General features: G+C 68.3%; 59 protein-coding genes, 1 tRNA gene and 3 pseudogenes (1 of these 63 running past the window's edge). 48 read left to right on the top strand and 15 right to left on the bottom strand.

Annotation, left to right across the window (positions count from 1 at the left end; all coding sequences use genetic code 11):
* Positions 1-285: pseudogene (locus tag AB0F77_RS27775) on the top strand (flavodoxin family protein); the annotation flags it as partial.
* Between the two features lie 104 nt (positions 286-389).
* Positions 390-608 carry a hypothetical protein gene (locus AB0F77_RS27780; protein ID WP_358079755.1) on the top strand — a complete coding sequence of 73 codons (219 nt, stop codon included), beginning with the start codon at positions 390-392 and terminating at the stop codon, positions 606-608.
* Here the strand turns inward: AB0F77_RS27780 and AB0F77_RS27785 are convergent.
* Positions 607-746 (bottom strand): annotated as a pseudogene (locus tag AB0F77_RS27785) (RNA-binding protein); the annotation flags it as partial. The gene AB0F77_RS27780 and the pseudogene AB0F77_RS27785 overlap by 2 nt on opposite strands.
* A gap of 144 nt (positions 747-890) precedes the next feature.
* Between AB0F77_RS27785 and AB0F77_RS27790 the strand changes: the two are divergent.
* Together AB0F77_RS27790 and AB0F77_RS27795 are read left to right on the top strand one after the other, a co-directional pair.
* Entirely contained in the window at positions 891-1,337 is a 447-nt protein-coding gene (locus tag AB0F77_RS27790) for a flavoprotein (protein WP_361954266.1), read from the top strand.
* A 345-nt stretch (positions 1,338-1,682) separates the two neighbouring features.
* Positions 1,683-2,441: a hypothetical protein gene (locus tag AB0F77_RS27795; RefSeq protein ID WP_361954268.1), complete on the top strand. Its 759-nt coding sequence runs from the start codon at positions 1,683-1,685 to the stop codon at positions 2,439-2,441.
* Between the two features lie 2,281 nt (positions 2,442-4,722).
* Here the strand turns inward: AB0F77_RS27795 and AB0F77_RS27800 are convergent.
* The 4 genes and pseudogenes from AB0F77_RS27800 to AB0F77_RS27815 all read right to left on the bottom strand — a co-directional run bounded on the left by AB0F77_RS27800 (position 4,723) and on the right by AB0F77_RS27815 (position 7,820).
* Complete coding sequence (locus tag AB0F77_RS27800; protein WP_361954270.1) at positions 4,723-6,342, bottom strand: ATP-binding protein; 1,620 nt, start codon at positions 6,340-6,342, stop codon at positions 4,723-4,725.
* A gap of 237 nt (positions 6,343-6,579) precedes the next feature.
* Positions 6,580-6,882 (bottom strand): annotated as a pseudogene (locus AB0F77_RS27805) (hypothetical protein); the annotation flags it as partial.
* 59 nt (positions 6,883-6,941) lie between these two features.
* A complete protein-coding gene (locus AB0F77_RS27810) occupies positions 6,942-7,367 on the bottom strand; it encodes an ATP-binding protein (protein ID WP_361954473.1) in 426 nt (141 codons plus the stop codon).
* Between the two features lie 45 nt (positions 7,368-7,412).
* Positions 7,413-7,820 carry an NUDIX hydrolase gene (locus AB0F77_RS27815; protein WP_361954475.1) on the bottom strand — a complete coding sequence of 136 codons (408 nt, stop codon included), beginning with the start codon at positions 7,818-7,820 and terminating at the stop codon, positions 7,413-7,415.
* Between the two features lie 110 nt (positions 7,821-7,930).
* Between AB0F77_RS27815 and AB0F77_RS27820 the strand changes: the two genes are divergently transcribed.
* The 10 genes from AB0F77_RS27820 to AB0F77_RS27865 all read left to right on the top strand — a co-directional run bounded on the left by AB0F77_RS27820 (position 7,931) and on the right by AB0F77_RS27865 (position 14,828).
* Complete coding sequence (locus tag AB0F77_RS27820) at positions 7,931-8,719, top strand: GntR family transcriptional regulator (RefSeq protein WP_361954272.1); 789 nt, start codon at positions 7,931-7,933, stop codon at positions 8,717-8,719.
* 170 nt (positions 8,720-8,889) lie between these two features.
* Positions 8,890-9,252, top strand: a complete 363-nt coding sequence (locus tag AB0F77_RS27825) for a hypothetical protein (RefSeq protein WP_361954274.1) — start codon at positions 8,890-8,892, stop codon at positions 9,250-9,252.
* On the top strand, positions 9,252-10,631 hold the full coding sequence (locus AB0F77_RS27830) for an FtsK/SpoIIIE domain-containing protein (protein ID WP_361954276.1): 1,380 nt from the start codon (positions 9,252-9,254) through the stop codon (positions 10,629-10,631). Before AB0F77_RS27825 ends, AB0F77_RS27830 begins: the two co-directional genes overlap by 1 nt.
* A gap of 66 nt (positions 10,632-10,697) precedes the next feature.
* Positions 10,698-11,312, top strand: coding sequence for a DUF2637 domain-containing protein (locus AB0F77_RS27835; protein ID WP_361954278.1), 615 nt, complete (start codon positions 10,698-10,700; stop codon positions 11,310-11,312).
* A 17-nt stretch (positions 11,313-11,329) separates the two neighbouring features.
* Positions 11,330-11,521, top strand: coding sequence for a mobile element transfer protein (locus tag AB0F77_RS27840; RefSeq protein ID WP_123975881.1), 192 nt, complete (start codon positions 11,330-11,332; stop codon positions 11,519-11,521).
* Positions 11,522-11,536: 15 nt separating this feature from the next.
* Positions 11,537-11,731 (top strand): hypothetical protein, encoded by a 195-nt coding sequence (locus AB0F77_RS27845; RefSeq protein ID WP_361954280.1) that lies wholly within the window; start codon positions 11,537-11,539, stop codon positions 11,729-11,731.
* Positions 11,732-11,756: 25 nt separating this feature from the next.
* Positions 11,757-12,011, top strand: a complete 255-nt coding sequence (locus tag AB0F77_RS27850; RefSeq protein WP_361954282.1) for a SpdD protein — start codon at positions 11,757-11,759, stop codon at positions 12,009-12,011.
* Between the two features lie 161 nt (positions 12,012-12,172).
* Positions 12,173-13,453 (top strand): replication initiator, encoded by a 1,281-nt coding sequence (locus AB0F77_RS27855; protein ID WP_361954477.1) that lies wholly within the window; start codon positions 12,173-12,175, stop codon positions 13,451-13,453.
* Positions 13,450-13,662 carry an excisionase family DNA-binding protein gene (locus AB0F77_RS27860; protein WP_361954284.1) on the top strand — a complete coding sequence of 71 codons (213 nt, stop codon included), beginning with the start codon at positions 13,450-13,452 and terminating at the stop codon, positions 13,660-13,662. Before AB0F77_RS27855 ends, AB0F77_RS27860 begins: the two co-directional genes overlap by 4 nt.
* On the top strand, positions 13,662-14,828 hold the full coding sequence (locus AB0F77_RS27865) for a tyrosine-type recombinase/integrase (protein WP_361954286.1): 1,167 nt from the start codon (positions 13,662-13,664) through the stop codon (positions 14,826-14,828). The genes AB0F77_RS27860 and AB0F77_RS27865 overlap by 1 nt, the downstream gene beginning before the upstream one ends.
* Positions 14,829-15,612: 784 nt before the next feature.
* Here AB0F77_RS27865 and AB0F77_RS27870 read toward each other — a convergent pair.
* Positions 15,613-16,980 (bottom strand): hypothetical protein, encoded by a 1,368-nt coding sequence (locus AB0F77_RS27870; protein WP_361954288.1) that lies wholly within the window; start codon positions 16,978-16,980, stop codon positions 15,613-15,615.
* A gap of 66 nt (positions 16,981-17,046) precedes the next feature.
* Here AB0F77_RS27870 and AB0F77_RS27875 point away from each other — a divergent pair, with 66 nt between their 5' ends.
* Both AB0F77_RS27875 and AB0F77_RS27880 read left to right on the top strand, forming a co-directional pair.
* The gene (locus AB0F77_RS27875; protein ID WP_361954290.1) at positions 17,047-17,526 is read left to right on the top strand and encodes a hypothetical protein; all 480 of its coding nucleotides are present in this window, start codon (positions 17,047-17,049) and stop codon (positions 17,524-17,526) included.
* Between the two features lie 94 nt (positions 17,527-17,620).
* Positions 17,621-17,923, top strand: coding sequence for a hypothetical protein (locus AB0F77_RS27880; RefSeq protein ID WP_361954292.1), 303 nt, complete (start codon positions 17,621-17,623; stop codon positions 17,921-17,923).
* 1,331 nt (positions 17,924-19,254) lie between these two features.
* Here AB0F77_RS27880 and AB0F77_RS27885 read toward each other — a convergent pair.
* The gene (locus tag AB0F77_RS27885) at positions 19,255-20,361 is read right to left on the bottom strand and encodes a DUF1152 domain-containing protein (protein ID WP_361954294.1); all 1,107 of its coding nucleotides are present in this window, start codon (positions 20,359-20,361) and stop codon (positions 19,255-19,257) included.
* An 81-nt stretch (positions 20,362-20,442) separates the two neighbouring features.
* Here AB0F77_RS27885 and AB0F77_RS27890 point away from each other — a divergent pair, with 81 nt between their 5' ends.
* The 14 genes from AB0F77_RS27890 to AB0F77_RS27955 all read left to right on the top strand — a co-directional run bounded on the left by AB0F77_RS27890 (position 20,443) and on the right by AB0F77_RS27955 (position 29,261).
* Positions 20,443-21,183, top strand: coding sequence for a GntR family transcriptional regulator (locus AB0F77_RS27890; protein WP_361954296.1), 741 nt, complete (start codon positions 20,443-20,445; stop codon positions 21,181-21,183).
* A gap of 276 nt (positions 21,184-21,459) precedes the next feature.
* The gene (locus tag AB0F77_RS27895) at positions 21,460-21,897 is read left to right on the top strand and encodes an ATP-binding protein (RefSeq protein ID WP_361954298.1); all 438 of its coding nucleotides are present in this window, start codon (positions 21,460-21,462) and stop codon (positions 21,895-21,897) included.
* 89 nt (positions 21,898-21,986) lie between these two features.
* The gene (locus tag AB0F77_RS27900; RefSeq protein WP_361954300.1) at positions 21,987-22,715 is read left to right on the top strand and encodes a GntR family transcriptional regulator; all 729 of its coding nucleotides are present in this window, start codon (positions 21,987-21,989) and stop codon (positions 22,713-22,715) included.
* Positions 22,716-22,838: 123 nt separating this feature from the next.
* Positions 22,839-23,189 carry a hypothetical protein gene (locus AB0F77_RS27905; RefSeq protein ID WP_361954302.1) on the top strand — a complete coding sequence of 117 codons (351 nt, stop codon included), beginning with the start codon at positions 22,839-22,841 and terminating at the stop codon, positions 23,187-23,189.
* 5 nt (positions 23,190-23,194) lie between these two features.
* Positions 23,195-24,568 carry an FtsK/SpoIIIE domain-containing protein gene (locus AB0F77_RS27910; protein ID WP_361954304.1) on the top strand — a complete coding sequence of 458 codons (1,374 nt, stop codon included), beginning with the start codon at positions 23,195-23,197 and terminating at the stop codon, positions 24,566-24,568.
* An 85-nt stretch (positions 24,569-24,653) separates the two neighbouring features.
* A complete protein-coding gene (locus tag AB0F77_RS27915; protein WP_361954306.1) occupies positions 24,654-24,914 on the top strand; it encodes a hypothetical protein in 261 nt (86 codons plus the stop codon).
* The gene (locus AB0F77_RS27920) at positions 24,914-25,525 is read left to right on the top strand and encodes a DUF2637 domain-containing protein (protein WP_361954308.1); all 612 of its coding nucleotides are present in this window, start codon (positions 24,914-24,916) and stop codon (positions 25,523-25,525) included. Before AB0F77_RS27915 ends, AB0F77_RS27920 begins: the two co-directional genes overlap by 1 nt.
* A 19-nt stretch (positions 25,526-25,544) precedes the next feature.
* Positions 25,545-25,736 carry a hypothetical protein gene (locus AB0F77_RS27925; RefSeq protein WP_361954310.1) on the top strand — a complete coding sequence of 64 codons (192 nt, stop codon included), beginning with the start codon at positions 25,545-25,547 and terminating at the stop codon, positions 25,734-25,736.
* Positions 25,736-25,927, top strand: a complete 192-nt coding sequence (locus AB0F77_RS27930; RefSeq protein ID WP_361954312.1) for a mobile element transfer protein — start codon at positions 25,736-25,738, stop codon at positions 25,925-25,927. The genes AB0F77_RS27925 and AB0F77_RS27930 overlap by 1 nt, the downstream gene beginning before the upstream one ends.
* A gap of 25 nt (positions 25,928-25,952) precedes the next feature.
* Positions 25,953-26,147 (top strand): hypothetical protein, encoded by a 195-nt coding sequence (locus AB0F77_RS27935; protein ID WP_361954314.1) that lies wholly within the window; start codon positions 25,953-25,955, stop codon positions 26,145-26,147.
* Between the two features lie 13 nt (positions 26,148-26,160).
* A complete protein-coding gene (locus AB0F77_RS27940; RefSeq protein ID WP_361954316.1) occupies positions 26,161-26,424 on the top strand; it encodes a SpdD protein in 264 nt (87 codons plus the stop codon).
* A 133-nt stretch (positions 26,425-26,557) separates the two neighbouring features.
* Positions 26,558-27,859, top strand: coding sequence for a replication initiator (locus tag AB0F77_RS27945; protein WP_361954479.1), 1,302 nt, complete (start codon positions 26,558-26,560; stop codon positions 27,857-27,859).
* On the top strand, positions 27,856-28,071 hold the full coding sequence (locus AB0F77_RS27950) for an excisionase family DNA-binding protein (RefSeq protein WP_285430295.1): 216 nt from the start codon (positions 27,856-27,858) through the stop codon (positions 28,069-28,071). The genes AB0F77_RS27945 and AB0F77_RS27950 overlap by 4 nt, the downstream gene beginning before the upstream one ends.
* On the top strand, positions 28,071-29,261 hold the full coding sequence (locus AB0F77_RS27955) for a tyrosine-type recombinase/integrase (protein ID WP_361954318.1): 1,191 nt from the start codon (positions 28,071-28,073) through the stop codon (positions 29,259-29,261). Before AB0F77_RS27950 ends, AB0F77_RS27955 begins: the two co-directional genes overlap by 1 nt.
* A gap of 49 nt (positions 29,262-29,310) precedes the next feature.
* On the opposite strand, the gene AB0F77_RS27960 is transcribed toward AB0F77_RS27955, so the two are convergent.
* Positions 29,311-29,384, bottom strand: a tRNA-Gly gene (locus AB0F77_RS27960).
* Between the two features lie 520 nt (positions 29,385-29,904).
* Here AB0F77_RS27960 and dcd point away from each other — a divergent pair.
* Positions 29,905-30,480 (top strand): dCTP deaminase, encoded by a 576-nt coding sequence (gene dcd / locus AB0F77_RS27965; RefSeq protein WP_361954320.1) that lies wholly within the window; start codon positions 29,905-29,907, stop codon positions 30,478-30,480.
* Positions 30,477-30,995: a phosphoribosyltransferase gene (locus tag AB0F77_RS27970; protein WP_361954322.1), complete on the top strand. Its 519-nt coding sequence runs from the start codon at positions 30,477-30,479 to the stop codon at positions 30,993-30,995. The genes dcd and AB0F77_RS27970 overlap by 4 nt, the downstream gene beginning before the upstream one ends.
* Position 30,996: 1 nt before the next feature.
* On the opposite strand, the gene AB0F77_RS27975 is transcribed toward AB0F77_RS27970, so the two are convergent.
* Both AB0F77_RS27975 and AB0F77_RS27980 read right to left on the bottom strand, forming a co-directional pair.
* The gene (locus AB0F77_RS27975; RefSeq protein ID WP_361954324.1) at positions 30,997-31,302 is read right to left on the bottom strand and encodes a hypothetical protein; all 306 of its coding nucleotides are present in this window, start codon (positions 31,300-31,302) and stop codon (positions 30,997-30,999) included.
* 268 nt (positions 31,303-31,570) lie between these two features.
* Positions 31,571-32,521 carry a Yip1 family protein gene (locus AB0F77_RS27980; RefSeq protein WP_361954326.1) on the bottom strand — a complete coding sequence of 317 codons (951 nt, stop codon included), beginning with the start codon at positions 32,519-32,521 and terminating at the stop codon, positions 31,571-31,573.
* A gap of 262 nt (positions 32,522-32,783) precedes the next feature.
* Here AB0F77_RS27980 and AB0F77_RS27985 point away from each other — a divergent pair, with 262 nt between their 5' ends.
* Together AB0F77_RS27985 and AB0F77_RS27990 are read left to right on the top strand one after the other, a co-directional pair.
* Positions 32,784-32,975 carry a hypothetical protein gene (locus AB0F77_RS27985; RefSeq protein WP_361954328.1) on the top strand — a complete coding sequence of 64 codons (192 nt, stop codon included), beginning with the start codon at positions 32,784-32,786 and terminating at the stop codon, positions 32,973-32,975.
* A gap of 26 nt (positions 32,976-33,001) precedes the next feature.
* Positions 33,002-33,340: an antibiotic biosynthesis monooxygenase gene (locus tag AB0F77_RS27990; protein WP_361954330.1), complete on the top strand. Its 339-nt coding sequence runs from the start codon at positions 33,002-33,004 to the stop codon at positions 33,338-33,340.
* Between the two features lie 84 nt (positions 33,341-33,424).
* Here AB0F77_RS27990 and AB0F77_RS27995 read toward each other — a convergent pair whose 3' ends face one another.
* Positions 33,425-35,707: a (Fe-S)-binding protein gene (locus tag AB0F77_RS27995; RefSeq protein WP_361954332.1), complete on the bottom strand. Its 2,283-nt coding sequence runs from the start codon at positions 35,705-35,707 to the stop codon at positions 33,425-33,427.
* 193 nt (positions 35,708-35,900) lie between these two features.
* Between AB0F77_RS27995 and AB0F77_RS28000 the strand changes: the two genes are divergently transcribed.
* From AB0F77_RS28000 to AB0F77_RS28030, 7 genes are all read left to right on the top strand, one after another.
* Positions 35,901-36,920, top strand: coding sequence for an MraY family glycosyltransferase (locus tag AB0F77_RS28000; RefSeq protein WP_361954334.1), 1,020 nt, complete (start codon positions 35,901-35,903; stop codon positions 36,918-36,920).
* A gap of 94 nt (positions 36,921-37,014) precedes the next feature.
* Positions 37,015-38,865, top strand: a complete 1,851-nt coding sequence (dnaK, locus tag AB0F77_RS28005) for a molecular chaperone DnaK (protein WP_361954336.1) — start codon at positions 37,015-37,017, stop codon at positions 38,863-38,865.
* Positions 38,862-39,521 carry a nucleotide exchange factor GrpE gene (grpE, locus tag AB0F77_RS28010; protein ID WP_361954338.1) on the top strand — a complete coding sequence of 220 codons (660 nt, stop codon included), beginning with the start codon at positions 38,862-38,864 and terminating at the stop codon, positions 39,519-39,521. Before dnaK ends, grpE begins: the two co-directional genes overlap by 4 nt.
* 51 nt (positions 39,522-39,572) lie before the next feature.
* Entirely contained in the window at positions 39,573-40,766 is a 1,194-nt protein-coding gene (gene dnaJ / locus AB0F77_RS28015; protein ID WP_361954340.1) for a molecular chaperone DnaJ, read from the top strand.
* A gap of 5 nt (positions 40,767-40,771) precedes the next feature.
* Positions 40,772-41,221: a helix-turn-helix domain-containing protein gene (locus AB0F77_RS28020; protein WP_361954342.1), complete on the top strand. Its 450-nt coding sequence runs from the start codon at positions 40,772-40,774 to the stop codon at positions 41,219-41,221.
* 333 nt (positions 41,222-41,554) lie between these two features.
* Positions 41,555-42,661 (top strand): substrate-binding domain-containing protein, encoded by a 1,107-nt coding sequence (locus AB0F77_RS28025; protein ID WP_361954344.1) that lies wholly within the window; start codon positions 41,555-41,557, stop codon positions 42,659-42,661.
* A gap of 427 nt (positions 42,662-43,088) precedes the next feature.
* Positions 43,089-44,135 (top strand): LuxR C-terminal-related transcriptional regulator, encoded by a 1,047-nt coding sequence (locus AB0F77_RS28030; RefSeq protein ID WP_361954346.1) that lies wholly within the window; start codon positions 43,089-43,091, stop codon positions 44,133-44,135.
* A 68-nt stretch (positions 44,136-44,203) separates the two neighbouring features.
* Here the strand turns inward: AB0F77_RS28030 and AB0F77_RS28035 are convergent, their stop codons facing one another.
* On the bottom strand, positions 44,204-45,244 hold the full coding sequence (locus AB0F77_RS28035) for a helix-turn-helix transcriptional regulator (protein ID WP_361954348.1): 1,041 nt from the start codon (positions 45,242-45,244) through the stop codon (positions 44,204-44,206).
* A gap of 116 nt (positions 45,245-45,360) precedes the next feature.
* On the opposite strand from AB0F77_RS28035, the gene AB0F77_RS28040 reads away from it, so the two are divergent.
* Together AB0F77_RS28040 and AB0F77_RS28045 are read left to right on the top strand one after the other, a co-directional pair.
* Positions 45,361-45,543: a hypothetical protein gene (locus tag AB0F77_RS28040; RefSeq protein ID WP_361954481.1), complete on the top strand. Its 183-nt coding sequence runs from the start codon at positions 45,361-45,363 to the stop codon at positions 45,541-45,543.
* Positions 45,544-45,583: 40 nt separating this feature from the next.
* On the top strand, positions 45,584-45,880 hold the full coding sequence (locus AB0F77_RS28045) for a (2Fe-2S)-binding protein (protein ID WP_361954483.1): 297 nt from the start codon (positions 45,584-45,586) through the stop codon (positions 45,878-45,880).
* 138 nt (positions 45,881-46,018) lie between these two features.
* Here the strand turns inward: AB0F77_RS28045 and AB0F77_RS28050 are convergent, their stop codons facing one another.
* Entirely contained in the window at positions 46,019-46,432 is a 414-nt protein-coding gene (locus tag AB0F77_RS28050) for a TIGR03618 family F420-dependent PPOX class oxidoreductase (RefSeq protein WP_361954350.1), read from the bottom strand.
* Between the two features lie 161 nt (positions 46,433-46,593).
* Here AB0F77_RS28050 and clpB point away from each other — a divergent pair, with 161 nt between their 5' ends.
* Positions 46,594-49,191, top strand: coding sequence for an ATP-dependent chaperone ClpB (clpB, locus tag AB0F77_RS28055; RefSeq protein ID WP_361954352.1), 2,598 nt, complete (start codon positions 46,594-46,596; stop codon positions 49,189-49,191).
* 182 nt (positions 49,192-49,373) lie between these two features.
* Positions 49,374-49,904 (top strand): YbjN domain-containing protein, encoded by a 531-nt coding sequence (locus tag AB0F77_RS28060; RefSeq protein WP_361954354.1) that lies wholly within the window; start codon positions 49,374-49,376, stop codon positions 49,902-49,904.
* Positions 49,905-49,926: 22 nt separating this feature from the next.
* Here the strand turns inward: AB0F77_RS28060 and AB0F77_RS28065 are convergent, their stop codons facing one another.
* Positions 49,927-51,048, bottom strand: coding sequence for a hypothetical protein (locus tag AB0F77_RS28065; RefSeq protein WP_361954485.1), 1,122 nt, complete (start codon positions 51,046-51,048; stop codon positions 49,927-49,929).
* Between the two features lie 190 nt (positions 51,049-51,238).
* On the bottom strand, positions 51,239-52,423 hold the full coding sequence (locus AB0F77_RS28070) for a pyridoxal phosphate-dependent aminotransferase (protein WP_361954356.1): 1,185 nt from the start codon (positions 52,421-52,423) through the stop codon (positions 51,239-51,241).
* A gap of 151 nt (positions 52,424-52,574) precedes the next feature.
* Here AB0F77_RS28070 and AB0F77_RS28075 point away from each other — a divergent pair, with 151 nt between their 5' ends.
* The 3 genes from AB0F77_RS28075 to AB0F77_RS28085 all read left to right on the top strand — a co-directional run.
* A complete protein-coding gene (locus AB0F77_RS28075; RefSeq protein ID WP_361954358.1) occupies positions 52,575-52,949 on the top strand; it encodes a hypothetical protein in 375 nt (124 codons plus the stop codon).
* A gap of 443 nt (positions 52,950-53,392) precedes the next feature.
* Positions 53,393-53,980: a DUF2617 family protein gene (locus AB0F77_RS28080; protein ID WP_361954360.1), complete on the top strand. Its 588-nt coding sequence runs from the start codon at positions 53,393-53,395 to the stop codon at positions 53,978-53,980.
* Between the two features lie 79 nt (positions 53,981-54,059).
* Positions 54,060-54,914: the 5' portion of a polyamine aminopropyltransferase gene (locus AB0F77_RS28085; protein WP_361954362.1), read on the top strand. It continues 786 nt past the right edge of the window; the window shows 855 of its 1,641 coding nt (coding positions 1-855); it begins with the start codon at positions 54,060-54,062; its stop codon lies beyond the right edge, outside the window.

A 54,914-nucleotide genomic window follows, 5' to 3' on the forward strand; every position in this document is an offset into this window, starting at 1 on the left:
GCCATGAACGTCCTCTACAGCCTGCAACACCTGGGCTACACCATCCCGCCCCAGGCGGACGCCGGATGGATCGGCGAGGCGGGCCCCGGCCCCTCCTACCTCGACCCCGGCTCGGGCGGCCCCGAGAACGACTTCACCAACCGCAACACCACCTTCATGACCTGGAACCTGCTGCACCTGGCCCGCGCGCTGAAGGACCTCGGAGGCATTCCCGCCTACGGCAACCAGCGCACCGCCTGGGACGCCGGCTGCCGCCGCGACTACGAGAACCCCGAGCACCGGTAGCGATATGCCGAAGGCGTGGACCGTACGCGGGGGTCCGGCAAACGCATCGAATCTCGACGTACATGTATGGGGACGTCGAGCCGAAGACGGGGTTCGGGTCGCCGATGACCGGCCTGGGCAGCGGCCTGCGCTCCCGGGACCTGCTGATCTTCGCCATCGTCGACACGGTTCTCGTCGCCGGTCGCGTGGTCACACGCGAGGGCATGCGGGTAACCGTGGATCTGCAGGCGCTGCGGACCCGACCGGTGGAATCACGCGACCGCACCCGGCCCGGCCCGGCATGTCAATCGCCTTGGCGCCGCGTGGAGTTCAAGGGGCGGTGAGTTGTTTGTCGCGGGCGGCGTTCGGGTTGACGTTGGCGGGACCCTCGCCCTCCAGCAGGGCATCGGGTTCGGATACTCGCCGACCCGCTCGACGTTGACCTCGCAGGTCTCGTCGGTGCCCTTGACGCGGAATCGGATGGGCGCTGGTGCGGTGATCAGGTGGTCGATCTCGGCTGCGGAGTATGCGCGGAAGAAGTGGCGGGACTCCGACATGGCCGCCCGCGACCGCCGCCGTGCCCTACCGGAACCGCATCACTTCCGTCGCCAACCGGGAGCCCCTGCGTGAGCGTGCCGAACACATCGGAGAAGAAGCCCTTCCTCTACGTCGTCGTGTGCGCGTACGGCATCGCCGGCGACGTCGGCAAGCTGATCACGGCTGCCCAGGAACGGCACTGGGACGTCGGGGTGATCGCCACCCCGCAGGGGCTGGGCTTCCTCGACGCCGGGGTGATCGAAGCCCGGACCGGCCATCCGGTCCGCTCCGCCTGGCGCACGCCCGGCGAGGCCCGCCCTCTGCCGTCCGCAGACGCGATCGCCGTCGCCCCGGCCACCTTCAACACGGTCAACAAATGGGCCACCGGCATCTCGGACACCCTCGCCCTGGGCATCCTGGTCGGCTCGTACGAGCCGCACCGGCGCAAGGCGGGTGGGGGCGTTGATCGTTTCCGGTGGGAGGAGGCATTGGAGTTGTTGGAACCCGAAGCGGATCAGAAGCGCGCCATTGGTTAGCCGACCCTGGCTCACAGCAGGAAGCTGTGGCCGTGCCGGCGAAGACACCGTCCGTGGAGCGGGTGACGAGAATCGAACTCGCGCTCTCAGCTTGGGAAGCTGCGGGCACTTGGGGGCGGTTGGGGCACTGACCTGGGCTGACGGTCGCTGCGCGGCCTGGCTGGCCCCAGCGGCTTTCACCGTGGTTCCCCGCTGTTCCCCGCTCGATCTGGTGTGCTTGTGGTGCGGTCACGGGTGCAGGCTGGGCGTCTGGTCCGTTGGGAAGCATGAGAGGGTCTGGCGCCTGTTGTCAGTGTGCGCGCCTAAGTTGGGTCACCAGGATGGGCATTGCTCTGGGGAGGGGCTTTGGGAGCCAAGACGGGACTGCTGGTGTACGCCGACGGCGGCATACCGGGGCTGCTGCGACGAGTGGGGCCGGCGGACCGTGACCGGACGGCCGCCATGATGCGGCGGCTGTATCCGGGTTGGGAGATCAAGGAGTGCGAAGGCTCGACTCTCTGGGACGGCGTGTACCCCCCGAAGGGAACGGCGTACGCGGCCAGCTGGCCTGGCGTGGAGGTCATCGGTGATCAGGGGGTGATGATCGACCTCCCCTCCCAGCTCCCGCAGCACCTGGTGGCGGCAAGCGCCGGCCGACGGCTCGTCCTGCACGCCATGCACAGCGTCGTCGACTGGCTGGCGTTCGCCGTGTGGGAGGACGGGCGCCTGGTCCGCTCGCTGAGCCTGTCCCCGGACAGCGGCATCATCGAGAACATCGGCGAACCGCTCCCCTTCGAACTGCCTTACTGGGCCGGAAACCGCCAGGCTGACAGCATGCCCTGGCCCGATGAAGACGAAGATCCCTATCCCCTGCCTTTTCACCCCCTGGAGCTGGGCGAGGACGCGTTGCGAGCGCTCTGCGGCTTCATCCAGGAGGGGCGCCCCGAGCCCGATGACGTCGATGCAGACGCCATCGAGCTGTACGGATTCCATACGCGGGACCCCCACGGACCCGATCCCGAAGAACAGGAAGCGGCATTGCGCAGAGCTATGGAAGCCATGGCCCCGCCGCGCGCCTACACACTGGGCCCTGATGGTTCACTGATCAAGCACGACGGCCTTTAGCTCACGACCCCTTCGGCCCGAAGCAACTTGGGTGGGAGCTCTGCCCTGGGACGGTACGCCTCTCACCTGCTGCCATGGTCCGCTGGCGTCCGCGCTTGCCCGCCGCTGTTCGTCGGCGTTGGCACGCAGTTAGATACTCACTGCTCTTGCTGGTCGCACGCTAGGCCGGCGTACTCCGTCGCTCTCGGCATCGCCGACCGGTCGGGTGTGACCCCAGCCAACCGGGTTGACGTAGCGGCCTCTTCGGGCAGTCACGTTGGCGAGTTAGCCGGGGCCAGCTGCGCGGTCGGACAGACGTGCTCAGGAGCAGGTTCGCCCGATGGCATTGATATCAGTCGTGCACGTCAGCAGCCTCGTGATCACCCTCCGAGTCGACCGCCCCCTTTCGAACTCGCCGTGCTGCAGACAGTGCAGTGGCCACTACGGCAGATCCGGTCGTCAACGGGGTTGCAAGGCCGGGAGTGATCCAGACCAGGCCGACCGTCAGCGCTCCGAGTGCGGCTACCAGGCCCACCGTGGGAAGAGACGACGAGGTCTGGGTCAGCAAGCGCTTCGGACGTACATTCATGGGTGCACCTCTTCATGACGCGCGAACGATGGTGTTGAGCGGCCTCCGGTGCCACGGGGGCCGCTCGCTACTTTCCGGCACTTCTGGCATCGGCTTGAGAGATCTCGAAGCACCCTTTGGCCCGCATGACACCCAGGCGGTTGTCTCCATGGGGAAAAGAAGAGCTGGTCGCCCCAGGTTTGCCGTAGGTTGTCACATGCGGGCCAAAGGGTTGCAGATTTGATGGCAACCCTTTGGCCCGCATGAGGACCCCAGCATTGATGGAGCAAGCTCCGTTAGTGCTGGTTGGGACCTTCCGGGGAGACTCGCGCGTGCGGGCTAAAGGGTTGGATGAGGGGGATGGTGTCCAGATACATCACTCGGCTCAGCGGTCGCCTGAACAGGCTCGAATCGCTTCAGTCGCAGATTTGGGCCGCCGGCCAGGACCTGACTGTCATGCAGAGCAGCAGTGTCAGGCCAAGCATGATCAGGATTCGGACGGACCTTTTCCATGGAAGAAAGGGGCGCAAGCCACCCATTGCCAACATAGCTGCACCAAAGGGGGTAAATCTGCAAGTTTATCTCCTCTTGCTTTTCGAGGCCCAGTGCCGCAAAAGAGTTGGAATCTCAGGACCGACGGAGATTCCGCTCTTCCCGGAAGACCCGGAAGAGGTGTCATGGGACAAGATCGTCGTATCTCAGGCGGCGGATAACTCGCATGGGAAATCTCGTACGACAGCACGGCAAAACAAGCTGCGGCAGATCAAGTCAGCGTTTCGGCGCCTTGAAGAGGAAGGCCTAGTGAAGATGGTGTGCGCGCCAGCCGGCGGGCCATCCAGAGCAATCCCTCTACATGAATCTGGAGTCGTTCCCGGCGGGGGCGAATCTTATGAATATTCAATCCCTGAAGGCACATACGCTACGGTGAGCGTACCTCAGTCCTTTTTTGCGAAGGGGTGGATTTACTGCCTCACTCCATCGGAAATTCATCTGTATTTTGCACTGCTGCACCTTCAGAGACGCAACCCCACTGGCCATCGGGAATCTGGTGTCTATTGTGCTGGAGTCGGACGCTCGCGCGACTATGCGATGTCGCGCGACGTATATGAGTCGCATCTACTCCTTGCCAAGTTCGGATTGATTTCCAAAGTACGGAATCCGATGAGACATGAGGACGGAAGGGTCAAAGCATTTGGTGCTCTGGAGGAACGTGGCCTACCTCTGCCTGCTCACAGGTTTCAACTGCGCCCACCAGTCGCGCTAATGAGAAATGCGTTTGAACAGGTAGCAAGGGGCATCACCTGGGATCTGGCAGAGAGATCCAGAAAGGAACTACCAGCGGCGCGCCCGTGAGTGATGGGGCGGCGGAGCCACATTACACGAGTCCGTTCTTGTCTTCCTACTCCTAGTCTTACCGAGGTGGCCCGGCGACCTTCGGTGGTCGAGATGGTCGGCGACAAGCCTGAGGGACTGGCATTGCGAATCGTTGGCCACTGTTGAGCGTGGACGGCCCAGAGGTGCGCCAGGCGTCGCGCTTACACGGGCGCACCCGGTGGGCGGTGATGCGTTTTGATGCGGCCTGCGTGAACCTCAGCCGATGACAGCCAGCCACGACGGCGGGGAGACTGCCTACCACGGCGCGCGTATGCCTCGCTGCACCCCCATTGACCTCAGCCATGCTGTCGATGTTTTCAACCAGAGCAAGACGCGACCGCAGTACCATTTTCGAAACTATCAAGCCGAGTTTTGGCCGCAGCATTTTTTGTACTTCAGTCCGCTGCCGCAAGAGCACGGCCTATTTCGTGCAGGGCCAACGACGGCCCTGCGCGCCTTCAACTTCTTGGGAATTTTTAGGATGTCACTCTCTGGCTGCGTCTCCCGCTCTGTCCCAACTGTGGGCGGAGCCGATACGGTTTCCTGTGCTGGAGGAACATCGGACTCGCCGTTAGCGGTGTCGACAGATGGCACCTTGCGCCAGGCAGACTTATTACCTCGCTTTCCGGGGACCATTTCGATCTTTCCGGCTTTGCGTAGGGCGTAGAAGACATCCTTCATGCTGTTCTCAGAACCGATACCAGTGAGACTCCGCCCCGTGGAGTTCGTGATCTCCTCATGGTTATCCAGGTACTCCATGACGATCTCATGAGGACGCGCAAGAGGCGTGTGTCCTAGATCCACTACGAAGTAGTTACCCTCGATCGAAAAGACAGGAGACTGCAGCCGGGCCTCCGCCATTTTTGCTACAACTGTACGCAACCCCTCGCCGATATCCTTATTCGGTGGATCGGGGTACTTATTGAGCAGACGTACGATCGTCGGGTTCCTGGAGAACCGATCTTGAAGCAGATTTTCCAGCGTCATGCTTCCCGGCAAAGACCCGGGGCTACGAACCTCGACCCGATTGTCGAATACGTAGACAAGGATGTCGTCAGAGATGTTGTAGTCGCGATGAATTACCGCATTGACGATAATCTCTTTGAGGACCTCTGGGGGGTACTTTACAGGCGACATTTCTCCGGTGGGCTGCAGTACCGAAACTGACTCGATTAGGCTAGTGACCGCCGAGATCGTCTCGTCGATTACTACACGAGCCGGCCCCTCGACTGTGAGGGGGGTATGTGCCAGATGTTCCCGACGCGGCTCCCTCTCCTTTGTGTTATATCGCGCGATCTTAACTGCGCAACGCTTAGGGACAACGGCGGGGGGTGATTCTGCGTAGAGGATTCCTGCGGAGACCTTTGCGGCGCCAGAGTCTCTGTCGATGAGACGTTGCTTCCGGACGAAAATGTCAGGAGGTGTAGATGGACTGTATGACCTCAGGAAATAAGCCAGCTCGTCTTCAACGATTAGGTCTTCCTTGTCGTAGTCTGCAAGCAGTTGATCCTCATACGTGCGGGCACCTTTTGCGAGACTAAGATCTGTGACTGCCTGACCTGTGATCGAGAGGGTAGACGCCCCGCGTCTCACGTAGACTTTTTTATCTGCAGTGAAATGGACGCTTTCGCTCTTTCGGATGCTGACTAGGCATGCCAACCCCTGACCTTCACGCCCCTGGATACTTAGGTACTCGATTGAGTAAGGCGCAGGTGGCTCGATGTCACGGGCGAGAGCTTCAAGCACTATTGTCGCATCTTCAATGTTGTCGTACCCTTGCCATCTATCCAAGCCGACAGCTTGTTTTCCCCTGTCCTCGATACCGACGATGAATTCACCGCCATCCGAGTTTGCGAGGCCCGCCCCAATCTTCTGGATTACTGTTCCCTTGCTTTGCGCGCTTTTGTGATCCCAGAAATGCGATTCCTCACGCTCGATAAGTGCCAGAGCGTCTGACGCAGGGATGGTCCGCCTCTCCATATGGAGATTCTATGAGATGTTCCGTCAGATGGGAGCAGATCGAGACGAGTTGGAAGGTCTGACTGTTAGCCAGCGGCCCGCGAGTCACAGGCCACCCAGCAGCCCCCGCACCTTCCGGCTTCAGCGGGCAAATCGTCCGGAGTGCGGCGCGGGCGCCGGCCGGGCTGGAGCGGGGCGGAGACAGGAGCGCAGGCCCGGCCGGGGGCCGGGCCGCGCGCGGGGAGCAGAGCGAGCCGCCTTGAAGGCGTAGGCGCAGGCTGGGAGTTCGGTGTCTTGGCGGTGGGCCAGTGGTAGGAAGATGACTGGGCGGATCGTCCACGTGATGCGTGTGCTGGCCTGGGTGACGGACACCGTGCTGGGTTCTAAGCGCAGCAGGGCTCGTCGTGTTTCGGTGCGGCCGTCGTGGAGCCAGGCCCAGACCTCGTCTGAGGCGTCCGGGTCGAGTGCCGGTGAGATGGTGCGCAGGGCGATGGCGACCCATCTGTCTGCCTGGGGTGCGGAGTAGGCGTCGAAGGATGCCCGGAGTGCCGGCCACTGCATCCCGTCGGCGAGGTCTTCGGCCCAGCACTCGCACCAGAAGCCTCGTCAGGGCTTGTCCATCAGCACGGGTGGCCTCCCCGCTGGGCGTTCACGAAGAGTTCCGCGGTGACCGTGTAGCCGCCGCCCGCGCCCTGGACGACGACCCTGTGCGCGAGGGCGCTGACCATGCCCAGGCCTCGGCCGTGCTCGGCGTCCTGGTCCTGGTGCTCGACCTTCGGGGCGTCGCCGCCTCCGTCGTCCGTCACCGACAGCGCGATCACCTGCGGTGCCACCGCCACGGCCAGGTGGAAGCTCCCGCGCTCCCCGCCGCTGCTCGTGTGCAGTAGGGCGTTCGTGCTCAGCTTGCTCACGATCAGGGCTGCGTCGTCCGCCAGGGGCGATCCGCGCAGGATGTCTCTCGTCCAGCGGCGGGCCCGGCTGACCTCTTCCGGAAATCCTGGGCAAGTCAGTCCCCAGACTCGGACTCGACTCGTATACTCATGTATACAAGTTCCTTCGTGCTGCTAGGCCGCATGTGCAGCGGGTTCGGGCTAGACGAGATTCACGCCGTCGTGGGCGCGGACGGCCGGCGGGGTCATTGCGTCGAGTGCGTCCAGGACGCGGATCGCGTATGCCTCGTCGGCAAGGTCGGTGACTTCTTCGCGGGTGGCCCAGCGCAGGGCGCGGGTCTCGTCGCCGGTCGTGGGCGTGCCGTCTGCGGCCTCGCAGCGGAAGACCAGGGAGACGATCAGGCCCGTCATGTTCTTGTAGACACCGGTCAGAGTCGCCGGAAGAGCGATCTTGATGCCGGTCTCTTCGAGGACCTCGCGTTGCAGGGCCTCGGGGATGGTCTCCTCGCGTTCGAGGACACCGCCCGGCGGCTCCCACTTGCCGTTGTCACGACGCTGGATCAGGAGGGCACGGCCCTGGGCGTCGACAATGACCCCGGCGACGCTCACAGAGTGCGGGCGTTCTGTGCTCACGTTCCTCGGCCCTCCCGGATGGCTAGGCTCTCCACCGTAGCAACTTCACTCGCCCACTCGTCTAGATACCTAAAGGAGTACACACAGTGAGCCCTCTTTCTTCGGGCCTCCTCGGTGATCTCGACCCCACGAGCGATCGTGCGGTCTTCCGGCAGATCGCCGACCAACTGCGCGAGGCCATCGACCGCGGGCGATTCCGCGAGGGTGAGAAACTGCCCTCCGAAGCGGAGCTGGTCGAGCACTACGGGGTCTCCCGGATGACCGTCCGCAACTCCTTCTCCATCCTCACCGGCGAAGGCCTGGTCCACGCCGAGCACGGCAAGGGTGTCTTCGTCCGGCCCCGGCCGCCCGTGCGGCGCCTCGCGTCCGACCGGTTCGCTCGGCGCCATCGTGAGCAGGGGAAGTCCGCGTTCATCGTGGAGGCGGACGCCGCCGGCAGTCACCCCCAGGTCGACAGCCTTGAGGTCAAGGAAGAGAAGGCCAGTCAGGACGTCTCCACCCGGCTCGGGTCCGTCCGGCGCGTGCTGGCCCGGCGGCGCCGGTATCTGCTGGACGGGCGACCCGTGGAGTTCGCTACCTCCTACCTCCCCCTCGACATCGCCCGCGGCACCCAGATCGCCGAACCCAACCCCGGCCCCGGCGGCATCTACGCCCGCCTGGAAGAGCTGGGCCACCGCCTCGACCACTTCGAAGAGGAGATCCGCGCTCGGATGCCCTCGCCCTCCGAGGTCAAGACGCTGCACCTCGCGGCCGGCGTGCCCGTGATCCATCTGATCCGGACCGCCTTCGACACCGAGGGACGGGCGGTCGAAGTGTGCGACACGGTGATGGCGGCGGACGCCTACGTGCTGTCGTACAAGCTTCCTGCGACCTGATCGTCATGGTTTGCGGTGGTGCGCGGTGGATGCTTCCTCAACTCGTACACCCCGTCACGCTTACTCGTATAGACGAGTGGGCAAGTTGTGTGGCAGGGTGATCGTCATGAGCCCGGGAGATCGGGTTCGCGGACCGCTACATGTATAGACGAGTGGATAGGAAGTGTTTCGTGCGCACCATCCGTGTGGAGACCACCGCAGCCACGATTCTGCTGACCGAGGCCCCGGAGCCGAAGGTCCGCGACCGCCAGACCGGCGAGATCGCCAAGGACGCAGTGAGCGGGGAGGCGCTGATGACCATCGGCGTCGTCTACATCGAGGACGGGGAGTCCGCCCTGATCAAGGTCACCGTTCCCGAGGGCGGTGTCTCCGAAGGGCTCGTCCTCGGCTCGCCCGTCTCGCTGCCGGGACTCATCGCCCGACCGTGGGAGTCCGTGTTCAACGGCCAGCAGCGTCACGGCATCGCCTACCGCGCCGCCGCCGTCACCCCGGCCGCCTTCCCGGTCAGCGCCGGGACTGGGGCTGCTGCCTGATGTCCGACCTGACGACATTCCTGGAGGTGGGTGGTCCCCTCGCCGCGTTCGGCGGTGGGGCCGCCTACACCCGGGCCAAGCACTCGGCGGTCTACTGGTCCGTGGTCGGCGGCCCGATGTCCACGGTCCGCATGCTCAGCTCGTACGCCTCCGTCATGGAAGCCTGCGGCCTGACCGTGGCGCCCTCCCGGCTCAGGGTCCTCGCCGTCAAGGCCACCACCCGGCGTGAGGTCCGACCGGTCCCGCCCCGCCGGGGCATCCTCCGTCCCACCTCGACCGGGTTACGGCTCCGCCTCCGCCTCGCCCCCGGACAGGAACCTGCCGACGTCGCCGCCTCGGCCGAACGCCTGCGGCACGCCTGGGGAGTTCACGCCGTCTACGTGACCACCGTCAAACCGGGCGTCGTAGAACTGCGGCTCGTCGGGTACGACGTCCTGCGCCGGGTCCGGATGCCTCGCAAGACCGGCGGCGGTTTCCTCAAGGTGCCGGTGGCGCTGCGCGAGGACGCCATGCCCTTCGTACGCGACTACCGCAGCGTTCCCCACCAACTCACCCTCGGCGCCACCCTGTCCGGCAAGTCCATGTACCTGCGCCACCTCATCTCTGGACTTGCCCGGCAAGAAGGCGTCGCGCTCGTCGGAATCGACTGCAAGCGCGGCGTCGAACTGGCTCCCTTCGCCGCCCGCCTTTCCGCCCTCGCCACCGACCCGGACGAAGCCGCTGAACTGCTGCCCGTGCTGGTGAAGGAAATGGAGGACCGATACGACCTGATCAAGGCCCACCAGGGCATCGCCCCGGACACCCGCAACGAAGAGATCACCTCCGACATCTGGGGCCTTCCCGACGCCCAACGCCCCTCCCCCATCGTTTTGTTCATCGACGAGGTGGCGGAACTCTTCCTCACCGCGAGCCACAAAGACGAAGACCGCCGCGACGAGATGGTCACCCAGCTCATCCGCCTCGCCCAGCTCGGCTGCGCCGCCGGCATCTACCTCGAAGTCTGCGGCCAGCGCTTCGGCGCCGAACTCGGCAAGGGCGCCACCATGCTCCGCGCCCAGCTCACCGGTCGTGTCTGCCACCGCGTCAACGACGAGGCCTCCGCCAAGATGGCCCTCGGTGACATCGCACCCGAAGCCGTCTACGCCGCCTGCTCCATCGCCCCCGAGACACCCGGCCTCGCGGTGGCGGGCGACACCTCCGGTGGCTGGTCCCGCATCCGCACGCCCTACCTCTCCCTCGCCGATGCTGCGGCCATTTGCCAGGACTCGGCCGACCTGGTCCCCGACGTCTCTGCCCTCAAGCCCTTCCGGCCCGACGTCCCCGTACGACCGCTCACCACGCCGAGCCCCGTCGTGCAGCCGCCCCCCGTCACCGACTGACCCCCTCCCGGCCTCTTCGCGCCATGCCCCTACCCCTCCATGCCCGAAACCGGAAGGAGCCGCATCATGCGCGCCCAGCTGGCCCGCGTCGACGCGGTGCTCGTACAGGCGCTCATCGCCGCCGCGCTGTCCTTCGCTCACCTCCACGACGTCGCCTCGGCGGCCGGACAGGACGGATGGAAAGCCTGGGCCTACCCCGTCTCCGTCGACCTGCTGCTCGTCGCCGCCTGGCGCCGTCTGCGCACCGGCACCACGAAGGCCTCCGCCTGGTGCTGGTTCGTCATCGCCCTCGTCGCATCCCTCGGTGCGAACGTCGCCACCGCCGGCCTTCTCGACCTCGGCGACGTCCCCGCCTGGCTGCGCATCCTCGTCGCCGGATGGCTGGCCGTCGCCTTCCTCGGCGGCACCCTCCTCGCCCACACAACGCCCAAGGCACCCACCGCCATAGAGACCACCGATGACGACCAGGAGGAAGAGCCCGAACCGACTCCGGAGACGCAGGCCGATGAACGACTGTCCGCACTCCCAACCGTCCCGGTCCCGGCTGCCCTCGTCGCGCACGCCCGCAAGGTCGCCAGCGAGCACCACACCCACACCGGCAATCCCATCGACACCCCAACCCTCCGCGCCCGCCTCGGCGTACCGGCCCCCATGGCCGAAGCCATCACTGCCCAGCTCTGAAAGGAGAACCAGGACTCGTGACCGCCAACCGCCGCTTCCGCAACGTCACCCGCATCGGCCCCGTCCAGGTCGGCACCGCCTACGACGACCGGGGCCGCGAGAAGCACACCGCCGCCTGCACCGCTCCGCGCTGCGGCTTCTCCGCCGACTACGACAGCCGCGCCGCCGCCGAACTCGCCGCCCGCACCCACCGCTGCCCCGTCCGCTGAAAGGACCCGCACCCCGTGACCCTCAACCTGCCACTCGTCGTCGTCCTCGGCTTCTTCGCCTGGCCGGCCATCAAGTACCTCGGCGTCCGCACCTGGATCGTTGTCCTGGTCGCCCTCTTCGGCTTCTGGCTCTCCCACACCTTCCTCGCCCCCGCCATCGAATCCGGCACGCGCAGCGGCGTGACCGTCATTAACGGCTCACATGACTAGACGAGTAGATAAGGAGATGGCTGCCGTGTTCCTGCCGAAGTACCCAGACAACCCCACACCGCCGCCCGCACACACCTGCACCCCCACTTCGACCGGCCCGGCGCCCGCGCGGCGCTCCGCGCTACCGGCCGTTTCCGTCAGCACCGGCGCCGTCGTCGCCGTCATCACGGGCGGCGTGGTCCTCACCGCGCTGCTGACCGCCGTCGCCGTGTCGGCCATCTCCGTGGCCGTCGCCGCCGTGGTCCTGCGCTCTTTGCTGCGCGAACACAACCGGCGCTGATCCCTCCGCCTGACCCCTGGGGCGGCCACGACACCGCCAAGCATCCGGCCGCCCCGGGGCCCGTCACTCCTGACCGAGCCAGCCATAAGGAGCCAGCCATCTTCACCCGCACCACCCCGCCCCCGCTCCGCGAACTCACCAACCTCGCTTCCGGCGGCACCCTGCCCGGTATCCTCCGCCAGCTCTCCGGCCTCGGCGGCTGCACCAACCCTGTCCGCCTCGACGGCAACCGCACCGAGTACGACGTCGACACCACGACCGGCGAGATCGGCCGCATCCTCCAGCACCTCAACTCGACCGACCTGCCCGCCGGCCAACTCCTCGTCCGCTGCAACAACCGCCGCACGACCCGCTGCGCTGCCTGCGCCGAGGTCTACCGCCGCGACACCTTCCACCTGATCAGCACTGGACTCCGGGGCGGCAAGGGCACCCCGGAACAGGTCGCCGCGCACCCCGGCGTCTTCGCCACCTTCACCGCACCCGGCTTCGGCCCCGTCCACAACCGCCGCACCGACGGCCGTGCCTGCCGCTGCGGCACCCACCACGACCAGAACGACGACGCCCTCGGCACCCCGCTCGACCCCGAGGCCTACGACTACGAAGCGGCCGTGCTCTGGAACGCCCAGGCTGGTGCCCTCTGGCGGCGCTTCTCGATCTACCTCCGCCGTGAGGTCGCCAAGCGCGCAGGCCTCTCGCAACGCCGCCTCCGCGACCACGCCCGCGTCTCCTTCGCCAAGGTCGCCGAATACCAGAAGCGCGGCGCCGTCCACTTCCACGCCGTCATCCGCCTCGACGGCCCTCAAGGCGGGGACACCCCACCCCCCCCATGGGCCACCGCCGAACTCCTCGCCGACGCCATCCAAGCCGCCACGGCCAAGGTCCATGTCGACGGCCCGACCCTCGACGGCCGCATCCACACCTTCACCTTCGGCCGCCAACTCGACGTACGCACCATCCGATCCGCCGACTTCAACGACGGCCAGGAGGTGACCGAACGGGCCGTAGTGGCGTACATCGCGAAGTACGCCACCAAGGGCGCCGAGACCGCCACGGGAGCTCTCGACCGGCCGCTGAAGTTCGCCGCCGAACTCGCCCAGCTCGACATCAGCGACCACGCCCGCCGCCTCATCCGAACCGCCTGGACCCTCGGCGCACGCAAGGACCTCGAACACCTCCGCCTGCGCGCCTGGGCCCACATGCTCGGCTTCCGCGGCCACTTCTCCACCAAATCCCGCCGCTACTCCACCACTCTCGGCGCCCTCCGCGACGCCCGCGCCGAATGGCGCCGAGCCCAAGCGGTAGCACCCGCCAACCCTCAGCCGGGCACGACATACGTCCTCGCGCACTGGGTCTTCGCCGGCACCGGCCTCAGCTCCGCCGAGACCTGGCTCGCCGCATCCCTTGCACCAGCCCCCGGAACGGAAGGAGAACCCACCGCATGACCGACCGCTACCTGTCCGTCGACCAGGTCGCCGAGTTGCTCGGCACGACCGCCCGCTTTCCCCGGCGGCTGATCGAAGAACGGCGCATCTGGTACGTGAAGGTCGGTCGGCACGTACGCATCCCCGAGAGTGCGATCAACGAGTACATCGGCACCCGGACCGTCGAACCGATCCGGCTTCGCCGCACCAGCGTCCGGAGGGCTGCCTGATGGCCAACAAGAAGGGCAACCGCAGACGCTTCGGAGCGGTCCGCCAGTACCGCTCCGGCCGCTGGACGGCCTCGTATCTCGGCCCGGACGGTGAACGCATCCGCGCTGAGGAGACCTTCGAGACCAAGAAGGACGCGGAGATCTGGCTGTCCCAGGTAGAAGCGGACCTCACCCGCGGCGACTGGCGGGCCCCCGACGCGGGAGCGGTCAACTTCCGCACGTACGCCGACAAGTGGGTCGAAGAGCGGGAACTGTCCATCCGTACCGTGGACCTGTACGAGGACCTCCTCAGGGTCCACATCTTCCCCGCCTTCGCCGCCCTCGACCTGGACGAGATCACCGCTCCTCGCATCCGTGAATGGCGCACTGAACGGCTGCGGGCGACCAGCGCAAAGACGACCGTCGCCAAGGCGTACCGGCTCGTCAAAGCCATCATGGAAACCGCCGTCGATGACGAACTGATCAGCCACAACCCGTGCCGGATCAAGGGCGCGGGCAAGGAGTCGGCCGCTGAGCGTCGTATCGCGACCCTCGCCCAGGTCGACGCCCTCGCGGACGCGATCGGGATTCGCTGGCGCCTCATGGTCTACCTCGGTGCGTACGGTCCGATGCGGCCCGAGGAACTCGCCGGCCTCCGCCGCCGTGACGTCGACCTCGACAAACTGCTGATCCGTGTCCGCGTCGCCGAGCCCGAGCGGACCAATGGCAAGCGGGCTCCCGGCGAGACCAAGACCGATGCGGGCGTCCGTGCGGTCGTCCTCCCGGCCTTCCTCCATAAGGACCTGCGGCGACACCTCGACTGGTACGCCGAAAAGGGGCCCGATGGTCTCCTCTTCATCGGCGAGAAGGGAGCCGCCTTCCGCCGCACCTCCTTCGGGCGGAAGTGGCGCCGTGCCCGCGAGGTTGTCGGCCTCCCGGAAGGATTCCGGTTCTACGACCTTCGTCACACTGGTCACACGCTCTCGACCCGTTCGGGCGCCACCCTCAAAGACACGATGGTCCGCGCCGGCCAGTCGTCCGAGAAAGCCGCGATGATCTACCAGCACTCCGACGACGAGCGGCAACGGGAGGTCGCCGCCGGGCTGGACGGGATGGTGCGGGCCGAGCGTGCGAAGCACTACAAGGACGGCCGCCCGCACCACACGCAGGAGTCCTCAGCGGGCTAATGGTGCGCCAGCGGTGCGGCCCCCGCCCACCGGTCTAGACAACAAAGAACCCCCGGGTCCACGACCTGGGGGTTTCTGCTGGAGCGGGTGACGAGAATCGAACTCGCGCTCTCAGCTTGGGAAGCTTGGGTTCTTTGGCAGTGGTTGCTGAACTGACCTGCGGCGGAGCGGTATCGGAGCCTTGCCGCGGCCATGGCCACTCCCCGCTGTTCCCCGTGGTTCCCCGCAGGATCTGGCACGCGAATGGCACGGTCCCCTCGCCTCAAGCGTTCCTTGACGAAGCTGGCCCCGGAGTGTCTGAGCCTTAGCCGACGACAGTCAGCCACGATGGCGGGTCAGCCGACCGTGCAGGCGCGCGTGTGCCTCGCTGTACCCCCGCCGGCCTGAGCCACGCTGTCGGCCGTCGATCAGGGCAAGCCCCGGCGACGGAAGCGCGCGGCTGGCCACCTTGCGTGATGACCTCTTCGTCCCGAAGCAACTTGGGTGGGGGCGCTGCCTTGGGCTGTTGGGCCGCTCACGTGCGCTGATGGTTCGTAGACGTTCGCGCTTGTTCGCTGCTGTTCGTCGGCGTTGTCACGCAGTTAGACACTCACCCGGTGCCCGCTCCTTGCGAGTGGGAAACGGCAGTGCGTGTGCCCCGCCCCCAGCTTGGGCTTCTTGGCGGTGGCCGTTGGGTTGACCTGCAATGGAGGAAACTCTACTTGCACCATTGTGTGGCGGTCGGAGCCGATCAGATTGGCTACTGGTCGTAGAATTCACAATTTGATGGATAAGCTTTGTTGGATTACTGTTCTTTTTGTGCACCCTGGGGAGAGAGTGAGGCGAGTCGAGATTCCCAAACGTCTTGATCTTCTCCCCCCAAGATTCGAGCAGTTTGAAGCGCGAGTTCGGCTACCTCGATGCGGGCATCTGGGACGTGGTGAGTAACCCATCGATCTTCTTCGTACTTCCAAAGTACCGCGGGTATTGCTTGCTCGGCCCTAGCTGAACCCCACGTGCTCTGAGCTACATATAGCGCCTCTTTGGGTGCATCTATGATGAGATTGCAGATCATTCTGTTGTGCGCATTGATGAACGACTGATCGTACCCCATCTTTGCTGCCACTGTAAGATGCCTTAGTGCCTTGCGTGGTTCGTCTGGAACTAGGGAAAAGCCCAAGTCATTGCGTGCATTTGCATTCTCTGGAGCAATCTTTGTTATCAATCGGAAAGTAGATGCAGCCGCCTCCCTGTTGCCGGACTTAACGAGCTGGGCCCCTTGGAATGACAGCTGGTCGACGGTCTCGCGTTGTGCCTTGTCGCCGTGGCTCATTACCGTCCGCTCGGCGATTTCTGCATTCAGATCCGAAGGCGATATGGGCCGCAAGTTCATGATTTCATCGGGGAATGGCGTTGGTGCGGCTGCCTTTATCCAGCGGTATTCATGGTGTAGCGATGAGTCTTCCCAGTCGCTCAGGTACGTTTCCGTCAAACGGTCAAGAATCCATGCATAGTGGCTCTCTATTTCACTCTCGGGAGTCCCCGAATCGGCCAGCGTATTAAAGTCATGGACGCTGGGGCACTTCCAGTCAATCAGATCACGGATGTCTGACTGTTGGGCCCAAGCGCGGACCCTGGAGTGCCAATCATGGGTGAGCTCCATTATTGAGTTGAGCAGTATTCCTTCCGTGTTGGATGAATCCCGCTTACTTGTTGATATCGACGCTACGTCTGTTTTGCAGAGGTGTGCCCACAGGGCTACCTCCCGTGGAAGGTTTTCGAGGATTTCATTAACTTCTTTGATCGGCTTGTCAGCTGTGACCAGGCTAAAAAGCTGAGGGAGTGATGCCAAGGCCGCGATCCGCTCGCTCAGCTGGGGGCCCAACCCGTAGCGAACGAATGCGTAGCCGTCGAGGCCCCTGTCTGTGAGCGCCTTGAGAGATTCGACGATCTTGGCTCGGTCCTGGAGCGGCTCATCGCGCTGGGAGGGGGGCGTGTAGAGGGCGTCGCGCAGGTACTTGGCGAGGCTGACGGTGCTCCAAGTTTGGGGTGCCGAGGCCGGCGCTTCGGCCATGAGGCTGACCGCAGCATCAAACGGCCTACCAGTAGCTTCGTCCATGTTGCGCCTCGCGATGATCAGTGTTTTCACACAGGTGTTCACAGCATCATGCATCGGATCCATAGCGCTTGACAACCAGGATCCTGGGCAGGATCCTGGTTGTCACAGAGAGGAGGCGGCGTGAGCAGCGGTGATGTGATCTTCCAGTCATCTGACCTGGCTACCCAACGTCGCACAGAGTTCTTGAGCGCAGCCCGCAATGGATTGGCTCGGTTGCGTGACAAGAACGGCACCAGTTTGGTGATGCTTCCTGAGCGGCACCTGCAGCTTCTTGAAGAGCTGCGGACGTGGTCTTCCGTGCATCTCAGGTTGGAGCGGCTGCTTACTCGCCCAGACTTCAGGCCGACTGTGCACGATCTTGGGGATCTGGCCTGGTTGCGAGTGTTCGACTGTGAAGATCTAAAGGAGTTCGCAGAAGAACTTGGTGAGGCCATTGTTGCGGCAGACAGCGACAATGACACGGCTGTCCTGCACGAGTGTCTTGATGCATGGAAAACTACGGCCCGCCAGCTGGAGGATCCATTGCGTCGGAATGTCCTGCTGAGAAAGGGACTCGTTCCTGATCTCGTGGAGGCGGAGCGTCCGGAGGGAGCGGAGTAATCCAGTGGCTCCAGGCGGGAGTGCGTACAGGCCCTATCAGCCCGCTAAAAGGCCTGGTGGCCGACCTCCTGATGCACCAGAATATCGCGTTCTCGTGCATCGACAGTACAGGCAACATTATGTCGAACTGGTCGAGCGAGTCGGCCTTCAACAAGCGCAGCAGTTCTGGGACCACATCGCTCATAACCCGGGAAAGCCTTGCCCAGTGGCTAGCATCACGATTCTTCGTGGTAGGGCTGGGCGCCCGATGGCGGATGGCTGGTCTCGCACCCATCACTTCGAGATAACGGGTGCTGCACGCGCCGACTATCAGTACAACAACAGCTACACGACCAATGCAGATGGTGATCCTCATCCCGTGGTCGCCATCCTGACGCTCAACTACTCAAGCCATTAATCTGCGAGGTTGGGGGGACGATGAAGCCTCGTTGATCTAGCTGATGCGTGGGTAGATCTATTCTCGCGCGTGTGCTCCATCAAGCAGCGGCTCAGCAGGGGAAACCTTCTGGGCCGCTGAAGTTTGTTGTCCATCTGGATTTCCTCAACAAATGCAGCGCCGCACCTGCGAGGTCGGTGGAGCGGCTTTGGGGTGGCGCTGCTTTGGCGCGAGTGATCATGGCCCCGTAAGCTTGCGGCGCGTCGGGCAGTCTGTGGACCTGCCCGGTAAAGCACGACGTTGGGGCCATGATCTTCGAGGCTCGCGCCAAAGTGGCTCCGTAAAGCCGTGGAGCCGACCGCCCCCGCCACGACGTACCCCTTCTCTGGCATCAGGCGGCTGCATGCTTGGGCGCGGTACGGACACCGGCCGGGCTGGAGCGGGGCGGAGACAGGAGCGCAGGCCCGGCCGGGGGCCGGGCCGCGCGCGGGGAGCGGAGCGAGCCGCACTTGAACCCGTGAAGAAGGTTGTTACTCAGTCGGAGTCATGGCGCTTGTCTTGTGTGCCGGCGGATCATGCCTGTTCAAGTTCTTCGTAGCCCCAGAGAGCAGGAGCGTCCTCGGGGCGCATCCATGGATCTTCTTCTCCGGCAGCCCAGTACCCATGAGTTGCGCGGCACCACCTCAGAGCGAGCGGGACTCTGGTGGGTCGCCGTCGGGCAGCGCGTATGGCGAGTTGTTGAGGAAGGGATGCAAGCAGCCATCTCAGTGGAGCTATCGAGATAGTGATGCGCTGAAACAACTTCTGTGCTGTGTTCAAGGGCTTCGCCACTGGTTCAAGCTCGTAGGTATCGCTACGCCTGCGCCACCGTCGCCCGTGTGCGTCCGAGAACACTACAATGGCGAAATTTGAGCCGGAACCGTTAGAGGCGGTCTCTATAAGCAAATTGTTCGGAAGTTGCATACTCACTTCGGCACGTGGGCGTACCAGATGATTCGGCACCTGCAGATGCTCGACTCTCAGGCGAGACGTACCCCTGTCTTGCAGGGTTGCCCATGAGTCAGCCTCTACGAGGGTCACTTCTTCCAGATGTATTGCCCGATCACTCTCGTTGAGGACGGTTAGCCTAGCCTCGTCAAGTTGGGTAGCACCGTCCCCGATGGGTCGCCAAGAGGACTCGGCGGACACTGTTAGAAGGGTGGCCTGGCGTCTGTCTTCCTCCTCCCGCAACCGTCTCCGGTCCTGTTGCCCTTGCCAGAGAAGGAAGAGGGCTATTACCGCGGTGACGACCGTGGCAATTGCGGCTGGTTGATCGAACATCGACTTAGGCTCCGGATCGGCAGCGGAAAGCATCACCCGTGGCTCTTCCCTTGCCGCAGGTCCCATAGGGGCGCTGCGTAGCGTTCCGGTCGGCTGTTGATGAGTAGTCGGCGCAGGTCATCGCGCTGTGAGCCGTCGAGGTTCAGGGCCTCTGTGAGGTGGCGGAACGTGGTGTGAGTGATTCCGCGGCTTCGGGCCTCTGCCTCGAACTGGGCGAGTTGGGGCAGTACCGACTCGGTGTCGAGCTTCGTCGGCGGTTGCTCCTTGAGCCAGAGTGCTTTGTTGCGCTCGTAGTCGATTTCGGAGAAGCCGCAGATCTCGCGGCTCAGTGTCTCCACCTGGTCCAGGGTGGTTGTCGACATGATGGCGCGCGCCAACTCATTGCGGCTCAGGGCTTCGTCGAGGTCGGCCTCGTGGACCGTCGGGCTCTCATCGGTGAGGGGGATGGGAAGTCCGGCGTCTCGGACCTCGCACGTGCCGCGTACGCCTCGGGCTGTTGCCGCGAGCATCCCGGTTGCTTCGGAGGGGTGCCATTCCAGGACTGTGCTGACCAGCTCCACGTCTTTCGCCGTGAAGGTGTGGACGACTGGGCCGAGCATGCTTCGCAGGTCGTTGTGGGACAGTTCGCCGTCCAGGCCGGGGCCTGCGACCAACAGGCGAATGGGCGCGTTGACCTGGCCGCACGCTGCCAGTGTCAGAGAGTCGGCGAGTGGGCTTTTCAGCGTCGGCTCGTCGCCTCGGGCCAATACGTCGCCGCCGACGTCCAGGAGATCGATTGAGGCTGGCTTCAGGTGGGTGAGTAGTTCTTCGAGCTGGCGCGTGACACCCTCGGTGCCCTGCCTTGGGTCGATCAGCGCGAACGTGTGTGGGAGCTCTGCCGCGAGTTGGGGGAGCGTTGAGCCTGCCGGAGGGATCGGGCGGGCCCCCGCCGGCACTTTCCAGACGGCCGGGGTGAGCGGTTCGAGGCCGGTGAAGTGGTCGGCTCCTCGGGGGCCGGGTACTGGGTCGATCAGCAAGCGGTCCCATGCGTAGGTGAGGATCACCGCCTGGTCGCCCTCGTTGCCGTACAGGGCAGCGTGAAGCATTGAGGCGGCGACTGCGTCGCCTCCTCCTCCTGCTGCGACGATCAACCGCGTCATGGGCTCCAGACTACGGGGTCGGCACTTGACCACTCACTCTATAGTGGCTAGAGGCTATAGCCACTTGGACGAGGAGGGGACATGCCTCAGATTGAGGAGGCACAGCCGAAGTATCTCCAGATCGCGCACTTCATCCGCGACCAGATTCTTCGGGGTGACCTGCGTCCCGGGGACGAGGTCCCCTCGGAGCGACAGTTGGCGGCGGACTGGAAGGTGTCCCGTCCGACGGCGGCGCGGTCGCTCGAAGCACTCAGTCATCAGGGGCTCGTCGAGAAGCGCCAGGGATCCGGCACGTACGTGCGAAGCCTTGAAGTCAACCGGCGGGCACGTGAGTTGTACGGGCGTGCCCGACAGACCGGGAAGATCTACACGCCTGGCGAGTACGCGGTGATCACGTCGGCCGGGTGGCTGGACGCGCCGGATCATGTTGCTGAGGCGTTGGGCCTGGTGAAGGTCCGTCGGGCCGTGCATCGCCGACGGGTGACCAACAACCAGGACGGGCCGATCACGCTGTCCACTTCGTGGTTCGCGCCGGACGTCGGAGAGCGGGCGCCCAAGCTGCTGGAGCCGGAGCGCATCCGCGAGGGCACCCTGATGTACGTCGAGAACATGACCGGGCGGCAGGGGAGTTATGCCGAAGACCGCATGTGTGCTCGGCAGGCGACCGAGGAGGAAGCGGCGGACCTCCAGTTGGAGCCGGGGTCCGCGGTGTTGATCGTGCATCACGTCGTCTTCGACCTCCAGGACCGGCCGTTGGAGTTCGCCGAAGCCACTTACCCGCCGCAGCGCTGGGCGTTCGAGCAGGGGTACCCGCTGACCTGATGGGGCGTCACTTCGGTGAACTGCTTGCGCATCGCGAGTGGCTAATGCCACTATCCATTAAGTGGCTAAGGCCACTTGATCGGAAGGGGGTGCGGCGTGACGAGCAAGCGGCCGGATCAGGAAGCGCGCTTACCTTGTCGGGGCTGCCGGGGGCGCGGCTGGAAGCGTGTTGGTCCGCGCACGTCCCTGGCGCTCACCGTTGCCGCCGACCGCCCCCGTGCCACATCGAAGCGGCGCTGCCTCGACTGTGATGGCAGCGGCAAGGAGTGAGCGCTGATGGCCTACACGATCGACCGCCACCCCTCTGGGGACTCGCCTCGACTCGGAGCGATGGCCTTGCATCCGACCCCGGAGTCCGTTCCCCGGGCCCGACGCTGGTTCCGGAAGTTCATCGCCCCGTACAACCCGGCCTGCTCGGTCGAGGACTGCACGCTGATGATCTCGGAACTGGTCACCAACGCCATCCGCTACGGGCAGGCTGATGACCCGTGGGTCGTGCGGGTGGAGTGGTTCCGAGAGGAGGCGTCGCTCCGGGTCGAGGTGCATAATCCGGGCTTCCCGGCGAACGTGAGGCTCCGGCACCCCGACGCCAACGACGCGCACGGGCGCGGGCTGCTGCTGGTCGACTCGATCGCCGAGTCGTGGTACTGCGGGCCCAGTCGCTTCGGTGGAACGGTGGTCTCCTTCGTGGTCGCCGATGCCTGGCCGTCGTGAGGCCAATACCCTCCGTTGGTATGCCGCCGCCGAATTCGTCGCTAGTCTGGTTGACCAGTTGACTTGGCCAATCCCGACAGGCGGCGTTCATGGCGTATGAAGTGGAGCCACCGAAGTACGTGCGCCTCGCACAGACGATGCAGCGTCGCATCGAGGACGGCACGTACGCGCCGGGCACCCGGGTTCCCAGTGAGAACCAGTTGGTGCAGGCGTTCGGGATGTCCCGCCCGACTGTCGTGCGGGCGCTGGAGCTGCTGAAGCGGGACGGCTGGCTGGAGTCCCGGCAGGGGTACGGCACGATCGTCCGGGGCCGTCCGGAAGTCGTCGAGCAGAAGGACCGGCGGGGCCGTGAGGCGCTGGAGCGCGACGAGTCGCACGCCTCGGGGCGGCTGGTCGATGTCGGTGAAGTGCCCGTTCCGGCTCGGATCGCGTCGGCGCTCGGGCTGCCCAAGCGGGGCAAGGTCCTCCGGCGCCGCTTCCTCGTCGAGGAGGACGGCGAAGCGGTCGAACTGGTCTCGTCGTACTTCCCGGCCGGCCTGATCGAGGGCACCGACCTGGAGAGCCCTGACCCCCTGAGCAGCAGTGTTCGCACACACCTGGAAGCACGAAGGAAAGTCCGCTTCGATCACGTCACGGAACGGGTCTCGGCTCGGCTGCCCGAGAGTGGCGAGGCTGAGCCTCTGGGGCTGCCGGACGGCATCCCCGTTCTCAGCGTCCTCGTCATCGCCTGCGACGCCTCCGGGCAGGCCGTACAGGTCGCTGACGTGCTGCTTCCTGCCGATCGGCAGGAACTCGAAGACACCTACCGCCTGAACTGATCCTGGCTCGGGACGAGTTGCCCCCGACTCTCACTTGACAAGTCAACCTGGCAGACTTAGCTTCGAACTTGCTAAGTCGACTTGTCATGTGACGGGTTGATCGACTCAGAAGGAGAAATCTCTGTGCGTGTGATCCGTATTGACGCCTCGTCCGCCACGATCCTGCTCACCGAAGCACCGGCGCCGAAGGTGCGCGACCGGCAGACCGGCGAGATCGCCAAGGACGCCGTGAGCGGTGAGGCACTGATGACCGTCGGCGTCGTCTACATCGACGAGGGCGAGTCGTCCCTGATCCAGGTCACCATCCCCGAGAGCGGGGTGACCGACGGGCTGACGGTCGGCGCTCCTGTCTCGCTGCCGGGGCTCATCGCCCGGCCGTGGGAGAGCGTGTTCAACGGCCAGCAGCGGCACGGCATCGCCTACCGGGCCACCGCCGTGGCTCCGGGCGCCTTCCCGATGGCACAGGCGGGCTGACCGCCGTGACCGACCTGGTGACGTGGGCCGAGGTGGGCGGGTCGCTCGCTGCGATAGGCGGCGCGGCCTATGCCCGGCACGCCCACCCTGCGGCGTACTGGTCCACGGTCGGGCTGCCGCTCTCGGTGGCCCGGCTGCTGGCCTCGTACTCCTCGACCATGGACGCGTGCGGCCTGACGGTCGCGCCGTCCCGCTGGCGAGCGCTGGCTGTGAGGGCGACGACTCGGCGTGAGGTCCGGCCGGTGCCCCCGCGCCGGGGGATGATCCGGCCCACCACGACCGGGCTGCGGCTTCGGCTGCGGCTGGCTCCGGGGCAGGAACCGGCGGACGTGGCGGCCTCGGCCGAACGACTTCGGCACGCCTGGGGAGTTCACGCCGTGTACGTACGGGACGTGAAGCCGGGTGTCGTGGAACTGCGGCTCGTCGGCTTCGATGTCCTGCGGAAAGTGCGGATGCCTCGCCGCATCGAGGGCGGTCCGTTGCGGGTGCCGGTGGCGCTGCGGGAGGACGCGACCGCCTTCGTGCGGGACTACCAGGCCGTACCGCATGAACTCGTCCTCGGCGCCACGCTGTCGGGCAAGTCCATGTACCTGCGGAATCTGCTCGCGAAGCTGGCTGCTCAGCCGGTGGTCCTCGTGGGCATCGACTGCAAGCGCGGGGTGGAGCTGGCGCCGTTCGCGCCCCGGTTCTCCGCGCTGGCCACCGACCCGGCTCAGGCGGCCGAGCTGCTGCCCGCGCTGGTGAAGGAAATGGAGGACCGATACGACCTGATCAAGGCCCGACAGGGCATCGCGCCCGGCACCCCGGACGAGGAGATCACCTCCGACATCCGGGGCCTGCCGGAGGACGAACGCCCCGCGCCCATCGTGCTGTTCATCGACGAGGTGGCCGAACTCTTCCTCATCGCCACGAAGAAGGAGGAAGAGCGGCGGGACGAGATGGTCACCCGGCTCATCCGGCTCGCTCAACTCGGCAGGGCCGCCGGGATCTACCTGGAGGTCTGCGGGCAGCGCTTCGGCGCAGAGCTGGGCAAGGGCGCGACCATGCTCCGGGCCCAGTTGACCGGCCGGGTCTGCCATCGCGTGAACGACGAAGCCTCGGCCAAGATGGCGCTCGGCGACATCGCACCCGAGGCGGTCTACGCGGCCTGCGCCATCGCCCCCGAACTGCCCGGCCTCGCCGTCGTCGGTGACACCTCCGGCGGCTGGTCCCGCATCCGCACCCCCTACCTGTCCCTCACCGACGCGGCTGCCACCTGCCGCGAAACGGCCGACCTCGCCCCGCACGTACCGGCACTCACGCCCTTCCGGCCGGACGTCCCACCCGCGCCCGTGAAGGCAACCGGGCCTGTGGCCTCCCCGCACCCGGTCACCGAGTAACCGCACCCGCTCCCACGGCCGGCGTGGCCGTACCGCGCCAAGTCCCTACCCCGCCCATGTCCGAAACACGGAAAGGACACAGCCTGTGACCGCCTCGATGGGCTTCTACGCGGACGCCGACACCACGGTTCAACTCAGCCAGTACGGCACGAAGCGCGCCCCGATTCTCACCCTCGACGGGGAGGGCCACTCCTTGGCCGTCTCGGCGTTCGCCCGGGTCCCCATCGCCGATCACCTCGCCTTCGCCCGTGACCTGGCCGCCGCGTGCGCCGACTACGTCAAGGCGCTGGAGATCTACGCCGCCGCTCTGGCCGACGGTGACCAAGTGCCGGACGGGGAGCGGTGATGCGGCTTCCGGTCCGCCTCGACGCCGTACTTGTCCAGGCGCTGATTGCCGCCGCGCTGTCCTTCGCCCACCTGCACGACCTGGCCTCGGCCGCCGGGCAACACGGGTGGAAGGCGTGGGCCTATCCCGTCTCCGTCGACCTGCTGATGGTGGCGGCCTGGCGGCGGCTGCGCTCCGGCGGGACCAAGACGGCGGGCTGGTGCTGGTTCCTCATCGCGCTGGCCGCCTCACTCGACGCCAACGTCGCCACCGCCGGACTGCTCGACCTGAACGACGTACCGGCCTGGCTCCGCATCGCCGTCGCCGGATGGCCCGCCGTCGCCTTCCTCGGCGGAACCCTCCTCGCCCACGGCACAACGACAGAGACCCAAGCAAGCGAGCAAGAGCCACCACCGCCCGCCACAGCCCCCGAACTGCCCACCACCGGACCCGAACCGGCTCCGCCTCTGCCTCCCCCAACTCCCGTCCCGCCCGCGCTCGTCGCCCTCGCTCGCAAGGTCGCCGACGAACACCACGCACGTACCGGAACACCCATCGACACCCCGACCCTGCGCACCCGGCTCGGCGTCCCGCCGCCGCTCGCCGAAGCCATCGCCGCACAACTCACCTGATCCCGGAGGACTTTCCACCGTGCGACCGTCCACGCTCCGCGCGCTGAAACGCGCCGCCGAGCTGACCCGACAGAACCGCCTCACCGAAGCCGTGCTCCTTGCCGAGCCGGTGATCCTCGCCGCCGACAGCTACGAGGGCGACGAGATCTTGCGCTGGCTGGCCGACCACGTCACCGACTTCACGGGCGAGCCCCGGAAGGAGATTCCCTGATGCCCGCCAACCGCCGTTTCCGCCGCGTCGTCCGCATCGGTCCCGTCCAGGTCGGCACCTCCTACGACGACCGGGGCCGCGAGAAGCACACCGCCGCCTGCACCGCCCCGCGCTGCGGCTTCTCGACCGACTACGACAGCCGGGCCGCCGCCGAGCTGGCTGCCCGCACCCACCGCTGTCCTGCCCGCTGATCTGCCGATCCGCTGAGGAGATCCCGTGACCGTCTCGCTGCCGCTCGTCTTCGTCCTGGGCGTCATCGCCTGGGCCGCGATCAAGTTCCTCGGCATCCGCCTCTGGGTCGCCGTCGTGATCGCCCTGTTCGGCTTCTGGCTCTCGCACACCGTCCTCGCCCCGGTCATCGAGTCCGGCACCCGTTCCGGGGTCGACGTCGTCAACGGCACCAATGACTGACAAGGAGTCCGCGATGTTCCGGCCCAAGCTGCCCGACACCCCTCACGTCCCGAGCGTCACCACACACATCCCGCACGACCGCACCCCGACCCCGGCTGTTCCCGCCGCCCGTCCGCTCGCCCCGTACGTGGGCGCCGGCATCGGCGCGGTCGCCGCCGTGGCCGTCGTCGGCGTGGTGCTTACCGCGCTCCTGGCGGCCATCGCCGTCTCGGCCGTCTCGGTGGCCATCGCCGCCGTGGTCCTGCGCTCCCTCGTCAACGGCGCGAACAAGCGCTGACCGGCCGCCGGGGCGGCAACAAGCCGCCAAGCATCCCGCCGCCCCGGGGCCGTCCCCTCCCAACCGTCAAATGCAGTCGAAAGGAACTCCCATCATCACCCGGCAGACTCCGCCCCCGCTGGCGGAACTCTCCATGCTCGCCTCCCTGGGCACCATGCCCGAGCTGGCCCGCCAACTCTCCGGCCTCGGCGGCTGCACGCACCCAGTCCGCCTCGCCGGCCACCGCACCGAATACGCCGTCAACGCCACGACCGGCGAGATCGGCTCCGTCCTGCACCACCTCGACTCCGCCACTCTCCCCGCCGGAAACCTCCTAGTCAGGTGCAACAACCGCCGCGCCACCCGGTGTGCGGCCTGCGCCGAGACCTACCGCCGCGACACCTACCACCTGATCACCGCCGGACTGCGCGGCGGCAAGGGCACCCCCGAACAGGTCTCCGCGCACCCGCGCGTGTTCGCCACCTTCACCGCCCCGAGCTTCGGCCCGGTCCACAACCGCCCCTCCAGCGGCCGGGCTTGCCGCTGCGGTGTCCGCCACGACCAGGACGACGCCGCGCTCGGCACGCCCCTCGATCCGGAGAGGTACGACTACGAAACGGCCGTGCTGTGGAACGCGCACGCCGGGGCCCTGTGGCGCCGGTTCTCCATCTACCTGCGCCGGGAGGTCGCCAAGCGCGCCGGACTGACCCAACGCACCTTCCGCGACCACGCCCGCATCTCCTTCGCCAAGGTCGCCGAGTACCAGCGGCGCGGCGCGGTCCACTTCCATGCGGTCATCCGCCTCGACGGCCCCGAGGGCGGCGACACGACTCCTCCGGCCTGGGCAACGGCCGAGCTGCTCACCGACGCCATCCGAGACGCTGCCACCGCCGCGCGTGTCAGCGGTCCGGTCGTCGACGGCCGGGCGCATACGTTCGCCTTCGGCTCCCAGCTCGACGTCCGCACGATCCGCTCGGCGGACTTCGACGGCGGAGTGGAGCTGACTGAGAAGGCGGTAGCGGCATACATCGCCAAGTACGCCACCAAGGGCGCCGAGACCGCGTCCGGCACCCTCGACCGACCCATCCGCTTCCTCGCCGAACTGGCACAGGCCCGGATCACCGACCACACACGCCGCATGATCCGCACCGCCTGGACCCTCGGCGCGCGCCCCGAATTGGCAGACCTCCGCCTGCGCGCTTGGTCCCACATGTTGGGCTTCCGTGGCCACTTCTCCACAAAGTCCCGCCGCTACTCCACCACCCTCGGCGCCCTGCGCGACGCACGCGCTGACTGGCGCCGTGCCCAAGCCGCTCCGCCCGTGCCTCAGGACGGCGAAACCACGCTCGTCCTCGCCCACTGGGTCTTCGCCGGAACCGGCCTCAGCGCGGGCGAAACCTGGCTCGCCGCATCCCTCGAACCCGCCCCTGGAACGGAAGGAGAGCCGACCACATGAACGACCGGTACCTGTCCGTCGACCAGGTCGCCGAGTTGTTGGGCACGACCGCTCGCTTCCCCCGGCGGCTCATCGAGGAGCGGCGCATCCGGTACGTGAAGGTCGGCCGGTACGTCCGCATCCCGGAGAGCGCCCTCCGTGAGTACATCGCCTCTCGCACTGTGGAGCCGCTGAGGCGGCCTCGGTCCCGCTTCGGAAGGGCGGCTGCCTGATGGCCAACAGCAAGGGCAGGCGCCGCCGTTTCGGCGCGATCAGACGGCTTCCGTCCGGCCGGTACCAGGCTCGCTATCCGGGCCCCGACGGTGTGATGCGTCCGGCTCCGGTCACCTTCGAGACGACGGCGGACGCGGACGACTGGCTTGCCGAGAAACAGACGGAGATCCGTCGGGGCGAGTGGCGCGACCCTGAGGCAGGCGCGGTGAGCTTCCGGGCCTACGCCGACAAGTGGGTCGACGAACGGGAGCTCGCGCCCCTCACCCGCGACCTGTACCGCTACCTCCTCGACAAGCACCTGTTCGCCTTCGCCGAGTCGGACTTGGACGAGATCACCGCTCCGCGCGTCCGTGAGTGGCGGGCCGATCGGCTGCGGACCACCAACGCCAGGACGATGACGGCCAAGGCGTACCGGCTCCTCAAGGCCATCATGGAGACGGCCGTGGATGACGAGCTGATCACGCGCAACCCGTGCCGGATCAAGGGCGCGGGGAAGGAGAAGGCGGCTGAGCGGCGCATCGCGACCGTGGCGCAGGTCGATGCGCTTGCCAACGCCGTGGGGATGCGGTGGCGGCTCATGGTCTACCTCGGCGCGTACGGTCCGATGCGGCCGGAAGAGCTGGCCGGCCTTCGCCGTCGGGACGTCGACCTCGACGGCCTGCGCATCCGCGTTGGCCTCGCCGAGCCGGAGCGGATGAACGGGCGACGCGTCCAGGGCGACACCAAGAGCGAGGCCGGAACGCGGACTGTGATTCTTCCCGCGTTCCTCCATCGGGAGCTCCGCTGGCACCTGGAGTCGTACGCCGAGCCGGGCCCTGACGGTTTGCTCTTCGTGGGGGAGAAGGGGGCACCGTTCCGGCGCAGCACCTTCGGCCGGAAGTGGCGTAACGCGCGCGAGACCGTCGGCATGCCCGAGGGCTTCCGGTTCTACGACCTCCGCCACACCGGACACACCCTGTCCACCCGATCGGGTGCCACCCTCAAGGACACGATGGTCCGTGCCGGCCAGTCCTCCGAGAAAGCCGCGCTGATCTACCAGCACTCCGACGACGACCGACAGCAGGAAGTTGCAGCCGGTCTCGACGCCACCGTACGCAAGGCGCGCCAGGAAGCTGCGGCCGTGCCAGAACAGCCCACCGCTGACGCCGACGATCACCCTTCTGGCACGAATCTGGCACGCGACAACTGAAGAACGCGCACAACAAAAAGGCCCGGGTCTATGACCTGGGCCTTAATCATGGAGCGGGTGACGAGAATCGAACTCGCGCTCTCAGCTTGGGAAGCTGATGTTCTACCATTAAACTACACCCGCGTAAGACGTCGACCGGAGTCGGGGTCCGAACGCTCGATCACTCTACCTCATCGCGGACCCCCGGTGCCGACACCGTGGGGTCTGAGCGCGTTTCAGGGGATGGATCGTGCTGCGGGTGCGTGGAGTTGGGGCGTACGGTGGGGGCCTGGGAGAGGGTCCGGGCGAGGCCGGAGTGCCGCCTGGAGTGACCTCCCTTTGATCCCGTAATGTGGCTTTTGTCGTCACGGCAGTTGGCCCGACGCGGCTCCTGGGGAAGGGACTAAAGGGACTTGATGGAACGCACCGTCGTCCGTTGTGCCGATGGGCACGTGTTCAGCACCGCTTCGTTCCCGATGCAGCAGGCCGAGCGACTCGGCCCCGGCCGGCTCGTGCGGTGCCCGCGGTGTGCCCGGCTTCGCAGCGCCGTACCGGTCGCCCTCGAGAAGCAGGGATAGCGGGGACAGGAGAGAGCAGGACAGACAGGCGGGCGCGCGGTGGCCGTGGTTGTCACGGCTCCGCGCGCCTTGCGTATCCTCGGGGCGTGCTTCTCTCTGACAAGGACATCCGGGCCGAGATCGACGCCGGGCGGGTACGGATCGATCCCTTCGACGCATCCATGGTGCAGCCGTCGAGCGTCGACGTGCGGCTGGACCGCTACTTCCGGGTGTTCGAGAACCACCGGTACCCGCACATCGACCCCTCCGTCGAGCAGGTGGACCTGACGCGCCTGGTGGAACCCGCCGGCGACGAGCCGTTCATCCTGCACCCCGGCGAGTTCGTGCTGGCGTCGACGTACGAGGTCATCAGCCTCCCGGACGACCTCGCCTCCCGCCTGGAGGGCAAGAGCTCGCTCGGGCGGCTCGGACTCGTCACGCACTCCACCGCCGGCTTCATCGACCCCGGCTTCTCCGGGCACGTCACCCTGGAGCTGTCGAACCTCGCCACCCTGCCGATCAAGCTCTGGCCCGGTATGAAGATCGGCCAGCTGTGTCTGTTCCGGCTCTCCTCGCCCGCCGAGTACCCCTACGGAAGCGAGCGCTACGGCTCCCGCTACCAGGGGCAGCGAGGTCCCACCCCCTCCCGGTCCTACCTCAACTTCCACCGGACCCAGGTGTGAGCGGCGCGCCGGACATACGCGAGGAGCTCGGCTACGAGCGGTTCGGCGTCGCGGTCCGGGAGCTCGCACAGACCATCGTGGACGACGGGTACGAGCCCGACATCGTGCTGAGCATCGCGCGCGGCGGGGTGTTCGTGGCGGGCGGGCTGGCGTACGCGCTCGACTGCAAGAACCTGCACCTCGTGAACGTCGAGTTCTACACCGGCGTCGGCACCACCCTCGACATGCCGGTCATGCTCGCGCCCGTGCCCAACCTGATCGACTTCTCCGACAAGAAGGTCCTGATCACGGACGACGTCGCCGACACCGGTAAGACGCTCAAGCTGGTGCGCGACTTCTGTCTCGACACGGTCGCCGAGGTCCGCTCCGCCGTGATCTATGAGAAGTCCCACTCCCTGGTGAAGTGCGAGTACGTCTGGCACCGCACCGACGCCTGGATCAACTTCCCGTGGAGCGTCCTGCCTCCGGTGCACAGGTCGGGAGAGGCGCCCAAGGAGAACAAGGACGCCCTCTGACCTACGGCCGGGACGGCTGGGACGGCTGAGACGTGGCGTGCTTCCTGAGTCGGGAGAGGCGTCGCCAGGCCCCCCACAAGTTGGCCAGGAGCAGAACGGATCCCGCGATGGGCCAGCCCACGGATCCGCCGTGGCGGTAGGTCTTGATCCCCGTGTACAGCATCAGCGCGCCGACCACGGGCCCGCCCACCAGATCGAGGAAGAGGTTCACCTGCCTCGCGATCTTCGGGAAGAGGGCGTCCATGCACGCCGCGATCCTGGTGAGGAGGACGTCCGTCCGCCCCGCGATCCTCGCAAGGTCGATCACGGCTTGATCGTGACAGGTGGCCGACCTCGTTGCCAAGGGCCGGACAGAAGGGGCTCCTCGGCCGGCGAGGAGCCCCTTGTGGTCGTGCGGTGGCGCGTGGCCGCTAGTGCCCCGGCAGGCAGCGTTCGCCCCGTCGCGACGCCCGGCACGCACTCTCGCCGCACCGGGCACACACCCAAGTACATCCAGTACGAGGGCCTGCACCCGGCACACCGAGAGCACGCACCGGACGCCGCTCCTCGACGGGCGAACGCTGCCCGCCGGGGCACTAGAACGTGCCCAGCTTCACGATCGACAGCAGGGCGACCAGCTGGATCGCCGACGCGCCCAGCGCCTTCGGCCACGGCAGGTCGTGGGAGCGGCTCACCATCAGGGTGAGCAGCGCGCCCGCCGCGACCCATGTGGCCCAGCCGAGCAGCTGGACGAAGCTCGCGTCGCCGCCGAAGAACATCGCGAAGATCAGCCGCGGCGCGTCCGTGATGGACATGATCAGCATGGACAGGCCCACCGTGGGCTGCCACGCCCCGTCACCGCCGAGCTGCCGCGCGAGCGTGTGGGTGACCACGCCGAGCACGAAGGCGCTGAGCGCCATCGTCACGGCCGTCACCAGCACGATCGGGATGGCGTTGGAGAGGGTCGCGTCTATGACGTCCTGGCGGGCCCCGTCGAAGCCGAACACGGCGAGCAGGCCGTAGAGGAACGTCACGACGAGGGCCGGGCCCCACATCGTGTAGTCCCGCATCCGCATGAAGGTCTGGTTCGGCGACACGACGATGCCGCGCAGCAGGTCCTTCCAGTGCAGCCGGGGCCCGATCGGGCCGGCCGGGGCCTGGCCCGCGCCCGCGCGGTAGGTCTCGCCCTGCTGGTACGCGTCCTCGTCGATCGAGAACGCCTGGGTGTGCCCCGGGTTGTTCGCCGCGTACGGGTCCGGGCCGCCGTGGTGGCCGCCGTCGCCGTATCCGTCGCCGAAGTACTCGGGCTCGCCGTGGCCCTGGCCGCCGCCGTTCCCCTGCGGCCAGGGGCTGCCGCCGCCGTGCTGCGGCCGCTGCTGCGGGTAGGGCTGCGGCGTCTGGGGCGTCTGGGGACGGCCGTACGTCGGCCCCTGCCGACCGTACGTCGGCTGACCGTACGACGGTCCCTGGGGCGTCTGCTGTCCATACGGGGGGTGTTGCGGTCCGCGGTCGTTCCGGCCGCCGCGTCCGTTCCTGAATCCAGCCACGTATTCGAACGTACCTGGTCCCGCAGAGTGACGCGGCGGGCCCGGCGCAAGGACCCGGCTTTGCGGCCGAGCTGTGACATCCCCTAGGGGACGGACATGGGGGTGAATCCGGGGGACGGACGGGGGAGTTGCCGGTTCGCGGAGGGGGAACCGGAGCACGTGCGCGCGTCGTCCCGCGTGGTACGTGCGTTCGGCGCATCCCGGGCCGGCTGGGCAGGCGGAGGCGCAGGTGGAGCACGGAGTCGGAGTATGGAGGTGGGACATGGTGATCGCGGTTCTGGTCGGTGTGCTCGTGCTGGTCGTCGGCGGGTGCGTGTGTGTGGTGTGGGCGGCGCGCGGTGGGCCCCGCTGGGTCCGCGCGGTGGCGGGCGCGACGCTCGTCTCCGGTGAGCTGGTGCGCCGCGCCGGGCGGAACGGCGGGTCGGGCACGGGGCCGTCGGGGGACGACGGCTGACCGGGGGACCGGGCAGGATGGGGGGCATGAGCGTAGTCAAGATCAATGTGCTGACCGTGCCCGCCGAGCAGCGGGAGACGCTGGAGAAGCGGTTCGCGTCCCGGGCGCACGCCGTGGAGAACTCCGACGGGTTCGAGTGGTTCGAGCTGCTGCGGCCCGTCGAGGGCACCGACACCTACCTCGTCTACACGCGCTGGAAGGACGAGGAGTCCTTCCAGGCGTGGATGGAGGGGCCGATGAAGGCCGCCCACCAGGGCGGTGGCGCCCCGGGCGCCGCGGAGGGCGAGCGTCCCAAGCCCGCCGCCTCCGGTTCCACCCTGTGGTCCTTCGAGGTCGTCCAGCAGGCGGGCCCGAAGGACGCCTGAGCCTCCGACGAGTCTCCGGAACCGGAAACGAACCGGCGCCCCCGTCCGTGGACGGGGGCGCCGTGCGTCAGGCGCGGGACGCGGTCACTTCACCGGCTCGGGTTCCGGCTCCGGTGCCGGCTCCGCCTCGCCCGTCGGGTCGACCGGCGTCTTCACGGACTCCAGCAGGAGCTGGGCCACGTCGACCACCTGGACGGTCTCCTTCGCCTTGCCCTCGTTCTTCTTGCCGTTGACCGAGTCGGTCAGCATGACCAGGCAGAACGGGCAGGCCGTCGAGACGATGTCGGGGTTCAGGGACAGCGCCTCGTCCACGCGCTCGTTGTTGATGCGCTTGCCGATCCGCTCCTCCATCCACATCCGCGCGCCGCCCGCGCCGCAGCAGAAGCCCCGCTCCTTGTGGCGGTGCATCTCCTCGTTGCGCAGGCCGGGCACGTTGGCGATGATCTCGCGCGGCGGCGTGTAGATCTTGTTGTGGCGGCCCAGGTAGCAGGGGTCGTGGTACGTGATGATGCCCTCGACCGGGGTCACCGGGATCAGCCGGCCCTCGTCCACCAGGCGCTGGAGCAGCTGGGTGTGGTGGACGACCTCGTAGTCGCCGCCGAGCTGCGGGTACTCGTTGCCGATGGTGTTGAGGCAGTGCGGGCAGGTCGCGACGATCTTCTTGGACGCCCGGGGCTTCGCGGACTCGGGCAGCACCTTGCCCTCGTCGTCCGTCTCCTCGCCGAACGCCGTGTTCAGCGCCATGACGTTCTCCATGCCGAGCTCCTGGAAGAGGGGCTCGTTGCCGAGGCGGCGGGCGGAGTCGCCGGTGCACTTCTCGTCGCCGCCCATGATCGCGAACTTCACGCCCGCGATGTGCAGCAGCTCGGCGAACGCCTTCGTGGTCTTCTTGGCGCGGTCCTCCAGGGCGCCGGCGCAGCCGACCCAGTAGAGGTACTCGATCTCGGTGAGGTCCTCGATGTCGCGGCCGACGACCGGGATCTCGAAGTCGACCTCCTTGGTCCACTCCAGCCGCTGCTTCTTGGCCAGGCCCCAGGGGTTGCCCTTCTTCTCCAGGTTCTTGAGCATCGTGCCCGCCTCGGACGGGAACGCGGACTCGATCATCACCTGGTAGCGGCGCATGTCGACGATGTGGTCGACGTGCTCGATGTCGACGGGGCACTGCTCGACGCAGGCGCCGCAGGTGGTGCAGGACCACAGCACGTCGGGGTCGATGACGCCCTGCTCCTCGACGGTGCCGATCAGCGGGCGCTCGGCCTCCGCGAGGGCCGCGGCGGGGACGTCGGCCAGCTGCTCCGCCGACGCCTTCTCCTCGCCCTCCATGCTCTTGCCGCCGCCGGCGAGCAGGTAGGGCGCCTTGGCGTGGGCGTGGTCGCGCAGCGACATGATCAGCAGCTTCGGGGAGAGCGGCTTGCCGGTGTTCCAGGCGGGGCACTGCGACTGGCAGCGGCCGCACTCGGTGCAGGTGGAGAAGTCCAGCAGGCCCTTCCAGGAGAACTGCTCGACCTGGGAGACGCCGAAGACGTCGTCGTCGCCCGGGTCGGTGAAGTCGATCTCCTGCCCGCCCGAGGTCATCGGCTGGAGGGCGCCGAGGGCGGTGCCGCCCTTCGCGTCGCGCTTGAACCAGATGTTGGGGAAGGCCAGGAAGCGGTGCCAGGCCACGCCCATGTCGGTCTTCAGCGAGACGGTGATCATCCAGATGAAGGACGTGGCGATCTTGATCATCGCCGTGAGGTAGACCAGGTTCTGGAGCGTGCCTGCGTCCAGGCCGCGGAAGGCGGCGACGAGCGGGTACGAGGCGAAGTACGCGGCCTCGTAGCCGTGCACGCCGGCGAGCGCGCCCTCGAGGCCGCGCAGGGTCATGATCGCGATGCCGATGATCAGGATCACGGACTCGACGAAGTACGCCTGGCCGGCGTTCGAGCCGGCGAACCGCGACTTGCGCTCGGCCCGGCCCGGCCGCGACAGCTGGCGGATCACGATGAGGGTGAGGATGCCCAGCGAGGTCATCGTGCCGATGAACTCGACGAACATCTCGTACGGCAGCCAGTGGCCGATGACGGGCAGCGCCCAGTCGGCCCGGAAGAGCTGGCCGAAGGCGTTGATCAGCGTCAGCACCAGCGAGAAGAAGCCGACCGCGACGAACCAGTGCGCGACGCCGACCACGCCCCAGCGGTTCATCCGCGTGTGGCCGAGGAACTCCCGGACCACCGTGAGGGTGCGGCTCTTCCAGTCGTCCGTGCGGCTGCCCGCCGGCACGTCCTGTCCGAGCCGGACGAAGTGGTAGATCTGTGCGACGGCACGGCCGAACAGCGCCACGCCGACCACGGCGAGTACCAGCGACACGATGATCGCGGCGAGTTGCATGGGGGCTCCTCGGGCCTGCGAGGGAGATTACTAAGCGGTAACTTATGCGGTCCGTTTGAGACTACCCGCATCTCTTCCCGCACTGTAGCCAGGCGCGGGGTGATCTGGATCGCTGAGGGTCGCCTGCCCCTCACGCCGCAATCCGATCGTGTTATTCATACCGAATCGGTCCATTACTGCCTAATTTAGAGCTGTGCTCTACGGGATTCTCGCCGCCACCTCCGCCCTGCTGCTCGCCGCCGTGCTCACGGCGCTGCTCCGCGGCCCCGGCCTGCGCGCCGGAGTCGTCGACCGGCGGAGCCGGCCGCCCCTCCCGCTGCTCGGCGGGGTCGCCGTCGTGATCGCCACCTGCGCCGTCGTCGGGGTGGGCGGCTGGACACGGGCTGCGCCGCTCGGCGACGGCGTCGGCCGGCTGCTCGTCGCGGGCGGCGGTGTCGCCCTGCTCGGACTGGTCGCCGACCTCTGGCGGCTGCGCGCCCGGGTGCTCGTCGCCGGTACGGCGATCGCCGCGGCCTGTGTTGTGCCCTACGACGAGACGGGCGTCGCCGGCGGGCTGCTCGCCGTCGGCTGGACCGTCTTCGTCACCCTCGCCTTCCGGGGGCTCGACCACGCCGACGGGCTCGCCGGCACCGTCGCCGTCGTCACCGCCTTCGGTGCCGGGGCCCTGGCCGCCGCCGAGATGATGGCCGGGCTCGCCGTGCTGCTCAGCGTGCTCGCCGCCGCGCTCACCGGGTTCCTGATGCACAACCTGCACCCCGCGCGGATCGGACTCGGCGCGTGCGGCTCGCTGTTCGCCGGCTTCCTGCTGGCCTCGTCCGCCGTGTTCACCCGCGCGGGGTACGGAACCTGGTCCAGTGCCGGGGTGCTGTTCGCGCTCACCGCGGTGGCCGCCGTCGACGCCGTGCTCGTCGTCGTGTCGCGGCTCGCGGCCCGGCGCCCGGTGCTGCGCGCCGGGGCCGACCACCTCGGCCACCGGCTGCGGCGGCTCGGGCTCACCCCGCGCGGCACCACCGTGCTGCTCGGCCTCGCGGCCTTCGCCGGGGTACTCGTCGCGGTGCTCGCGCACACCGGCTGGGCGGACCCGGCGGTCGCGCTCTGGGTGGCCGGCGGGGCGCTGCTGGCCGTGCTCCTCCTCGTTCGGGTGCCTGTGTACGGAACCCGGCGTGGAGTGTCTTCGCAGGTCAGGACGCAGTTGCGTGTAAGGAACGGATAAGAGTTGAGTCGTAGCGACTCAGGTCTGTTGACCCAGCGCGGACCCTGATGCACACTTGAGTCCGTTCCACTCAAGTCAGCTGGAGGAAATCACCATGGCACGTGCGGTCGGCATCGACCTGGGCACGACTAACTCCGTCGTCAGCGTTCTGGAGGGCGGCGAGCCCACCGTCATCACCAACGCCGAGGGTGCCAGGACCACGCCGTCCGTCGTCGCCTTCGCGAAGAACGGCGAGGTGCTCGTCGGCGAGGTGGCGAAGCGTCAGGCGGTCACCAACGTCGACCGGACCATCCGGTCCGTGAAGCGACACATGGGCACCGACTGGAAGATCCAGCTGGACGGGAAGGACTTCAACCCCCAGCAGATCTCCGCCTTCATCCTCCAGAAGCTGAAGCGGGACGCCGAGGCCTACCTGGGCGAGAAGGTGACCGACGCGGTCATCACCGTCCCGGCGTACTTCAACGACTCGGAGCGCCAGGCCACCAAGGAGGCCGGCGAGATCGCGGGCCTCAACGTCCTGCGCATCGTCAACGAGCCCACCGCGGCCGCGCTGGCGTACGGCCTCGACAAGGACGAGCAGATTATCCTCGTCTTCGACCTCGGCGGCGGCACCTTCGACGTGTCCCTGCTGGAGATCGGCGACGGCGTCGTCGAGGTGAAGGCCACCAACGGCGACAACCACCTCGGTGGTGACGACTGGGACCAGCGCATCGTCGACTTCCTGGTCAAGCAGTTCCAGTCCGGTCACGGCGTGGACCTGTCCAAGGACAAGATGGCCCTCCAGCGGCTGCGCGAGGCCGCCGAGAAGGCCAAGATCGAGCTGTCCTCGTCCACCGAGACCTCGATCAACCTGCCCTACATCACGGCGTCCGCCGAGGGCCCGCTGCACCTGGACGAGAAGCTCACCCGCGCCCAGTTCCAGCAGCTGACCGCGGACCTGCTGGAGCGCTGCAAGACCCCGTTCCACAACGTCATCAAGGACGCCGGCATCTCGCTCAGCGAGATCGACCACGTCGTCCTCGTCGGCGGCTCGACCCGTATGCCCGCCGTCGCCGAGCTCGTCAAGGAGCTGACCGGCGGCAAGGAGGCCAACAAGGGCGTCAACCCGGACGAGGTCGTCGCCATCGGCGCCTCGCTCCAGGCCGGTGTCCTCAAGGGCGAGGTCAAGGACGTCCTGCTCCTCGACGTCACCCCGCTGTCCCTCGGCATCGAGACCAAGGGCGGCATCATGACCAAGCTGATCGAGCGCAACACCACGATCCCGACGAAGCGTTCGGAGATCTTCACCACGGCCGAGGACAACCAGCCGTCGGTGCAGATCCAGGTCTACCAGGGCGAGCGCGAGATCGCGGCGTACAACAAGAAGCTCGGGATGTTCGAGCTGACCGGTCTGCCGCCGGCGCCCCGCGGCGTCCCGCAGATCGAGGTGTCCTTCGACATCGACGCCAACGGCATCATGCACGTCACGGCGAAGGACCTCGGCACCGGCAAGGAGCAGAAGATGACCGTCACCGGCGGCTCGTCGCTGCCGAAGGACGAGGTCGACCGGATGCGCCAGGAGGCCGAGCAGTACGCGGAGGAGGACCACCGCCGCCGCGAGGCCGCCGAGACCCGCAACCAGGGCGAGCAGCTCGTCTACCAGACGGAGAAGTTCCTCAAGGACAACGAGGACAAGGTCCCGGGCGAGATCAAGACCGAGGTCGAGTCCGCCATCGCCGAGCTGAAGGAGAAGCTCAAGGGCGACTCCGCCGCCGCCGACAACACCGCCGAGATCCGCACGGCCACCGAGAAGGTCGCGGCCGTCTCCCAGAAGCTCGGCCAGGCCATGTACGCCGACGCCCAGGCCGGGCAGGCCGCCGCCGGCGGCGCCGAGGCCCCGAAGGCCGACGACGACGTGGTGGACGCCGAGATCGTCGACGACGAGCGCAAGGACGGTGCCGCGTGACGGAGGAGACCCCGGGCTTCGAGGAGAAGCCCGACGTCCCCTCCGGCGCCACCCCCGATGACGCCGAGCCGCAGGCCGCCTCCCCCTCCGCGGAGGAGGCGGCGGCCCCGGCCGGGGACGCAAGCCAGAACGCCGGTCTGGTCGCCCAGCTGGACCAGGTGCGCACGGCGCTCAACGAGCGCACGGCGGACCTCCAGCGCCTCCAGGCCGAGTTCCAGAACTACCGCCGCCGTGTCGAGCGCGACCGGGTCGCGGTCCGGGAGATCGCCATCGCGAACCTCCTGACCGAACTCCTGCCCGTGCTCGACGACATCGGCCGCGCCCGGGAACACGGCGAACTCGTCGGCGGTTTCAAGTCCGTCGCGGAGTCGCTGGAGACGGTCGCGGCCAAGATGGGCCTCCAGCAGTTCGGCAAGGAGGGCGAGCCCTTCGACCCGACGGTCCACGAGGCCCTGATGCACTCGTACGCGCCCGACGTCACGGAGACGACGTGCGTGGCGATTCTCCAGCCCGGGTATCGCATCGGCGAGCGCACCATCCGCCCCGCGCGGGTGGCCGTCGCCGAACCGCAGCCCGGCGCGGCCGCCAAGGCCGAGTCCGCCGACGAGGCTCCGGCGGCCGAGGACAAGGAGAGCGGTGGCCCGGAGGAGGGCTGACGTCATCGCGAAGGACAGGATCGCGGAGGACAGGAAGGAGGGACGTCGGGGATGAGCACCAAGGACTTCATCGAGAAGGACTACTACAAGGTCCTCGGCGTCCCCAAGGACGCCACCGAGGCCGAGATCAAGAAGGCGTACCGGAAGCTCGCCCGCGAGTACCACCCGGACGCCAACAAGGGCAACACCCGGGCCGAGGAGCGCTTCAAGGAGATCTCCGAGGCGAACGACGTCCTCGGGGACCCCAAGAAGCGCAAGGAGTACGACGAGGCGCGCGCCCTCTTCGGCAACGGCGGGTTCCGCCCGGGGCCGGGCGCGGGCGGCGGCAGCTTCAACTTCGACCTGGGTGACCTGTTCGGCGGCGCCGGTGGCGGCGGCGCGGGCGGCGCGCAGGGCGCGGGCGGTGGCTTCGGCGGCGGCTTCGGCGACGTCCTCGGCGGCCTGTTCAACCGGGGCGGCGGCGCGGGCACGCGCACACAGCCCCGGCGCGGCCAGGACATCGAGTCCGAGGTCACGCTGAGCTTCACGGAGGCCATCGAGGGCGCCACGGTCCCGCTGCGGATGTCCTCGCAGGCCGCCTGCAAGGCGTGTTCGGGCACCGGCGACAAGAACGGCACGCCGCGTGTGTGCCCGACCTGCGTCGGCACGGGCCAGGTGGCACGGGGCTCGGGCGGCGGCTTCTCGCTCACCGACCCCTGCCCCGACTGCAAGGGCCGCGGTCTGATCGCCGAGCACCCCTGCCTGGAGTGCAAGGGCAGCGGTCGTGCCAAGTCGTCCCGGACCATGCAGGTCCGCATCCCCGCGGGGGTGACGGACGGCCAGCGCATCCGGCTGCGCGGCAAGGGCGCCCCGGGCGAGCGCGGCGGCCCGGCGGGCGACCTGTACGTGGTGGTGCACGTCGGCGAGCACCCGGTGTTCGGGCGCAAGGACGACAACCTGACGGTCACCGTGCCGGTGACGTTCGCGGAGGCGGCCCTCGGCGGCGAGGTCCGGGTCCCGACGCTCGGCGGTCCCCCCGTGACCCTGAAGCTGCCCCCGGGCACCCCCAACGGGCGCACGATGCGCGCCCGCGGCAAGGGCGCGGTCCGCAAGGACGGAACCCGCGGGGACCTGTTGGTCACCGTCGAGGTGAGTGTTCCCAAGGACCTGGCGGGGAAGGCTCGTGACGCGCTGGAGGCGTATCGCGAGGCGACCGCGGGCGAGGATCCGCGGGCGGAGCTGTTCGAGGCCGCGAAGGGAGCTTGAGGGTGATGGACGGCCGTCGGCGTAACCCTTATGAACTGACCGAAGAGACCCCGGTCTACGTCATCTCGGTGGCGGCCCAGCTCTCCGGCCTGCACCCGCAGACGCTGCGTCAGTACGACCGGCTGGGCCTGGTCTCCCCGGACCGCACCGCGGGCCGGGGCCGGCGCTACTCGGCCCGGGACATCGAACTGCTCCGCCAGGTGCAGGCGTTGTCGCAGGACGAAGGCATAAACCTGGCCGGCATCAAGCGCATCATCGAACTGGAGAACCAGGTCGCCGCGCTGCAGTCCCGGGTGGCGGAGCTGGAGGCGGCACTGGACGGCGCGGCCGCCGCGATGCAGCAGCGCGAGGCCGCGGTGCACGCGTCGTACCGGCGCGACCTGGTGCCGTACCAGGAGGTCCAGCAGACCAGTGCGCTCGTCGTGTGGCGACCGAAGAGGCAGTCCAACGACTGACGACGACTGACGTCGGGTGCGGCTGGTTCTTGGTCAAGGGGTCGGAAGGTTCAAGCCTTCCGGCCCCTTCGTGTTGCCCCGGCGTGCCGCCGCCCCGTGTCGTGCCGTCGTGGCGGTCGTCCCGCGTGGGTGCGTAACTCCCCCTCGGTGTAGGGTCGGTAAAGGGTGTTTGCAGGGGGTTCCGCTCAACCTTCACAGGCGCAGCGGAGCGTGGTGTTGCGCACTCGTTAAGTAGTTCCGCTTGACGGCGGGTGCGGCTGGCGCGTTGGCTTTTCAGTCATCTGGGCCGCATAGCAGCCCCCACGTCCAAAACGCACCTGAAGTGAGCCTCGAATGCGTCGTATCGCCATACCCGTGGCAGCATCCACGATGGTCCTCTCGCTCGCCGGCTGCGGCGTACTGAACGCGACGGGGGGCACGGGCGACGCGAGCCCGACGAAGGGCAACGACGTCACCCTGGGGCTGCTGCTGCCCGAGACGGCGAACACGCGGTACGAGAAGTTCGACTACCCCATCATCAAGCAGAAGGTGGCCGACCTCACCCGCAAGCAGGGCCGGGTCGAGTACGCCAACGCCGGCGCGGACGCGGACAAGCAGGCGTCCCAGATGCAGAAGATGATCGACGACCACGTCGACGTCATCCTGCTCGACGCGGTGGACGCGCACGCCATCGCCGACCAGGTCAAGAAGGCCAAGGACGCGGGCATCCCGGTCATCGCCTACGACCGGCTGGCCGAGGGTCCGATCGACGCCTACATCTCCTTCGACAACGAGCTCGTGGGAGAGGTGCAGGGCCGTACGCTGCTGGAGGCGCTCGGTCCGGACGCCGACAGCTCGGACAAGATCGTCATGATGAACGGCTCGCCGACCGACCCGAACGCCAAGCAGTTCAAGGAGGGCGCGCTCTCCGAGCTGAACGGCAAGGTGACGATCGCGGCGTCCTTCGACACCAAGGACTGGAAGCCGGAGAACGCCCAGGCCAACATGGCCCAGGCGATCCAATCGATCGGCAAGGACAACATCGCCGCGGTCTACTCCGCCAACGACGGCATGGCGGGCGGCATCATCACGGCCCTCAAGGACGCCGGGGTCACCGAACTGCCGCCGATCACCGGTCAGGACGCCGAACTTGAGGCCGTGCAGCGGATCCTGTCCGGCGAGCAGTACATGAGCGTGTACAAGTCCTACCCGGACGAGGCCGAGGCCGCCGCCGAGATGGCCGTCGCCAAGATCCAGGGCAAGGACATCCAGTTCGACGCCCTCACCCGCGACAAGGTCAACAGCCCCACCAACAAGGGCATCCCGGCCCAGCTGGTCCAGGTGAGCGCGCTGACCAAGAGCACCATCAAGGACACCGTCATCGCGGACGGCATCTACAAGGCCTCCGACATCTGCACCGCCAAGTACAAGGCGGACTGCGTCGCCAACGGCATCAAGTAGCCCGCGCCGCCGCGGTGTTCACGCCCCCGGTGTGAACACCGGCGGGTGAACTCCACCGGCATCTTCGGATATTTCTTCCGCCGCGCCCCCGCACGCCCGTCGACGGCGTGCGGGGGCGGCGTTTTCCCACGGTCCCGATCCGGCCACCCCTACGGTGATCGCTGTCCCGCAAAGCGGACGAACCCCCTGCCCCGGTGCGGCGATTCGGCCACTCTCCCGCACGGCCCGCAAGCGCTTTACATCCCCACGGCTTTCGTAGCGTCGAGCCCCGTCACCTTCCTGCAAAGGGCGGGGGTGAGGCCGGGAGGAAGCGGGGCACAGTGGTGCATCCCGACGGCCCCGGTGCGAGGAGCCGTGTTGCGGAGCCGGTGTCCTCCGCGCATAGTTGCGCTGCGGAAGTGGCGGTTGACCGGGGGTGAAATGGGCGATGGCCAGGCACGGGACGGAGGAGCATCCACACGGTGCCGACCGACTGTGCGAGGCCGGGGATCGCGTGTATTCCCGGGCCGTACGGCGGGGGCGCGTGCCGCGCACGGACGCCGGCCCGGTGCCCTGCCTCCTCGAACTCGCCCTGCTGCACCCCGACCCCGACGACATGGACTGGCTGGTGCCGACCTCCCCGCAGGAGGTCATGACCCGGCTGCTGCGCGGGGTCTACGACGAGGTCCGGGAGAGCCAGCGGCGGGTGGGGTCGGCGGTCGCCGCGTTCGAGCGGTACGCCGGACTCGGCCGCCAGCTCCAGGCGACGGCGTCGGCCTCGGCGGAGGGCACCTCGATACGGGTCCTGGACGGGCTGTCCCGGATCCAGGCGGCGATGGACGAGGCGACCGAGGCGTGCACGCACGAGGTGCTCACCGTGCAGCCGGGCGGCATCCGGCGTGAGGCGGAGCTGACCGAGGGGCTGCACCGGGCGCTGGAGCTGCGCGGGCGGGGCGTGCGGATGCGCGACCTGTACACGCACGTCGCCCGGCACGGGCAGGGGCTGCTGAACTACCTGGAGCTGATGGGCGACGCGGTCGAGGCGCGCACCCTGGACGAGGTGATCGACCGCCTGATCCTCTTCGACCGCACGGTGGCGTTCATCCCGGCCAACGCGGACCGCACGATGGCGCTGGAACTGCGCCACCCGGCGCTGGTCGAGTACCTGGTGACGGTGTTCGAGCGGCTGTGGCGGCTCGCGATCCCGCTCACCGCCGCGCTGCCGGACACCGGCATCGAGGGCATCTCGCACCGGGAGCAGTCCATAGCGGCGCTGCTCGCGGAGGGGCACCAGGACGCGGTGATCGCGGAGCGGCTCGGCATCAGCGTCCGCACCTGCCGCGCGCACATCGCCCGCCTCTCGGAGACCCTGGGCGCGGCGAGCCGTACCCAGCTGGGCGTCCGCATCGCCCAGGTGGGCCTGGACGGCGCCCCACGCCCCGCGGGGGAGCCCACGGTGGCCGTCGTGGACCCGGAGACCCGCGGCGTCCGCTGACCCCGTGTGGTGCGCGCGGTGTCCACCGGCCCCGCGTGGGCCGCGCGGTGTCCGGGGCCCGGAGGGGGTCAGGGCGTGGTCGGCCGGCGGGGGGCGGGCGGGACGTCCTGGTCCAGGATCCCCGACTGGGCTATCAGATAGCCGAGCTGGGCGCGGCTGCCGCTGCCGAGGGACTGGGCGAGCTTGGCGATGTGGGCCCGGCAGGTGCGCACGTTCATGCCGAGGCGGCGCGCGATCGCCTCGTCGACGTGGCCCTCCACCAGGAGCTTGGCGATGGAGTGCTGGATGTCGGTGATGCCGTCGCGGGCGGTCTCGTACGGCCCGCCGGTGCTCAGCGGCACCGCGCGGCTCCACATGAACTCGAAGACCTTGATCAGGTAGCGGACCAGGCCGGGCTGGCGCAGCTCCAGGGCGACCTGCTGGTCGTCGCGGATGGGGATGAACGCCACGGTCTCGTCGCAGATGATCAGCCGCTCCACGAGCTCGTCGATGGTCCGGTACTCCGCCTTGCCGTCCGCGAGGTGCGCCGCGTAGGCCAGCTTCTCCGGGCTGTGCCGGGCGGTGTGCTGGTACAGCGTGCGGATGCGCACCCCGCGCTCGATCAGCGGCCGGTCGCGCTCCAGCCCGCGCAGCACGCTGCGCTCGGAGATCCGGTCGCTGGGCTGGACCGTGAGCACCTCCGTCTGGCACTGCTCGGTCGCGAGGTTGAGCGCCGCGTTGATGCGGTCGCCGCCCTCCAGCAGCGCGATGGAGTCGCTCGCCGCCGGTGCGTGCGCACTGAGCGTGAGGAACGGCTGGAAGACGTCGGCGAGTTCCACGGACAGCCGCCGGCGCTCGGATATCTCGCGCTCCAGCGGCCCCAGCCGGTGCGCGAGGGCCACCGCGGGGGGCACCGGACGCAGCCAGTCGGGGTCGTCGGGGTCGGGGTGGAGCAGCGCGAACTCCATGAGGCAAGGGGCGACTTCCGCGTCCGCGCGCGTGACGCGTCCCGCGCGCAGAGCGGCGGCATAAATGCGACCGCCTTCCTCACACAGTTCCGTCACCGCATGGGGATGTGTCGCTTTTATGCGATTCGTTGCCAAATCTCCACCCCCCAGGGTCCTGAACATGCAGGAACATGATGCACCGATTGTGTGGCCATGACGTGTCCGAATGAGCCATCGTCGTACCTGACGGGGGAAAAGGGGACCTTCAAGTGAGGACGAAGCCGACTATGCGTAAGAAAATGCTTCGCTCGGTGCTTGTCGCCGCCTTCTCCGCCCTCGTCGCCGCGGGAGCGTTGAGCGGCTTCTCCGGCGCGAAGGACGAGGTGCGGGCGAACACCAGCTGGCCCGCGATCGTGGCGTCGCCCATGGGAGAGGACAACACCTCGTGGCCGATCGCGCCGGCAGACGGAGCCGGGAGCTGACGTGACCATCCCTCCCGACGACCGATCCTTCCGCCGCGAGATGGCCACCGCCTATCGCTCGGGCTGGCACTTCATCGACCTGGCCACCGCCATCCCCCACAGCGGTGACTCCCTGATGGTGACCGTGTTCGGCGAGCCTGTCGTGGTCACGCGGGACGAGGACGAGGACGTACGGGCGTACCGGTGCCTGCGTAAGCCGCGTGGGGCCCCACAGCCCGTGCGCTGCGCCATCCGGTACGGAATGATCTTTGTGAACCTTGACCAACGAGACCACCGGCTGGCTGAGCCGGATGTCTCGGACGTGAGGACGATCTCGGCCACCCCCCGCAGTGCCTGACGCGATTCCCCCGTCGTAACAGATCGCTCAGGTGCTTCCCCCCGCAGCGGCGTCACCGTGACCTGAACACGGTGACGCCGCTGCAGTTTCTGGGGACATGTCGTGCCCTCGCCGTGTTTTCACAGTGGCCGAAAGCCGTCAGCCGCGCCCCAGCGCCCGTTCCAGCGTGATCTCGATGACCACCCGTGACGGGTTGGGCGCGGGCTCCCGTTCGTAGCGTTCGGCGTAGCGCCGCTCCGCCTCCGCGACCCGCTCCGGGTCGGTGCGGACGAAGGCCCGCCCCTCCAGGGTCGCCCAGCGCCGCCCCGCCACCTGGCACACGGCGACCCGGGCGCCCTCCTCCCCGGCCGCGAGCACGTGCGCCACCTTGGTGCTCGCCTTGTTCGTGATCACCCGCGCCAGCCCCGCCTCCGGGTCGTACGTCACCCCGACGGGCACCACGTGCGGGCTGCCGTCCGGACGGAGCGTGGTCAGGGTGCACAGGTGGCGCTCCCGCCAGAAGGCGAGGTACGGCGCGTCCGGGGCGCCCGGGTCCACGGAGTATCTGCTCATGTCCCGGAAGCTAACCCCTGACGGTGTCCGGCACCCACCCGCCCCTCTCCCGCGCGAACCTTGAGTGGAATAGACTCAACTTTGTGTACGTTGGTTAAGTCAGCACTGGGAGACAGGGGAGAGACGGCCGACGGGCCGCCGCCGAGGAGGAGAACGCGAACGTGGACGCCGAGCTGACCAACAGGAGCCGGGACGCGATCAACGCGGCCGGGAACCGGGCCGTCACGGACGGGCACCCGGATCTGACGCCCGCCCACCTGCTCCTGGCCCTGCTCCAGGGGCAGGACAACGAGAACATCACCGATCTGCTCGCCGCCGTCGACGCCGACCAGGCGGCCGTGCGCTCCGGCGCCGAACGGGCCCTGGCCGCGCTGCCCAGTGTCACCGGGTCGACCGTGGCGCCGCCCCAGCCCAACCGCGAGCTGCTCGCCGTGATCGCCGACGCGGGCGAGCGCGCCAAGGACCTGGGGGACGAGTACCTTTCCACCGAGCACCTGCTCATCGGGATCGCCGAGAAGGGCGGGGCCGCGGGCGAGGTGCTCAAGCAGCAGGGGGCCACCGCCAAGAAGCTGCTCGACGCGTTCCGCAGGGCGAGGGGAGGACGCCGCGTGACCACCGCCGATCCCGAGGGCCAGTACAAGGCCCTGGAGAAGTTCGGCACCGACTTCACCGCCGCCGCACGGGAGGGCAAGCTCGATCCCGTCATCGGCCGGGACCAGGAGATCCGCCGGGTCGTGCAGGTGCTGTCCCGTCGTACGAAGAACAACCCGGTCCTGATCGGGGAGCCCGGCGTCGGCAAGACCGCCGTCGTGGAGGGGCTCGCCCAGCGGATCGTGAAGGGCGACGTGCCCGAGTCCCTGAAGGACAAGCGGCTGGTCGCCCTCGACCTCGGCGCGATGGTCGCCGGGGCCAAGTACCGCGGTGAGTTCGAGGAGCGGCTGAAGACCGTGCTCGCGGAGATCAAGGACTCCGACGGGCAGATCATCACCTTCATCGACGAGCTGCACACGGTCGTCGGCGCGGGCGCCGGCGGCGACTCCGCCATGGACGCCGGCAACATGCTCAAGCCCATGCTGGCCCGCGGCGAGCTGCGCATGGTCGGCGCGACCACCCTGGACGAGTACCGCGAGCGCATCGAGAAGGATCCCGCGCTGGAGCGGCGCTTCCAGCAGGTGCTGGTCGCCGAGCCGAGCGTCGAGGACTCCATCGCCATCCTGCGCGGCCTCAAGGGCCGGTACGAGGCCCACCACAAGGTGCAGATCGCGGACAGCGCCCTGGTGGCCGCCGCGACCCTGTCCGACCGCTACATCACCTCCCGCTTCCTGCCCGACAAGGCCATCGACCTCGTGGACGAGGCGGCCTCCCGGCTGCGCATGGAGATCGACTCCTCGCCCGTGGAGATCGACGAACTCCAGCGCGCCGTCGACCGGTTGAAGATGGAGGAGCTGGCCCTCAGCAAGGAGACCGACCAGGCGTCCAAGGAGCGCCTGGAGAAGCTGCGCCGCGACCTCGCCGACAAGGAGGAGGAGCTGCGCGGTCTCAACGCCCGCTGGGAGAAGGAGAAGCAGTCCCTCAACCGGGTCGGCGAGCTGAAGGAGAAGCTCGACGAACTGCGCGGCCAGGCCGAACGCGCCCAGCGCGACGGCGACTTCGACACCGCCTCCAAGCTGCTCTACGGCGAGATCCCGCAGCTGGAGCGCGACCTGGAGGCCGCCTCGGAGGCCGAGGAGGAGGTCGCCCGGGACACGATGGTCAAGGAGGAGGTCGGCCCCGACGACATCGCCGACGTCGTCGCCTCCTGGACCGGCATCCCCGCCGGGCGCCTGTTGGAGGGCGAGACGCAGAAGCTGCTGCGCATGGAGGAGGAGCTGGGCCGCCGGCTCATCGGCCAGGGCGAGGCCGTGCGGGCCGTGTCCGACGCGGTGCGCCGCAGCCGGGCCGGCATCGCCGACCCCGACCGGCCCACCGGTTCGTTCCTGTTCCTCGGCCCGACGGGTGTCGGCAAGACCGAGCTCGCCAAGGCGCTCGCCGACTTCCTCTTCGACGACGAGCGGGCCATGGTCCGCATCGACATGTCGGAGTACAGCGAGAAGCACAGCGTGGCCCGGCTGGTCGGCGCTCCCCCCGGGTACGTGGGCTACGAGGAGGGCGGCCAGCTCACCGAGGCGGTGCGCAGGCGGCCGTACAGCGTGATCCTGCTCGACGAGGTGGAGAAGGCGCACCCCGAGGTCTTCGACATCCTGCTCCAGGTGCTCGACGACGGACGGCTGACCGACGGGCAGGGCCGCACGGTCGACTTCCGCAACACGATCCTGGTGCTGACCTCCAACCTGGGCAGCCAGTTCCTGGTGGAGCCGCTGACCGGCGAGGAGGAGAAGCGGCAGCAGGTGCTGGAGGTCGTGCGGTCCTCCTTCAAGCCGGAGTTCCTGAACCGGCTCGACGACCTGGTCGTCTTCTCGGCGCTGAACCGCGACGAGCTGGCCCGGATCGCCCGGCTCCAGATCGACCGGCTCGCCAAGCGGCTGGCCGAACGGCGCCTCACCCTGGACGTCACCCCGGAGGCACTGGCCTGGCTCGCCGACGAGGGCAACGACCCGGCGTACGGCGCCCGGCCGCTGCGCCGGCTTGTGCAGACGGCGATCGGCGACCGGCTCGCCAAGGAGATCCTGTCCGGCGAGGTCAAGGACGGCGACACCGTCCGGGTGGACGCCTTCGGCGACGGCCTGCTCGTCGGCCCCGCCACCGGCAAGACGCTCTGACGGGTGCCGCGCCGCGCGGCGGCCCGCCCCTCGTCCCCGGGGGCGGGCCGCCGCGCTGTTCGCCGAGGGCGTCATCACCGGCCGGATCAGGCCGACCGCGGGCCGACAGACCCCGGCGGGGCTTGCCACCCCCCTCCCCGCATGGGGGAGGATGGCGGAATCCGTACGAAGGGAAAAACACGGTGAGCATCGACCCGTCCTCGATTCCGAACTTCGGGGGCCAGCCCGAGCCGCAGCCCCAAGGACCGGCGGGCCCCGTCGTCCCGGATCAGGACCTCGTGAAGCAGCTCCTCGACCAGATGGAGCTCAAGTACGTCGTCGACGACGAGGGTGACCTCGCGGCGCCGTGGGAGCAGTTCCGTACGTACTTCATGTTCCGCGGGGAGGCCGAACAGGCGGTCTTCTCGGTGCGGACCTTCTACGACCGTCCCCACAAGATCGACGAGAAGCCGCAGCTCCTGGAGTCCATCGACGACTGGAACCGCAGGACGCTGTGGCCCAAGGTGTACAGCCACACCCACGACGACGGCACCGTCCGCCTCATCGGCGAGGCGCAGATGCTGATCGGCACCGGCGTCGACCTGAACCACTTCGTCTCCTCCACGGTCAGCTGGGTGCGGGCCGCGATCGAGTTCGACAAGTGGCTCGTCGAACAGCTCGGCCTGGAGCAGGAGGTCAACGAGGCGGACGAGCCCGGGGACGACGAGGAGTGAGCCCTTCGTCCCGGAGCCTGTCCTAGAGCGGCGTGTCCGCGATCACGACGAGGTACGCGCCGTACCCGAAGGAGAGCCCGGCCAGGGCGCAGACCACCGTGGTGGCGTGCCAGGGCCGGGCTCGTGCCGTCCGCACCAGCGCGCGGGCCAGCGGCAGCAGCAGCGGGAACGCGGGCAGCAGGAAGCGCGGCTTGGACTCGAAGAAGCCCGAGCCGCCGAGCACGATGAGCAGCAGGACACCGCTGTGCACGAGCAGCGGGAGCGGGGCCCGGTCGGCGAGCAGCAGCGTGTACAGCAGCACGGCCGCCGCGACGATCACCATGGTCATCGGGAAGACGAACCGGTTCCCGTGCAGCAGCAGGTCGTACACGAAGCGCAGTGAGCCGCGGCCCAGGTCGAACGTCGAGCCCCACAGGCGCTGCACCTCGAAGTAGCCGCCGAGCAGGTCGCCCGTGCGCCGGCCGACCCACAGGACGTACGCCGTCCAGCCGAGCGGGGCGAGCGCCGTGCCCGTCCACAGCCTGTGGGAAACCCGGCCGCGCCGGCGCCACGCCTCGCAGGCCGCCGCGGCGAGGACGGCGGCGGCGACCGCGAAGCCGTTGGGCCGGGACAGACCGGCGAGCGCGGCCAGGGTGCCCGCCCACAGCCAGTTGCCGCACAGCACGGCGTACAGGGACCAGGCGGCGAACGCGGTGAGCACGGGTTCCGTGTACGCCATCGACAGCACCACGGAGTGCGGGAGCAGCCCCCACAGCAGGACCAGCGCGGTGCCGGTGGCGCGGCCGTGCAGACGGGCGCCCACCGCGTAGACGCCGCAGGCGGCCACGGCGGCGGCGGTCCAGGACACCACGAGCCCGGCGGCGCCCGCGCCGAGCGGCGTCAGGGCGGTCACGGTCCGCACGAGCGCCGGGTAGAGCGGGAAGAACGCCAGGTCGCTGTGGACGACGCCGGGCCGGAAGTACAGGGTGCGGGTGTAGCCGTGGGCCGCGATCCCCAGGTACCACGCGGAGTCCCAGGACCGGCCGAGCAGCGCGAGCGGTGAGCGTCCGGTGGCCCAGGAGACGAACGCGAGCACGGCAGCGCCGATGAGCCGGGCGAGGACGAAGACCCCGAGGGCGAGACCGCCGCCCGCGGCGAACGACATCCTCCGCACCCGTTCCGGCTGGGCGACCGCGGGCGGGGGGAGAGTGGTACTGAGGTGGCTCACACCTCCGCACCCTGCAACGCACCGACACACCCCGCGACCCCTACGGGTCCGACCGTGTGCGCTTCACGGGGGGACGGCGTGGCGACGTGACAACGGCGGGGCGAACGGTTCCGCCTCCGGCGCGGTGCTACAGACGGCCCAGGCGGGACACCGCCTCCTCCAGGACGGCCTCCCGCTTGCAGAAGGCGAAGCGGACGAAGGAGGCGCCGGCGTTGCTGTCGTCGTAGAAGACCGCGTTCGGGATGGCCACCACGCCCGCGCGTTCCGGCAGGGCGCGGCAGAAGGCGAAGCCGTCCTTCTCGCCGAGCGGGCGGATGTCCGTCGTGACGAAGTATGTGCCCGCCGGGCGGAACACCGAGAAGCCGGCCTCCGCAAGCCCCGCCGACAGCAGGTCCCGCTTCCTGCGCATCCCCTCCGTGAACTCGGCGAAGTAGGAGTCGGGCAGCGCCAGCGCCTCGGCGACGGCGTACTGGAACGGGCCCGCGCTCACGTACGTCAGGAACTGCTTGACCGCGCGCACCGCCCCCACCAGTTCGGGCGTCCCCGTCACCCAGCCGACCTTCCAGCCGGTGAACGAGAACGACTTCCCCGAGGACCCCACCGTGAGGGTGCGCTCCCGCATGCCGGGGAACGTCGCGAGCGGCACATGGGTGGCGTCGTCGAACACCAGGTGCTCGTACACCTCGTCCGTCACCACCAGGAGGTCCCGCTCCACCGCCAGCTCGGCGATCGCCGCCAGCTCCTCGCGGGTCAGCACCGTGCCCGTCGGGTTGTGCGGGGTGTTGACGAGCAGCAGCCGGGTGCGGTCGGTCACCGCGTCCCGCAGCTCGTCGAGGTCGAGCCGGAACGTGTCGCCGTCCGGCCGCAGCGTCACCGGGACGCGCCTGCCGCCCGCCAGGGCGATCCCGGCGGCGTAGGAGTCGTAGTACGGCTCGAACGCGATCACCTCGTCGCCCGGCTCCACCAGGGCGAGCAGCGCCGCCGCGATCGCCTCCGTCGCGCCCGCCGTGACCAGCACCTCGCTGTCGGGGTCGTACGACAGCCCGTACCACCGCAGCTGGTGCGCCGAGATCGCGGTGCGCAGTTCGGGGACGCCCGGTCCCGGCGGGTACTGGTTGCCGCGGCCGTCGCGCAGCGCGCGCACCGCCGCCTCGCGGATCTCCTCCGGGCCGTCGGTGTCGGGGAAGCCCTGACCGAGGTTGATCGATCCGGTCCGGACGGCCAGGGCCGACATCTCGGCGAAGATCGTCGTCCCGAACTCGGCGAGCCGGCGGTTGAGGAGGGGGCGCGCGCTGGAGGTCATGCGGGCCATCCTGCGCCCAAGCTCTGGACTTCCTCAACTCTGCTTTGGGTGTCGGGGCGGGCGGGCATCCCCCGTGCACACGGCGGTCGCACCGAGGGCCGCACGGCAGGCGAGGCGCCCACGGGGGGCCGCTTCGGGGGACGGAAGGGAGGGTGGCGCCATGGTCTTCGGCATCATCCTGGCGGTGATCGTGGTCGTGCTCGGGGCCGCGGTGCGCGCGGCGCGCAGGAGCAGGCGCGGGGTCGTACGGCACGGGGGTCGCGGGTCCGGACGCGGAGGTTCGGGCGGCGGCATCCGGCGCGGCGGCAGCGACGACAACACCAGCTGGTGGGCGGGCGGCGCGGCCGTCGGCGGGTCGTCCAGCGACCCGGGCGTTCACAGCGATCCGGGCGGCCACAACAGTCACAACAGCCATCACGGCCACGGCGGGCACAGCAGCCATGGCGGTCACGGGGGCCACTCCTGCGGCGGGGGGCACTCCTGCGGTGGGGGTTCGTCGTGCGGCGGCGGGGGCGGATGCGGCGGAGGCAGCTGACACGGGGCAGCTGTCTCCCACCAGGGGGAGCCACATCCGAGCCGCACGAAGCGCCCGCCGGGACCGATGGACCCGGCGGGCGCTTTGCGCGCGGGGGAGCCGTGCCCGTCCGCCGGACGGGGGACCGGCGCGTGGTGCGGTGGTGTGCGCCCCGCGTAGGAGGTGCGCGCCGGGCGCGGGGCGTAACTGAACAGATGAGCTGAGTAGTCACCTGGGGGATGGAAACCCGACGAACTTGGGTAAAAACGCTGTGGCGGCGCCACTGTTCATGATTCCCTCTAAAACACCAACGCAGCCCTCGGGCGTCCCCGCGGCACCCACCCCCCGGCCGGGCCGGCCGGGTGCGACCGGGCTGACGTGGCCGATCCCGCGGTGTCGACCGAGGTGCGCCGGACCCCCCACACATTCCTCCTACTCCTCTTGCGTGCTAGCGGAGCCGATCCATGCTCACGACCCTGAACACCTCCTACACAGATACGCGCGCCGCCGACCTCGCCTGGGCCCTGGGACGCGAACCGCTCCCCGCCCTGGCCACCCTCGATCTCGAACTGACGGGGGCGAAGCTCCAGTTGAGACTGCTCGGCGCGTCCCACCAGGTGCTGCTGGAGGAGGACAGGGGTGACTGCTCGGAGACGGTGGCCTGCATCCCGGGGTCCAGCACCCCCCTGCCGCTCGGCGTGGCCAAGCGCCTCGGTGACTGGGAGTACGAGTTCGCGGCGCGCGTCGAACTCCTCTCGCCGGGCTCCTTCGCGGGCCGCGCCCAGGAGTTGCTGGCCCTGGTCTCCGACCATCCGCACGGCCTCGCGGGCGTCTTCCCCGGCAGCCCCCACGCGTTCACGGCGATGCTCGCCCACCGGCACGAGGGCCAGATCCACTGGCGGACGTGGCACGCGTACCCGCAGGACGGGCAGTTGGTCGCCACCCGCACCAGGGTGGGCGTGCGCACACGGACCACCGACCCCGCGGACGCGGACCGGTCCCATGGGTCGCACGGGGCGGGTGCGGCGGTCGTCGGGAACGGCTCGGCGTAAACCAACCAGCCGCTGTGTTCGACCAGTTCCACACGTGTGGGTGACGAAGCGTACGCGGCGCGTGACGTAACGTCGCAGGGTGATCGAACCGCACGCCCCCGCCCGGACGGGCGCCCCGCCGCCCCGGTGCGGTCCCGCGCGGTTGCCCGTCCGGCCGGGGACCGGCCGGTTCCTCGTCCTCGCGGGCGTCTTCGTCTGCGCCGCCTGCGGCCTGGTGTACGAACTCGAACTCGTCGCCCTCGCCTCGTACTTGATCGGTGACTCGGTCACCCAGGCGTCCGTCGTGCTGTCGGTCATGGTGTTCGCCATGGGCATCGGCTCCCTCGTGGCGAAGCGGCTGCGCCGGCGCGCGGCCTTCGGCTTCGCCGCGGTGGAGGCGGTGCTCGCCCTCGTCGGCGGGTGCAGCGCGATGGCCCTCTACGCCGTGTTCGCGTGGACCGGTGGCTGGGGCGGGCTGTGGGCCGCCGGGCCGCGCTGTCTGCTCGTCGCGTTCTCCCTCGCCATCGGGCTGCTCATCGGCGCCGAGGTGCCGCTGCTGATGGAGCTGATCCAGCGCATCCGGCGCCAGGACCCGGGCGGCGCGGTCGCCGACCTGTTCGCGGCGGACTACGTCGGCGCGCTGGCCGGTGGGCTCGCCTTCCCCTTCGTCCTGCTGCCGTTCCTGGGCCAGTTGACGGGCGCGCTGGTCACGGGGGCCGTCAACGTGGCAGCGGGCGGCGCCCTGGTGCTCGGTCTGTTCCGGCGCGATCTGAGCCCGCGGGCGCGCTGGCTGCTGCTCTGCGCGAACCTCGCCGTCCTCGGCCTGCTCGCTACGGCCGCCGCGCTCGTCGGCGACTTCGAACGGGCCGCGCGGCAGGCGGTGTACGGCGGGGACGTGCGCGTCGCGCTCCAGACCGACGTGCAGGAGGTCGTCCTCACCGGCGGCACCGGGGGC

The sequence above is a fragment of the Streptomyces sp. NPDC026672 genome (genome assembly GCF_040638185.1).
Classification (GTDB): domain Bacteria; phylum Actinomycetota; class Actinomycetes; order Streptomycetales; family Streptomycetaceae; genus Streptomyces.

What these genes read in the sequence shown, in the direction of transcription:
- AB0F77_RS27780 (WP_358079755.1), top strand. Translation starts at nt 390, where the DNA reads ATGACCGGCCTGGGCAGCGGCCTGCGCTCCCGGGACCTGCTGATCTTC.
- AB0F77_RS27800 (WP_361954270.1), bottom strand. Translation starts at nt 6,342, where the DNA reads ATGGAGAGGCGGACCATCCCTGCGTCAGACGCTCTGGCACTTATCGAG.
- AB0F77_RS27830 (WP_361954276.1), top strand. Translation starts at nt 9,252, where the DNA reads ATGTCCGACCTGACGACATTCCTGGAGGTGGGTGGTCCCCTCGCCGCG.
- AB0F77_RS27835 (WP_361954278.1), top strand. Translation starts at nt 10,698, where the DNA reads ATGCGCGCCCAGCTGGCCCGCGTCGACGCGGTGCTCGTACAGGCGCTC.
- AB0F77_RS27860 (WP_361954284.1), top strand. Translation starts at nt 13,450, where the DNA reads ATGACCGACCGCTACCTGTCCGTCGACCAGGTCGCCGAGTTGCTCGGC.
- AB0F77_RS27865 (WP_361954286.1), top strand. Translation starts at nt 13,662, where the DNA reads ATGGCCAACAAGAAGGGCAACCGCAGACGCTTCGGAGCGGTCCGCCAG.
- AB0F77_RS27870 (WP_361954288.1), bottom strand. Translation starts at nt 16,980, where the DNA reads ATGCATGATGCTGTGAACACCTGTGTGAAAACACTGATCATCGCGAGG.
- AB0F77_RS27885 (WP_361954294.1), bottom strand. Translation starts at nt 20,361, where the DNA reads ATGACGCGGTTGATCGTCGCAGCAGGAGGAGGAGGCGACGCAGTCGCC.
- AB0F77_RS27890 (WP_361954296.1), top strand. Translation starts at nt 20,443, where the DNA reads ATGCCTCAGATTGAGGAGGCACAGCCGAAGTATCTCCAGATCGCGCAC.
- AB0F77_RS27895 (WP_361954298.1), top strand. Translation starts at nt 21,460, where the DNA reads ATGGCCTACACGATCGACCGCCACCCCTCTGGGGACTCGCCTCGACTC.
- AB0F77_RS27900 (WP_361954300.1), top strand. Translation starts at nt 21,987, where the DNA reads ATGGCGTATGAAGTGGAGCCACCGAAGTACGTGCGCCTCGCACAGACG.
- AB0F77_RS27920 (WP_361954308.1), top strand. Translation starts at nt 24,914, where the DNA reads ATGCGGCTTCCGGTCCGCCTCGACGCCGTACTTGTCCAGGCGCTGATT.
- AB0F77_RS27930 (WP_361954312.1), top strand. Translation starts at nt 25,736, where the DNA reads ATGCCCGCCAACCGCCGTTTCCGCCGCGTCGTCCGCATCGGTCCCGTC.
- AB0F77_RS27940 (WP_361954316.1), top strand. Translation starts at nt 26,161, where the DNA reads ATGTTCCGGCCCAAGCTGCCCGACACCCCTCACGTCCCGAGCGTCACC.
- AB0F77_RS27945 (WP_361954479.1), top strand. Translation starts at nt 26,558, where the DNA reads ATGCTCGCCTCCCTGGGCACCATGCCCGAGCTGGCCCGCCAACTCTCC.
- AB0F77_RS27950 (WP_285430295.1), top strand. Translation starts at nt 27,856, where the DNA reads ATGAACGACCGGTACCTGTCCGTCGACCAGGTCGCCGAGTTGTTGGGC.
- AB0F77_RS27955 (WP_361954318.1), top strand. Translation starts at nt 28,071, where the DNA reads ATGGCCAACAGCAAGGGCAGGCGCCGCCGTTTCGGCGCGATCAGACGG.
- AB0F77_RS27985 (WP_361954328.1), top strand. Translation starts at nt 32,784, where the DNA reads ATGGTGATCGCGGTTCTGGTCGGTGTGCTCGTGCTGGTCGTCGGCGGG.
- AB0F77_RS27990 (WP_361954330.1), top strand. Translation starts at nt 33,002, where the DNA reads ATGAGCGTAGTCAAGATCAATGTGCTGACCGTGCCCGCCGAGCAGCGG.
- AB0F77_RS27995 (WP_361954332.1), bottom strand. Translation starts at nt 35,707, where the DNA reads ATGCAACTCGCCGCGATCATCGTGTCGCTGGTACTCGCCGTGGTCGGC.
- dnaK (WP_361954336.1), top strand. Translation starts at nt 37,015, where the DNA reads ATGGCACGTGCGGTCGGCATCGACCTGGGCACGACTAACTCCGTCGTC.
- dnaJ (WP_361954340.1), top strand. Translation starts at nt 39,573, where the DNA reads ATGAGCACCAAGGACTTCATCGAGAAGGACTACTACAAGGTCCTCGGC.
- AB0F77_RS28020 (WP_361954342.1), top strand. Translation starts at nt 40,772, where the DNA reads ATGGACGGCCGTCGGCGTAACCCTTATGAACTGACCGAAGAGACCCCG.
- AB0F77_RS28025 (WP_361954344.1), top strand. Translation starts at nt 41,555, where the DNA reads ATGCGTCGTATCGCCATACCCGTGGCAGCATCCACGATGGTCCTCTCG.
- AB0F77_RS28030 (WP_361954346.1), top strand. Translation starts at nt 43,089, where the DNA reads ATGGCCAGGCACGGGACGGAGGAGCATCCACACGGTGCCGACCGACTG.
- AB0F77_RS28035 (WP_361954348.1), bottom strand. Translation starts at nt 45,244, where the DNA reads ATGTTCAGGACCCTGGGGGGTGGAGATTTGGCAACGAATCGCATAAAA.
- AB0F77_RS28040 (WP_361954481.1), top strand. Translation starts at nt 45,361, where the DNA reads ATGCTTCGCTCGGTGCTTGTCGCCGCCTTCTCCGCCCTCGTCGCCGCG.
- AB0F77_RS28045 (WP_361954483.1), top strand. Translation starts at nt 45,584, where the DNA reads ATGGCCACCGCCTATCGCTCGGGCTGGCACTTCATCGACCTGGCCACC.
- AB0F77_RS28050 (WP_361954350.1), bottom strand. Translation starts at nt 46,432, where the DNA reads ATGAGCAGATACTCCGTGGACCCGGGCGCCCCGGACGCGCCGTACCTC.
- AB0F77_RS28065 (WP_361954485.1), bottom strand. Translation starts at nt 51,048, where the DNA reads ATGTCGTTCGCCGCGGGCGGCGGTCTCGCCCTCGGGGTCTTCGTCCTC.
- AB0F77_RS28070 (WP_361954356.1), bottom strand. Translation starts at nt 52,423, where the DNA reads ATGGCCCGCATGACCTCCAGCGCGCGCCCCCTCCTCAACCGCCGGCTC.
- AB0F77_RS28075 (WP_361954358.1), top strand. Translation starts at nt 52,575, where the DNA reads ATGGTCTTCGGCATCATCCTGGCGGTGATCGTGGTCGTGCTCGGGGCC.
- AB0F77_RS28080 (WP_361954360.1), top strand. Translation starts at nt 53,393, where the DNA reads ATGCTCACGACCCTGAACACCTCCTACACAGATACGCGCGCCGCCGAC.